The sequence below is a fragment of the Dokdonia sp. R86516 genome (genome assembly GCF_044596715.1).
Taxonomy (GTDB): Bacteria; Bacteroidota; Bacteroidia; order Flavobacteriales; family Flavobacteriaceae; genus Dokdonia.
In genome coordinates this window covers 1,472,049-1,529,719 of the sequence record NZ_CP138998.1, presented here as the reverse complement: position 1 = coordinate 1,529,719, position 57,671 = coordinate 1,472,049, and the positions used below count along the sequence as shown (strand labels likewise).

Sequence of the window (57,671 nt, the reverse complement as noted above, 5' to 3'; positions counted from 1 at the left end):
AACTCAGGAAATTTACCATTACTCCAATCAAATTTTCCTGCATCTATAATCACTCCGCCTAGTGCGGTACCATTACCGTTTATGTATTTTGTAAGTGAGTGAATCACGATATCTGCCCCGTGCTCTATTGGGTTAAGAAGCGCTGGAGTTGCCACCGTGTTATCTACAATGAAAGGGACTTTGTGCGCTTTCGCGAAAGCGGAAATACCTTTTAAATCTAATACATCCAGTTTAGGATTGCCTAGTGACTCCACAAAGAAGGCACGGGTATTTTCTTGTGCTGCGTTTTTAAAATTTTCTGGATCTGAAGGATCTACAAAAGTGGTTGTAATCCCAAAACGAGGAAGCGTCACACTTAGTAAATTATACGTTCCTCCATAGAGACTACTTGAGGCTACTACGTGGTCCCCTTGCTTTAAGAGTGTAAGTAGCGTGGTGTTAATTGCCGCAGTACCAGAGGCTGTTACAACAGCTGCTAGCCCTCCTTCTATCTCTGTGAGGCGCTTCTCTAGCACATCATTTGTAGGGTTATTAAGGCGTGTGTAGATAAAACCTGGCTCAGAGAGGTTAAAAAGGTTTGCTGCGTGGTCTGCATCATTAAAAACGTAGGCAGTGCTCTGGTAAATAGGCACGGCTCTTGTTCCTCCGTTTGCTGCATAATCGTGTCCTGCGTGCAACGCTTTGGTTGCTAATTTTTGTGTACTCATTTTTCTTTTTTTTGAGTTTAATAGATTCCCTCTCACCTTGTGTGAAAGGATTAAAAACAAAAGCCAAACGTCTCTTAAACCTTTTTACAGGCTCTCAAGATTTTTAAGAAAAATATTATAAGAAAAAACATAAGCACGTACCTGAGCGGTACTGCTCGATGTTATCTATCCTCAAGATTCGGTAATGAGCGACTCTTGGGTAGAATGTAGCACCTTCTTTCTAAGTGAAAGGGTTGCTAAGGCTTCATAGGGTCATTCCCTCAGCCTTTCTTGATAACATTTCAATAAGTTGTTGAACTTTGTGAGCACAAATATTGTAAAAACAATTTTACAAAAACAAACTTTTTAGAATAATTTTCTAAATAAAGTTATGTTAAATTCAATTAAACAAAAATTAAACTATATTCAATCTATATATAAAACTATTTTTCTAATCTCTCCATAAAAGCAGAAAATAGGTCTTAGAAAATTTTCACAAAAAAATAACATTACCCTACCAGATTGGTAGGGTAATAGATTATTTATATCATTAAAGTTTCTTTACTTTTGTCCCCATAATAACGAGGACAGATTTGACTGCTTGCAACCTCAAAAAAAAATGGCTAAAATCAAACACAAGACTTTAACATTTCTTGTGTTATGTTTCTACCCAGCACTCGTCAAATCTACTTCTTGACAAAAAATTAAAAAATGGCTTATTTATTTACCTCAGAATCTGTTTCTGAAGGACACCCTGATAAAATTGCAGATCAGATTTCTGACGCACTTATCGATAACTTTCTTGCTTTTGACACGCAGTCTAAAGTTGCTTGCGAGACCCTAGTTACAACTGGGCAGGTAGTTCTTGCAGGAGAAGTAAAGTCTAATGCATACCTAGATGTTCAAAAAATTGCCCGTGAGACTATTAATAAAATAGGATACACAAAGGGTGAGTATATGTTTGACGGTAACTCTTGTGGTGTACTGTCTGCCATACACGAGCAGTCTGATGATATAAATCGTGGTGTAGACCGCGAGAGCAAAGAAGAGCAAGGTGCAGGAGACCAAGGTATGATGTTTGGCTATGCGACTAAGGAAACTGAAAACTATATGCCACTAGCTCTCGAGCTATCACATAGATTACTCATTGAACTAGGTAAACTACGCCGTGAGGATGATGAGATTACTTACCTACGTCCAGATGCCAAAGCACAAGTTACTATTGAGTATAGTGATGATAATGTGCCGCAACGCATTGAAGCGATTGTGGTGTCTACACAACACGACGACTTTGATGAAGATGAAGCAATGCTAGGTCGCATACGTGGTGACATAAAAGATATTCTTATACCTCGCGTAGTAGGAATGCTACCAGAAAATATCGCTGCGCTCTTTAATGATGATATTAAGTATCACATCAACCCAACGGGCAAGTTTGTGATAGGTGGACCTCACGGAGACACAGGTCTTACAGGTCGTAAAATTATAGTAGATACGTACGGTGGTAAAGGAGCTCACGGTGGTGGTGCTTTTTCTGGAAAAGACCCATCAAAGGTAGACCGCTCTGCAGCTTATGCAACGCGTCACATAGCAAAAAACCTAGTAGCTGCCGGAGTAGCAGATGAGATACTTGTACAAGTATCTTATGCAATAGGTGTTGTTGAGCCTATGGGAATCTTTGTAGATACCTACGGCTCATCAAATGTGTCGCTATCTGATGGTGAGATTGCTCAAAAGGTAACCGAACTTTTTGATATGAGACCAGCTGCAATAGAAAGCAGATTAAAACTGCGCTCTCCTATATACAGCGAGACTGCAGCATATGGACATATGGGACGTACAAACGAAGTGGTAACAAAAACTTTTGAAAGCTTTGACGGTAAGAAAAAGGAAGTTGAAGTAGAACTCTTTACTTGGGAAAAACTTGATTATGTTGAGAAAGTAAAAGAAGCTTTTAATCTATAGTCTATCGGTATAGATAGTAAAAAAGGGAGCCACTAGGCTCCCTTTTTTTGTTTTGTAAGTTATCACTCATATGTGCTCAATGTAATGCGATTTCCTGACAGGCTCGAAATGACGACTGATTTCCAATTACAATTACCTAGTCTTCTTACTGTTATGTGATTTATCGGCAGGCTCGAAATGACAAAAATGTAGTTACTCAAATATGATTTTATCAACTTCGATCTCAAAATCTGTTGCGGCTTTTGTATTTGAAATTAATCCTATGCGTATAATATCTGCGAGATCTTCTTTATCGGGCTGCCCTTCCATAGGCTGTCCTAATCTGTAGGTGCCAAAATTTGCTAGATTATAGGTTACGGTTTTCCACTCCCCTTGAGTGATGGGTAGGTTTATTTTATAATTCGGTCTCCAGAATCTTTTATACTTATTGAGCGTGAGCCCAAAATCTTGCCCTGTAGATTTATATCGTACAGTCACGGTTGTATAACTGGACAAATCGTACGACTGGTAAGGAGTTCTCAAGGATGCAAAACCACCATTATTCTCCAGACTTACGCTTCCGCGAAAGATGATACTTTCCTTAGTTTGCTCAATACTACCCGTAGATAATCCTCCCATTACTCCATCAAGCACGACAAACCAGTCATCACAAGTGTTGCAAGTAGTTCCAAAATCAAAAGAGAGCGGTGTCGTGTTCATAGTAGTTGTGATCAGTAAGGCTAAGAGATACTTCATAGCTTTTTTCTTTAAAGTTACGCTTTCGCGAAAGCGTAAACCTTATACTTACCACATTTTTAACACTACTCGGCAAGTGTCATTTTCTTCTTAAAACGACGATCAATAAGAAATTGAACAACAAAAAGAAAGACAAAAATCACTCGAGCAAACATTGGGAACACCATTGTACAGAGCGCGGCAAGAACCCAAATTATTAAAACATTTATAGCCCTTGCACGGTACCAGCGATACAGTACTCTGGTAAAACCTGTTTTCTTGTTTTCTGAGTAATACACATAGCGCGTCATAATTAAGTTAAAAACACCTATAACCGCAAGATTGATACAATAAAACATAAAAGGACCTGGGTAATCAAACCCATTTACATACATCGCTGTTGAGAATGGAAGTAAGACGATGGTGAGCAAGAAAAATATATTAATCCACAGTAGCTTACCTGTTACAACACTTACAAATTTCATTAACTTAATGTGACCTATCCAATATAATGCACTCACTAAAAAACTCACCACTAGACCTATGAAATCTGGTATTCTGTTAGCAAGCACGGCTCCAAAAGACAACTTATTAAGTGTAGCAATACTTGGGACACCTACCTCTAGAATGAGAAGTGTCATTACAATAGAAAATACAGCATCTGAAAAGTTTACTACGCGAGCTTTATCATAAGTTTCTTGTATCATTTTTCTAAAGTAATTAAAAAAAGTAAAAGCGACCTCATAAAGAATGAAGTCGCTTTTAAAAAGTGTTTCTTGTAGTTATGCTACAAACTATACTGTACTGTGAACATTACAATACGAGGCTGCACAAAATACTCTGTATTTGAGATGGTAAAATCATTTACACTATTTGTACTTATCACATCTACATCGAGTAAGTTTGTGGCTTGTATTCTAAACTCCCACTTACTTTCTGGTTTTTTATAGTACAGATTTGCTTCTAAGAAAGAATATCTGTTTTCTATCTCAGTACTATCGTCATTATCGTCATAGTTGTACAAGCTCCAGTCTGCAGCAATTGTAAATCCTTTACCAAAACTCCACTCTGCATTTGCAAATGGTCTATTTGTAAAGAAGGTTCTATCTGTCACCCCGTTATCTGAGTTTGTGCTCGTAAAGTTATAACCTATTTCAAAATTGGGACCTTCTTTAAAATTAGTCTCTGCACTCGTTGTATAGTTTTGGGTTAAGTTCTTTGTATTACGATCTTCTGTATTTACAATGTTGTTGAGATCACTGTAGCTACCTCTTGCGCTTGCGTTAAACTTCCATTTTTTAAAACGTTTTGAGAGGCGCGCATTTGCACTTAACGTCTGGTCTGCAAAATTTGTATTATTTACAGGTCTTGATATTCTGTTTATCCCTATAAAGTCACCGGCCGTCTTAATAGGATCTACACGACGGCTATAATTAACACCCCCAAAAAGACTCGTAAAGTTGAACATACTGAAGCTAAAGTAATTTAAACTCACGTCGTGATAGATGGCATTTTCTATATCTCGATTACCTCTAAAGAGGCTGTTGTAGTTATTAAACAACAAGCCTTCGGCAAAGTTATTTACGTCTGTATACTGGGCAGTCATCTGGTAATTAAAACGCAAGCTTTTACCTTGAGAAAACTCAACTACAGTATATAAGTCTGGTAGCACCATCCACTCACTATCTTCTGTTGTGCTCCCTAGTTGTGTACTCTTAGTAGTATAATTATGTAGTGTAAGCCCTGGTGTGATTGTAAATATGCCAGTCTTTATTTTATAATGAAGACCTAAAAACACATCACTGAAATTAAAGCGCACATCATTACCTATAGGTGTACCATCTTCTGTCTCGTTGAGATCTTGACTGCTACCGTTTTCTAAAATTTCAAATAAATTAGAATTAAAGTCTTGACGGCTCAAAGTGGTTCCTAGTGTAAAGTTGAGATTACTTTTATTATTAAGAACATAGTAGTAATCTATCTTTGCGTCAAGCTTGTTTGAGATGACGCTTTTATTTTGATTAATATCAAAAAGCCCGTCTGCTCCTGCTGTAAAATCTATGGCCTCAAAAGGATTATCTGGATCATCTGGGTTAGGAGACGTAAAAGGCTCTTGAGATAATAACGCACTATAAAATGGATTTTCATCCTGATATAAATGCTGGAAGGTACCAGAGAATATGTTATTCTCATCTAGCGTATAATAAACGTTTGCATTTTGATTTATAGAAAATGGTTCATTCTCCTTATTCTGGTCTACAACGTCTGTAGTGGTCTCTCCATCTTGCGTAATAATACTTGCGCCATCAGAAAATTCTGTTTGTTTTGACTTTTTAAGCAGTACATCATAATCTACCTGCAGGCTAGCATTAGGTTTAAACTTTGAGCTTAATTTTGCCATACCAAGCTGGTTGCGCTGGTCTGTCACTTCATTAAACCCTTGAGTAAAGCCCTGATTGATAAATGTGTTGAGAGAGTTATTTACAAAGTTGGTTTTATTATCGCTTAGTAGCGCAAAGCCACTAAGGTCCCACTTAGGTGAGGCTGCATAGGTGAAATTTGCTGCTACAAAATTAGACTCAATCTCATTTGCTCTATTATTTTGAGTAGTCAAAAAGCCTAAACCGCTATCGCTTACATTAAATCCAGTACCACCTCGTCTATTAAACCCTCTAAAACCACCTGTAAAGTTGAAATAATCACGAAAAGTAAAAGGAACATCTCCCGTATTATTAAAGTTAGATATAACATTAATACTTCCCTTAGGGCTGTAATAAAACAGTTTTGCCTTACCCAAATAGCGCGTTTTCTCACCATCACCTAGACCGGCAGTCACATCACCAAACCAAAAATTAGTCTTTCCTTCTTTAAGTCTTAAGTTTATCGCGACATTATCTTGGTCATTACCCAAGCCTCGCATCTGGTCTACTTCATTATAGTTTTTAAGTACTTCTACTTTTTTAAGTGCATCTGCAGGGATATTTTTTGTTGCTAGCTTAGAGTCTCCGTCAAAAAACTCCTTCCCCTCTATCATCACCTTGCTTACGACCTGTCCTTCTACCTCAATCTCACCATCATCATTTACCTCAACACCCGGTAATTTTTTAAGTACATCGCCTAGCTTGCGTTCTGTACCATTTGTAAAACTGTCTGTGTTATAAACAATGGTATCGCCTTTTATAGTAACCGGCATCTCATAGACAAGCTCTACATTATCAAGCTGATTTGGGTCCTCTTTAAGTACAAAATCTTTAACTACCTCATCTGCATCTTGGGCAGGTGTAAACTCTTCTAGTATAGACTGTAATCCCAAGTAACTAACTTTAAGATCATAAGTAACACCCGTAGCAAGATCCAGCTTATATCTACCAGATTGATCTGTAATACCGTAAGACTCTAAGGTACCTTCAACTTTGTTTGTAGCAATAATATTTGCTAACTCAAGTGGGTTTCCTATGCTGTCTTTAACCACACCTTTAAGTGTCATACTTTGGGCAAAAATAATACTGGGCAATGCAAGCAGCACTGCCAAAAGAAGTTGGGTATTTTTCATCTTTGGATTGGTTGTTTTTTTACATCGCAACGTCCAGCAATTAAGTGTCGTTGTGTATAAAATAATTATGAAAGTTAGTCCTACGCTTTCGTACTTCGGCAGGCTTTGTATAGACTACAGCAAACTGAAAGCGATGATAGTCTTTCTAAAATCTGCCGCCGCCTTGACCACGTCTTCCTCCTCTGCCGAAACGCTCTGCCATTTCTTTTCCTTTTTCTTCAAGGATTTTTGTGTACTCCTCGCGGCTTACTTCCTTACCTTTTACAGGAGCCTCAATAGTTACAGGCTCTTTTGGGTTTAACACCACCTTTGTGCATAAAATAGTGGTATTACTTGTGCTTAACTCTAGTATTAAACCTGGTAACCCGCCAAACTCGTCTGGGCCGTGACTTGCAGGAATCATAGGTGTGTACCAAGCTACGATTTCTTCAGTCTTTGGTTCCTCTTCGGCAACGGTTCCTCCAGCCTTTTTAATAGAGTCATTTTTTTCTTGCAACTCTCTTGCTCTTCTCCCCATTCTAGACCACAGGTTGGTCTCAAGGCTGCGCGTTGCTACTGCCTTAAAAACGGGATACTGCCCTATCATCTTACTTTCTTTAACCAGCTCCCAGTTAAGGTTATTTAAGGTGTCTTTTACAAGAAAAGTTTTACCCATCATATCATTCTCACGTGCATAGTCATTACTTGCACGATTAGAATAAATACCTCCTTGTGTAAAACCACCGCCAAAACCACGGCCTCCTCCACCTTGTCCTGGAGTTTCTAACTTTGCCTCTTCCTTATAAAAAGACTCATCTTTTGTAAAGCTTAGTGTATATTCTTTTTCTAAGAAGCGCTTCATACGCTCCATCATTTGCTTTTTCTGAGCTTCGCTCATTTGCTGACCACGACGTCCAAAATTAGACATATCTACCGTGCGTTTGCTCTGGTAAGTAGCCACCCCAGTAATCTCCTGCGCAGTAACCACTGCCGAAAAAAGGAATGTGCAAATCATTAAAAAAGAAAAGGTAGCTTTACTCATATCATCTGTGTTTAAAACTTTAGACTATAAAGCTAGCTAATAGTTTAATACGGGTTAAAAATTATTTATCCCTGTATCTCAATACTGATGTGATTACCTCCCTTTTTACCTTTGGTCTGGTAACGCTCCATCATCTCTTTTGCTTTTGCTGTAGAAATTTCTTCATACTCCTCTGCACTTACTTTTTTACCTTTTGTAGGTGGTATTATGTTAAGTTTTTCGCTTGGATTGAGCACTACCTTTGTACACATCATAGCCATCTTACCGTCATTTACCTCGAGTATAAGTCCTGGTAATCCCCAGAAACGATCTGGCCCTTGCTGCACAGGTATGTCTAGCGTGTACCAGGCTGTTGTGACTTTTGTTTCTTTTGTTGGGGCAGTTTCTTCTCCATTAACCATATTAATAGTCTCCTTCTCTTCTGTAAGTGTCGCTTTAAAACAGGTGTATTGCCCTATATTTTTAATCTCTTTCTCAAGTTTCCACTCAGGCTTTTTTAAGCTGTCTTCTATAAGGAAGTCTTTTCCCATTAGATTGGTCTTATTTGTAAAGCTCTGCTCTTCTATATTATTAAACAGCTCATCATTACTAGTAGATACTTGAATTTGTATCCCGTTACTTGAAGGCGCTTGTGGCTTATCTAAGCTTGCATTTTCTTTCCACAAAGACTTTTTTCCATCAAAGGTGAGTGTGTATTCTTTTTGAAACTGCTTGCGTAGCTGTTCTTGTAAGGTCTTCTGTATATCACTAGTAATACCAGAGGTACTGTCCATCTTCATTTCTATATGACGCTGCGTTTGGTAAGTTGCCACTCCAGATACTTGTTGTGAGTACGCTTTCGCGAAAGCGCAAACCATCACAAGCACTAGTAAAGTTTTGGTTATAGATTTCATAGTATTTATGTTATTTGTTGTTCTTTTTATTTTGTTGCTCTAGCTTTTCAAGCCTAGATTTTAGTTCTAAAAAGGATGGGCTTTTTTCAAATATGCGTGCCGCTTCTGAAAGTTTTCTCTCAATGTCACTTAAGTCCTTCTTAGTGAGCCCGGCGAGTGAGGCCTGATCATCCTCATCTAGATTTATGGTAAATTTTATTTTTTTTGTGACCTTAGCATTCAGACTATCTAGAGTAACATCTTCTTTTTCGAGAGTGTAACTTATTTTCTGACTTACCTCTTCCATCTTAGTCTGTAATTTTACAATATCTGACTTTGAAAAGAACTCATTGCGTTCTACATCTTCAAGCTTTTCAGAAAGAACTGTGAGCGCCTCTTTTAGTTCTTCTTTAAATTCTTGAGACACTTCGAGCTTCAATTCTTTTTCTTGAGCAAAGGAAATACTCGTTAGTAATGTTAGAATAATTGTGATGATTGTTTTCATAATAGATTGATTTTAAAATGTTTGTTGTATTGAACAGTACAAATATGGAGAACATCTATGGCTATTTGAGTTAACAACCGTTAACGAGTGTTAAGCGATTTGGTAACAGCTAGTTAACCCACTACATTTGAACTATGCAAGAAAGACATTATAAAACCATATTGTACTTTATAAGCGCCGTCATAATATGCACACTCGCAGTGCAGATTTACTGGAATTATAAAAATTATGAGGTAGGAAGAGCACAGCTCAAACGTGATATGCAAACTAGCATTGACAATGCTGTAAGCGCTTATTATGAAGGCATCACGGCTTCTAACACTATAGGATTTCTGGGAGACAATCAAAATCTTGATTTATTTTTTAAGTCAGATAAAATGCAGAATCTAGGTAAGCGTGTAGACAGTGGTCTTACTATAAATAGTATTAAAATAGAAGAGACTAATAATGATGATAACATTATAGTTAAAGGTGCAAGCCCAACAGAACTAGACAGCATTTTTGCAAGCCGTGTTGTTAAGGTAGACACCACATATGCTCAAGAGTTTAAGCGCAACTCACCTACATCGAGCGCTCATACTACTTTTAAAGTTTTTGGCGAAAGTGAAAAAGCAGTAGAAGTACTTTCAAAAAGAATAAAAAACAACTTACTTAGCTCAGAACAGGTAACAGACTCTTCACAAACAGCATTACCAGATAGACTTGAAGCACTTACAGATCTTACAACAAGTATTGTTTTATCATTTAAAGATGATAAGATAAACGTGCCTACCCTAGATAGCCTTATTAACCTAGAGCTTACGCGAAAAAATCTAAACAACACACAATATACTATTGCTTACAACACAGCAGAAAGTGACACCATACATACACTCAATAATCACGATCTTGCTATCGTCTCTACCTCAAATTTGCTCCCTAAGAAGAGTAGTCTAGCCGTAGGTTTTAAAAATGTAGCCAGTATCGTTTTACAACGTAATTTACTGGGGATGCTCCTCTCCCTACTACTTGTAGGTGCTGTAATAGCTAGTTTACTCTATCTCCTCAAAATCATACAGGAGCAAAAGCAGCTTGCCGAGATTAAAAATGACTTTATAAGCAACATCACCCACGAGTTTAAAACCCCCATAGCCACCATAGGTGTAGCTATAGAGAGTATACAACACTTTAATGAGGCAGACAGTAAAGAGAAAACAAAAAAATATCTTGAGATGTCATCACAGCAAGTATCAAAACTCAACACGATGGTTGAGAAGCTACTTGAGACCGCCACTTTAGACAGCGAAGCTTTAGAACTTAATAAACAAGAGACTAACCTCGCTGAGCTACTTGAGCACATCACACAATCACATCAAGAAACCACAAATGGTAAAACATTAACTTTTACCACTCAAGACAGAAATATAAGTGCCTCTATAGATGTTTTTCACCTAGAAAACGCGCTAGATAATATTATAGATAACGCCATAAAATATGGCGGAGACACCATAAAAATAGCCCTTAACAGCACAAAAGAAAACATACAAATCACCATCGCAGATGGTGGTAACAAGCTTACAAAACAACAAGCTCAACACATTTTTGATAAGTTCTACAGAGTGCCAAAGGGAAATAAGCACGACGTAAAAGGTTTTGGTATAGGTCTCTACTATACAAAGACCATTATAGAAAAACACAGTGGTAATATCGCGATACAAACCCAACCCACCACTTTTAAAATCACACTGCCTTATGTCTAAAATAAATCTACTACTCGCCGAAGATGAGCCTGCGCTAGGCCAGATTGTAAAAGAGAGCCTTGAGACTAGAGACTTTATAGTCACACTATGTCCAGATGGTGAGATTGCTTTTAAAAAATTTAAACAAGACACTCCAGACATACTCGTACTTGATGTAATGATGCCTAAGATGGATGGTTTTACTCTAGCCAAAGAAGTAAGAGCTATAAATGATGAAATTCCCATTATATTTCTCACAGCAAAGTCTCAACCAGCAGATGTTGTAGAGGGGTTTAGCATAGGTGGTAATGACTACCTAAAGAAACCCTTTAGTATGGAAGAACTCATCGTGCGTATTAAAAACTTATTGAATCGCTCTGCACAACAAAAAAAGTCAGAGGTACTTAAGGTGGGTGACTACAGCTTCGACTTCCCGAGGCAAGAATTACATTACAATAATGACGTCACCCGTCTCACACATAGAGAAGCTCATCTTCTTTTTAATCTGGTAAAAAATAAGAATCAAGTGCTGGACCGTAGCCTGATCTTAAAAAAGCTATGGGGCAATGATGATTTTTTCAACGCACGTAGTATGGATGTATTTATCACAAAACTTCGCAAAAAACTCAAAGACGACCCTCAGGTTGAGATTGTAAACGTGCGTGGCTATGGTTATAAATTGCTGTGCTAGATTTATATTTAACGCAAAGTATTAGTTGCTGTGTTACGCTTTCGCGAAAGCGGGAAACTACTCCATTTTAGGCTTAGCCTGAAACATATTAATTAGAAAGAAAGTTCCAATCTTACGAGCTCTAAACTTTGCCATCTCTGCAAGGTCTCCTTCATATAATTCATCTACCGTTTGCACCCAGTGATTGAGCCACACACCAAAGTGTTGCTCATTTATAGCATAATCTTCATCTCTATCTACACGTTTGTGAGCCTGTAAAGGTCTTCCTGTAAAAATGCGCTTTTGAAACAGGTTACCTTCCCAAAAATCTGTGAGATGCTCAAAGTGATGTGGCCAGTCTGTAATGTGTTTATTGAAAATAGGTCCCAGATAAACATCACTACGTATGCGACCATAAAAAGTGGTCACCAGCTTATATACGTCTTCTCTATTTTTTATCTCTTTTCTCACATTACAAAGGTATTAACTATAACGGCTAGATTTTTGTACTTTGCTTACTAATGCATAAACTGATTTACATACTATTATTTCTTGCTTCTATCACAGTTACAAGCCAGAGCTACTCCCTAGAGAAGATCAATGAGGTCACACTAGACACAGACACCTTTATAGCTGTAGATGCTTTTAATGCATTATACCACATTAAAGGTGATATCTTATATAAGACTGATGTGCAAAATGAGTATCAATTTTCGGCATTGCAACTGGGTGCGTTAACTTCGGTAGATGTGCTCAACCCGCTTAGAATTACCTTGTTTTATGAAAGTTCAAACACAGCTGTCATTCTTGACAACACACTTAACGAGATCACACGTGTGAACTTCTCTACGATAGAAAACTTTAGAAATGTAAGCCACGTGCGTACGGCAAGTGATCGGTGGTTCTGGATTTTTAATACAGATTTACAACAGTTAGAAATTTTTGACTGGAATACTCAAAAGGTTCTTACTCAGTTTCCCCCTATGGCACATAATGCCACAGCGCTTATGAGCAACTTTAACTTTGCCTGGGTGAGTACAAAAGATGGTGTTTTTTACTACAATAATTATGGAAGTTTTATAGAGAAGATAGAAAGTCCTGAAAGCCAGCTTATGTCACAAGACAAAGGTGCTTTTATACTTTATGCAGATAAGAAGCTCTATTACAAACCTAATGATACTGCTGCTGTAGGAGTTATAGAAACATTAGATTTATCTATAAAACAGCTTTCTTTAAAAGGGGAAAGTCTCTATATTTACAGTGATAAAAAGCTCACTGCTTTCCGTCTCAAACTAGCTAAACAACCTTAACTATGCACATCGCCATCGCCGGTAATATTGGTGCCGGTAAAACGACACTGACTAAACTTCTCGCAAAACATTTTAAGTGGACTCCACAGTTTGAAGACGTGGTAGATAACCCTTACCTAGATGATTTTTATAATGAGATGGAGCGCTGGTCTTTTAACCTGCAGATTTACTTTTTAAATAGCCGTTTTAGACAATTACTAGAGATACGCGATAGCAATAAATCTATTATACAAGACCGTACTATCTATGAAGACGCATTCATATTTGCGCCTAACCTACACGCGATGGGCTTGCTTACTAATAGAGATTACAACAACTACAAGTCGCTTTTTGACCTTATGGAGAGTGTGGTAGATGCACCAGACCTTATGATTTACCTGCGTAGCTCTATCCCAAACCTTGTATCGCAAATACACAAGCGTGGCAGAGATTATGAAAACTCTATATCTATAGATTACCTAAGCCGCCTTAATGAACGCTACGAGGCGTGGATACACGGTTATGACAAAGGAAAACTTCTTATCATAGATGTAGATAATCTTGACTTTGTAGATAATCCAGAAGATCTAGGAGATATCATCAATAGAATAGATGCTGAGTTAAATGGGCTTTTCTAGAAACTAGAATTTATTATTACCCACTTAATTTCAGTTATTTACAAACACAAATGAAGCTTTTTACATCTGTAAAAAGCTTTTCTAATTGAATAAAATACTCTAGTTTTGCGCCTTGAAAAACTAACAAATATTATGAAAAATCTTAAATTTATTTTAGTCCTTGCTATTTCTGTAATGGCTATTTCTTGTGGTAATGATGATGACGGTACACCAGCGGGACCTACGCTTACTCCAGCACTTCTTGAAGGAACATATAACTTCACATTTTTTGAAAGTGAGGAGGTAATAGAACAGCAAGTAACAGGAGGGACGGCTACGACAACTATCACTGAGGTAGGTGACACCTTTGGATCATCAAACATTGTTTTTAACGCAAACGGAACTTACACTACTAGCTTCCAATACCGTTTAACAACAACTACTCAATTAGAAAACAACGACCCAGTAGAAGAAACTGAAATTATTGTCGATTCTGATACAGGTAGTTATACTGTAAACGATACAGATCAAACAATTACTTTTGACGGTGGTAACACAGGTGATGTGACTTTATTTAACAACAGCCAGTTGAGAATAGAATTTATGGATGTAGACGTAAGTACAGATAGAACATCTACAACAAATCAAGAATTTCGTTTTGAAAGACAGTAGTCACAAAGCAACTTGATAACATATAAAAACGGCTACTTTAATTAAGTAGCCGTTTTTTTTATGCTTTATGCTTATGCTATAAGACCTATAGATCTCGCGTGCTCCTCTGCAAAGGAACTCTTTTCTACTAGTACTGCCGGCGTGGTCTCATACTGTGCAAGTACACTTTTTACACGCATTACCTTTTTCTTATGTTTTACACTACGCAGATATACCGCTAGTATTTGCTCTGGATACTCCTTTGCTACTTCTAGATAAATATCTACATCGTGCTCTCCACTATCACCTATAAGCACAAACTTTAAGTCTGGATAGGTGTTTAATATATTTCTAATCTCGTGCTGCTTGTGCGGCTTTTCTGGTTTTGGAGTTTTCTCAAAAGGCCCTCTAAAATCTCTTAATAATATAGGCCCTTTCGGGAAATTTTGATTCCTCACAAAAGATTCTAGGTAGTTATATAAATTCCAAGGGCTGTTACTCACATAAAACATTGGGTTTGCATCTACTCCAGAAGTTCCTCTATGTAGCTTTTGATATAAGGAAGGAGCTCCCTCTAGCGATGTGCGCCTCCCTACATCTTTAAAAAGTGTATTTACTATCACCCTCCACTTAAGAAGCGACGCTACTCCCGTGTGTAATATCGTATCATCTATATCACTTATGACTCCATAAGAAGCATTTTCTGAAGGAATAAGCATCTCTATAGCAAACTTATTTTCTCCCATAAGCACCACATCCTTTTTTACATCATCAAAGCTCACTGTAAGCTGGAGCCATCCCTCGCTATTAGTCATCTTATCTAATCCGTGAACCTGCTCATCTATTTTAAAATATCCTTCGGCATCTGTGGTGGTATAAAAGACAGCTCCATCTGGCAAAGTCACTTTGAGTTTTGTGTGACGCAGCTCATCTGTAGCAAACTGTTTATAGGCATTTTTAAAAGCAGCAAGCACACCCTTTTTCTTTAGATCTACTCCTTCGTGCTCTAAAGCGCGCCCTATGAGGTATAAGTGATTTTTAGTTCCATAAGACTGGTACCCGTCTATTTGTATAGGATCTTGTTTTTTAGAAAAGAACATTGTACGATGTATTGGTTAGTATTACGCTTTCGCACTTCGGCAAGCTCAGTATAAACTTCAGTAAACTGAAAGCGTAAAAATAATAGCTTCATAAAAAAAGTGCACAACTATAGTAATGCACTTTTTTTTAGTAGAGATATGTCTCTATTTCTTACGCATTTTGAGGGATTCCTTTTACCTCTCCTCTAGCTGGGTAATCTTTTTTCATAATAAAATCAATCCCTCCTAAAAGATCATCAAATTGTGGTCTCGCAAATGGCATCGATTGCACTGAAGAAAAGAAAAGTGTACCATCTGGTTTAATTAAAAATAGTCCAGGCTCTGTAAAGAAGTCTGGCTCCTTATCTGAAATAGCTTCAGAAATATAAAGTCCGTACTCTCTAGCCTTTTCTAAAGACAGATTATAACCAATAGGAAGTGATGGGATATCCCAGTCTTCTCCTGCTATTTTAGCACGCTTTTCTGTGTCTGCGCTTATCGCAATCACATTAATTCCTCGCTCTGTAAATTTATCTAGTTGTGACGCTAGGTCCTCTAGTTGCGCTTTACAGACAGGACAATGTAATCCCCTATAAAAAACCACGAGCGTAAAGTTTTCTACATTTTGCTCACTTAATTTCCAGTTAGTATCATTTATTAAAGGTACTTCTAGTGAAGGTACTTTAGTCTTAGGTAGTATCATAATCTTATTTTTTTATAAAAGTACCTGAGATGAAGGTTAAAGTATATTAATGTGACAATAAAGGTTTGTTAAGAAATTCTATGACAAGCACTTCCACCTTCTTTGACTAGAGGTCATAAAAAAAGCAGCCTGATGGCTGCTCTCTTGTAATTTAATCTATTTTAGAATATGTACTATTATTTAATAGACACCTCTTCTGCAGGAACATCAGACTCTTCGTAACGCTCGATACATTTCTGAATGATAGCCTTAGCTTCGTTAACATCTCCCCATCCACCTACGTCTACTTTCTTTTCTTCAAGATCCTTATATACTTGGAAGAAGTGCTCGATTTCTTTTATTAAGTGCGGGTTACAATCAGATAAATCTGCAAGTTTACTTGCTGCAGGATCACTTACTGGCACACAGATTACTTTTTCATCTGGACCTTTCTCGTCTGCCATATGGAATACTCCAATAGGCTTTACCTCAATTACACAACCAGGAAAAGTAGGCTCTGTTACTAATACGAGTACATCAAGAGGATCACCATCTAGCGCGAGAGTTTCTGGAATAAAACCATAATCTGCTGGGTACATCATAGAAGAGAAAATCATACGATCGTAACGCATTCTCTTTAGTTTAAAATCGTACTCATACTTATTACGGCTTCCCTTAGGAATCTCTACTAATACGTCAAATGTTGTTACTTTATCTGCTGTCATAATATATTATATTTCAAATCTCATGTATTTTGATACATAAGAGATGTCTCAATTAATTCACAATATCCTTAGTGTACACTTTATTAAACAACTGCATAACAACTATTTAGTTTAAAATATATTTATTAAGGCGTGCAAAAATACGCTGAAATAGCGATTTAGCCAAATATTGGTGCATTAAGATTAGGTTAGGTGATTAAAAAAACACCCTCCCAAAAAAGCTAATAAGCTATCCTACAATAAGTCTTCCTTAAAAATAAAACCCAAAACTTCCTGTCACTCCTATCTTCCTTGCATCTGGAACAGAATTATAATTTCCTCTAAAGTTAAGGTCAATACGGAACACCTTAAAAATGTTACCCACTCCTACACTATACTCATAATAAGGCTCTACAGATGGGGCTACCATGCTCGGGGTTATTGCTGTAATAGGCTGTCCTTCTTCAAATAGTAAACTCTCAAACGCTGGGCGGTTTAAGTCAATGTTACCTTGAGAGATATTACCTATCACACCACGCACGCTTACTATCTCACGTAAATTCAAATTTTTGAGTAATGGAATACGATTAAAAATGCGGCCTCCAAAGTTGTGTTCTAGCTGTAGTGAGGCATACTCATCTGTTGTAAACTCATAAAAGTTAAGCTGGCTAAAGGTATTGAAGATTGAAAACAGCGACTGGTTACCAGGCACAGGACTTAATAGTGCTAGCGGTACCTCATCAAATGTTTTACCTATTTCTGTAGAGGCTGTTAATGTACCGAGACCTCCTATACGTATTGCCTTCCTAGCAGAAAATTGCACTTTATCATATGCAAAGTCGCTATCAAGTGTCCCTTCTAGTCCACGTGTATAACTCGCATAAAAACTAGGAAACCACTCATTAGTCACTCTACGCTCTACTCCAAAACCTGAAGTTTTCTTTCCTGGCTCCCAGATGGTGGTAAGAACCACTTCTGCTTGTTTTAACTCTCCTGTGGTCGTAGTTTGCGTATCATCTGTAAAATAGTCTAGGCTAAAAGTTTCTGAAGCCGACTCTAAAGTTCTCAGAGAGAAGTCTGCCCTTACTTGCAGGTTACGCACTACTTCTACTTCGGCTGCAATATTTGCTAGCTTGATCGAGGTAAGTTTATCGTTGGTCGCTGTATTTACTAGTGAGGATGATGCTAGATTTCTACCTAGCACGTCTCTAGAGGTTGTAAGGCTCGCTCCTATTTGCTCAACGTCTTGTCTATATCCACCAGAGACAATAAATCTACTCTTTTTATCTAGCAGCCATTTTCCTGAGATTCCAAATTTTCCTTTTTTATCCTTAAATCCGTAGGCTAGAAATCCCTCTAATCTCCACGGGTCATTCTGTGAGAAATAAGTTCTTCCTCCCGTGCGCACACGTAATCCCTCTACCTCATTAAACCCAAAGGTTGAGAATATAGGCCCGTAGTCAAAGTTAAGGCTTGGGATTTCATAGTATCCAGATGCAAGAATGGAGCCTAGATTATAAAGATTTTTAAATTTCTTTACCGTTTTTAAGGTATCAAGCATCTTATAAACCCCTAGCTCATCTTTACTAAGCGCCTCTTTTCTATTTTCTTGCCAGAAGGCATCACTACGATTAAAAACGTCTTTATCGTAGTTATAAACCTGCCTGTCATAAAAGTCCTTTTCTAGCTTATTATCAAAGTTGTGATTATCGTATAGTGTCGTTCGTTTACCATACATACCTCTGGACTCCTCTTTTTCGCGCAAAGCGAAATCAGATAAAAAGTAATCTCTTGAAAGTAAGAAGGTGCTATCATTTACGATATCAAATTCTTGCTCCATGTAAATCTCTTTTACCCAGTTTACATTTGCACTTTTAGAAAGCTGCATATTGATTTCCTTAATGGCCCATGTAGAGTCATTAACCCAGAAATCTCCTTTAAAGGTAAGTTCGTTTTTACGTCTCGGGTAGTAGATAATGTTATAACACCACTTATTGTTGATATAAGCGCTATCTGCAAGTACATAGTTATAGGTTTGGATACCTGTACGAGAAATTGGACTTGTAAAACTCTTGTCAAAAAACTGTAGGTAGTTATCATAGATGTCATAGTCACTATATAGACTTTTTACAAAACCTATGATAGTTTGATTCTCACTAAAACCACTGTTTTTATTACCTTCTAGAATCTCCTTTTCCTTATTAATCTCATTATCCCCATACACTTTTGAAAATGCCTCGTTTACAAAAATAGGCAGGTAGGTTTTTCCAGTAATACGGCTTGTGTCTGTCTGCTCAAAGATGAACTCCATCCCTCTAAAGATGCGGCTATTAATAAGCGCACTATCAATCGTATTAAGATCAAACTCTAGCTTTTCATACTTATCATAAGCATATTGCTTGTACTGTTTTAATCCGTTCTGGCGTTTATTTGCCCATATTTTACGAAGAATATCTACCGCTGGGTTATTCTTCTTATCTGTTTTTCCAGTAAATATGACTACTTCATCAAGCGATCCTGCCTCTTCCTCTAAGACTACTTTCATCTCATAATTTACCTTCTCACTTAAGTCTATCACCTTGTTTGAAAAACCTATAAATGAAAAACGCACTTGATCCCATGTTTGTTCAGACTCAAGATAAAAACGCCCATCTTCATTAGTTATAGTACCCTCATTAGACCCTACAAATATGACATTTACAAAAGGTAAGCCGTTACCATCTGCGTCAAAAATCTCACCACTCACTTTAGTTTGACTAAACAAATTTGCTACGCAAAATATGCTAGCGATGATGAGAAAAAAATTATACTTCATGTTAAACAATCTATGTTGATAGCCTATTAATTGGGGACACCATTATTTAAAACTATGTACCATCAAATCTTTGACAGTACATTTATCACAACCTTACTCAAAGGTGAAATAAATTAAAAAATCCCTTCCAGTTATGAAAGGGATTAAATCTTATTCCGCTTTCGCGAAAATATTATTTATACATCACCTTTCTAACCGCATTTACCACGTCGTCGCTGTTAGGCAACCACTCTTTAAGTAATACTGGTGAGTATGGTGCAGGTGTATCTGCTGTATTTATACGTTGTATAGGAGCATCTAAGTGATCAAAACAATGCGCTTGTACTTGATATGTAATTTCTGTCGAAACGTTTCCAAAAGGCCAAGCCTCTTCAAGAATCACAAGTCTGTTTGTTTTTCTTACAGATTCAAAAATAGCTTCCTTATCTAAAGGTCTTACAGTACGTAAATCAATAATCTCACAAGAAATCCCTTCCTCTGCAAGTTGATCTGCCGCTTTGTAAGCTTCCTTAATAATCTTTCCAAAAGAAACGATTGTTACATCTTTCCCTTCACGCTTAACATCTGCAACACCTATAGGTAATACATATTCTCCATCAGGCACTTCTCCTTTATCACCATACATTTGCTCAGACTCCATGAAAATTACAGGGTCGTTATCACGTATTGCTGCTTTTAAAAGCCCTTTTGCATCATAAGGATTAGAAGGTACTACCACCTTAAGACCTGGTGTGTTTGCAAACCAGTTTTCAAAAGCTTGAGAGTGTGTTGCCCCCAGTTGCCCTGCAGATCCCGTAGGACCACGAAAAACTATAGGACATGGAAACTGGCCTCCAGACATTTGTCTAATTTTGGCAGCGTTATTTATAATCTGATCAATACCTACCAGTGAGAAGTTAAACGTCATATACTCAACAATAGGACGCAGTCCTGTCATTGTGCTTCCTACACCTATTCCTCCAAAACCAAGCTCTGCAATAGGAGTATCAATAACCCTATCTGCTCCAAACTCGTCTAGCATTCCCTTTGACGCCTTATAAGCTCCATTATATTCTGCTACCTCTTCACCCATTAAATAAACAGACTGATCACGGCGCATTTCTTCGCTCATTGCCTCACAAATGGCTTCTCTAAACTGGATTGTTCTCATAATTTATAAACCGCTCCGGCGGAAATTTAATCAAGGTTCCTCATAACATAGAGAATTACCTTATTAATATTGTCTTCTTTAACAATCACAAAAATAAGCAATTCCAAAACCTCAATAAATTACATTTTTGTAAAATTTTACTATGCACGCACAGTAAATTATACTTTTTTATGTTATTTTTGTTACGAAAACGAAATAGTTTAGGATTACGCTTTCGCGAAAGCGTACCTTTATATAAAATATAAATTCTATGAAAATATTAGTGTGCATCAGTCACGTACCTGATACGACATCAAAAATCAACTTCACAGACGGAGATACAAAATTTGATACTAACGGTGTTCAATTTGTAATCAACCCTAACGATGAGTTTGGATTGACACGTGCTATGTGGTTTAAAGAAAAGCAAGGAGCCTCTGTAGACGTAATTAACGTAGGAGGACCAGAAACAGAACCTACATTGCGTAAAGCACTTGCAATAGGGGCAGATACTGCCATCCGTGTAAATGCTGAGGCAAAAGACGGTTTTCAAGTTGCAAAGGAGCTTGCAAAAGTTGTTCAAGATGGAGGTTACGATCTAGTTATTGCTGGACGTGAGTCTATTGACTACAACGGTGGTATGGTACCTGGAATGCTTGCTGGAATTACAGGAGCAAACTTTGTAAACACATGTATTTCTTTAGATATAGATGGCACAACTGCTACAGCGACTAGAGAAATAGATGGTGGAAAAGAAACAGTAAAGACTTCGCTTCCTCTAGTAATAGGAGGTCAAAAAGGTCTTGTAGAAGAAAGCGACCTACGTATTCCTAACATGAGAGGAATCATGATGGCTCGTAAAAAACCATTAAATGTGGTAGAACCTTCTGGAGCTGGGACTGAAACTAACACAGTTTCTTTTGAAAAACCTGCACCTAAAGGAGCTGTTAAGCTTGTAGAAACAGTAGATGAGCTAATCAACCTGTTACATAACGAAGCAAAAGCTATCTAAGTTATCTTATCGTAAGATAGGAGACTTTTTAATCTAATAATAATCCCAAAAAGCAAAACCTCGCGTTCGGCTATTTGGAAATTCTTATAAATATGTCAGTTTTAGTATATACAGAATCAGAAAACGGAGTGTTTAAGAAGGCATCATTAGAAGTTGCTTCTTATGCCAAAGGAATTGCAGATATGATGGGAACATCTGTTACTGCAGTTGCCGTAAATGGTGGAGATACTGCACCATTAGGAACTTATGGAGTAGATAAAGTTCTCAATATAAAAGACGCAAAGCTAGATGCATTTAATGCTGCAGCTTATGCAAAAGGAATCGCAGCTGCTGCAAAGGCAGAAGGTGCTCAAGTGGTAGTTCTTACTCAAAGTGCAAATGCTAAGTACCTTGCTCCTCTTCTAGCAGTAGCGCTAGATGCAGGATATGCATCAAATGTAGTATCACTTCCAGAAAGTGCTTCTCCATTTACAGTAAAGCGTACAGCATTTACAAACAAAGCTTTTAGTAATACAGAAATCTCTACTGAAATTAAAATTGTAGGACTAGGGCAAAACGCTTACGGCCTTAAAGAAGCTTCTGGAGCAGCTGCAACAGAAGATTTTTCTCCAGAATTAGGAGATTTTGGTGTAGAAGTACAATCTGTAGACAAAGCAACAGATAAAGTAGCTATCGCAGATGCAGAAGTTGTAGTTTCAGCAGGTCGCGGACTTAAAGGACCAGAAAACTGGGGAATGATAGAAGAAATGGCAGATATCCTTGGAGCGGCTACAGCTTGTTCTAAGCCTGTGTCAGATCTAGGATGGAGACCTCACGGTGAGCACGTAGGACAAACTGGTAAGCCAGTAGCTTCTAACTTGTATATCGCTATAGGAATCTCTGGAGCAATACAGCACCTAGCAGGAATTAACTCTTCAAAAGTAAAAGTAGTAATCAACAACGACCCAGAAGCTCCTTTCTTTAAAGCAGCAGATTATGGTATCGTAGGTGATGCTTTTGAAGTTGTACCAGAACTTAACGAAAAATTAAGAGCGTTTAAGGCTGCAAATAGCTAAGCAATCACTCTTTAAAACAAAAAATGAGCTTAAATATTTCTTTAAGCTCATTTTTATTTACCACCTTTTACACTGTAAATCTGATAGATAGCGGCATTTTTTGAACCATCAACTCTAGAGAGATAAACTTCTTCACTTATGCAGCCTTTTTCCTATTTTTGCAACTTATGAGCTTAGTGCGTTTAAATATAAAAGGAATATCCTACAGCCAGACTCAGAATGGAGCATATGCTTTGATTCTAACTGAGCAGGGAGGAGAGCGTAAATTACCTATAGTTATAGGAGCCTTTGAGGCACAATCTATTGCAATCGCTTTAGAAAAGGAGATTAAACCACCTCGACCGCTCACACATGATTTGTTTAAGAACTTTGCAGATCGCTTTGATGTCATTATTAAACAAGTAATTATACACAAGCTTGTAGATGGCGTTTTTTACTCTAGCATTATATGCGAGCGTGATAACATTGAAGAAATAATTGATGCTCGTACTAGTGACGCTATATCGCTAGCACTACGTTTTCAAGCGCCTATTTTTACTTACAAAAACATTTTAGACAAAGCAGGGATTTTCTTGAAAGGAAATACAAACCCTGAGGAGTTTACAGAAGATGACGAAATCCTAATGGATGAAATCTTACTAGAAGACGAGACATCTTCTAGTGATAGTGATTACAATAAGTTATCACTGCAAGACTTACACAATAAACTTGATCAAGCTGTAAATAGCGAAGACTATGAAACAGCTGCCCAGTTAAGAGATGAAATCTCAAAACGCAACTAACCCATTTATTATATGCGCAGATTACTACTTACCCTATTGGTATTATTAAGTTCATTTACAGTATTTGCGCAAGAGGCACCTCAAGCGATTATGGATGTAGTTCCATCACAGGGTTTTTCTCTTGAAAGCTTTGGACGTGGAGTACTAGGTATGTTCTCCCTTATACTAATTGCCTTTATATTTAGTAGTAATCGTAAAGCAATAAACTGGAAAACGGTAGCCGTAGGTCTCGCCTTCCAGCTTGTTATTGCTGTCGGAGTTTTAAAGGTAGCTTTTATAGAAAAAATATTTGATTTCATTGGAGGTATATTTGTCGCCATATTAAACTTTACGCTTGCCGGTAGTGATTTCCTTTTTCAAGGTCTTGTGAGTGACACCTCTACCTTTGGATACATTTTTGCTTTTCAAGTATTACCTACCATTATATTCTTCTCTGCACTTACATCAGTTATGTATTACTTTGGAGTTATTCAAAAGGTGGTAAAAGCCTTTGGATGGTTACTTTCTAAGTTATTAGGCATCTCTGGAGCAGAGAGTTTAAGTGTTGCTGGTAATATTTTCTTAGGACAAACCGAAGCACCACTTTTAATAAAAGCATACCTAGAAAAAATGAACAAGTCAGAAATTCTGCTTGTAATGATAGGTGGTATGGCAACAGTAGCCGGAGCTGTCCTTGCAGCATACATAGGCTTTCTAGGTGGTGAAGACGAGGCTCTACGCCTAGTATTTGCAAAGCACCTACTCGCGGCCTCTGTAATGGCTGCACCAGGAGCTATTGTAATATCAAAAATACTATATCCTCAAACTGAAGAAGTAAATACAGACGTAAGTGTATCTAATGACAAAATAGGTGCAAACGTTCTTGACGCTATTGCAAATGGAACTACAGAAGGACTTAGACTTGCTGTAAACGTTGGGGCAATGCTTCTTGTATTTGTTGCATTTATTGCAATGGCAAATGGAGTTTTAGGTTGGATAGGTGAAATCACTACGATTAACGATTGGATTGCAGCAAACTCAGCATATCCTAAGCTTTCTTTAGAGGCTATCTTAGGAACCATCTTTGCTCCTTTAATGTGGCTCATAGGTGTTGCAAGTGAAGACACCACGATGATGGGACAACTACTTGGAATTAAACTAGCAGCCAGTGAATTTGTAGGGTATATTCAGCTAGCAGAACTTAAAAATACTGCAAATGCTATTCACCTCAACAATGAGAAGTCTATCATTATGGCAACCTACATGCTCTGTGGTTTTGCAAACTTTGCATCTATTGGTATACAGATAGGTGGTATTGGATCTCTAGCTCCTGGACAGCGCACACAGCTATCTCGTTTTGGATTAAAAGCATTAATTGGAGGCTCTCTAGCTTCATTAATTTCGGCAACTATTGCAGGGATGATTATTGGTTAAAAACCACATCCATTAGTGTAAATAACTCATTTTCTTTTCGACTTTAGAAGTACGCTTTCGCGAAAGCGTGCCCAGTCATTGTGCCTTATTCTTAAAATCTTAGCCTCTTAGTTTTAATAAATTAACAGCAGGATTTTAAATATGCCATAAAAATATATTAACTTATAGTGTTAAAAAGACTTCTTGAGAATTTACTTAAACTCATTGCTATGAAAACTATTTACAAGCTTACCAAATTAACTTGGGCATGTATACTTATGCTCTTTCCAATACTAATCTTGGCTCAAACTGCCACCACAACCATTAACGGATCTATAAATGACCGCGAAACTAAACAAGCTATAAGCGGAGCAACAATTACTTTAGTTGGAACCAACATAAGCACCATATCAAATACCGAAGGGGATTTTGCTTTAAAAATAATGGAAGCAACAACTAGTCCTTCTCTACTTATTGAAGCCTTAGGATATAAAAACAGCATACAAGATATTGCAAATGTTGACGATGATATAAACATACGCCTATCTCCAAAAAGCGTAGACCTAAGCGAAGTGCAAGTTGTGGGGTACAAATCTGCTAAAGAACTCGTAAAAAAAGTCTTTAATAAAAAGAGAGAAAACTACATAGGTAAACCGCTTAAGATGACAGCATTTTATCGAGAGACTATCAAAAAGAGAAAGAAAAATGCATCACTGGCAGAGGCCGTTGTTTCTATTCAAAAAGAAGGATACATAAGCAACAAAGAGGACCAAATACGCTTACTAAAATCAAGAAAGAGCACGGATTACGCTAAGCTTGATACTATCGCACTCAAGCTACAAGGCGGGCCTTTTAGTACATTATATGTAGATGTAATGAAGTATCCTGAATATATTTTCACTCCAGAAACGATGGATGCTTATCATTTTAGTTTTGCAACGCCTACAGAGCTCAACGGTAAAGATGTGCTAGTTGTAGGCTTTGAGCCAAAACCTAACATCGTAGGTCCTTTATATGCCGGCCAATTGTATGTAAGCGCCACATCACTAGCATTACAAAAAGCAACATTTACACTAGATCTTACAAACGAAATTGAAGTAAACAAGATGTTTGTAAGAAGCAAGCCGAACGGCGTACGAGTGAAAGCAAGAGATATCTCTTATGAAGTAGATTATAGAGAGAAAAATGGAAAATGGTATTACGGCTATGGAAAAGCAAATTTATCTTTTGAGGTCAAAAAGAGAAGACGTCTTTTTAAATCTATTTACACACTCTCTTGCGAGATGGCAGTTACAGACTGGAAAGTAACCACTGCAGATGCTTTTAGTAAAGATGGAGAGATATCACCATCAATCATCATGGCAGATGAAAATCTAGGTTTCGGCGATCCAGAATTTTGGGGTGAGTACAATGTGATAGAACCTGAAAGATCTATTGAAGCAGCCATCAAAAAAATAAAACGTAACCTAGAAAAAGAAGATAATTATCGTGCTTCTTTAGGAGGTAAATAAGACCTCGTTAATAACTCATAACAAGATTATACACCTTGCGTTGTACAACTAGCAAGGTGTATTTATTTTTATACGCTATACGAGAGTAACAGTTAATTACTTTGTGGGACATAGCACCTACTTCAATTACACCAACTCTTTTACAAAAAATCACAGCTGCATCTATGAAACAATATCACGACCTCATCAAACATGTACTAGAAAACGGAAATCAAAAAGGTGACCGCACAGGTACAGGAACTAAGAGCGTTTTTGGGTATCAAATGCGCTTTGATCTCTCTGAAGGATTCCCGATGGTAACAACTAAGAAGTTACACCTCAAATCTATTATTTATGAGTTGTTATGGTTCTTGCAAGGAGATACAAACATCAAATATTTACAAGAAAATGGCGTGCGTATCTGGAATGAGTGGGCAAATGAGAATGGAGACCTAGGTCCCGTTTACGGATACCAATGGCGCAACTGGAATGGCGATGAGATTGATCAAATTAAAGACATTGTAGAAACTCTTAAAACTAATCCTAACAGTCGTAGAATGCTCGTGAGCGCATGGAATCCCTCTGTGATGCCAGACACCTCGGTATCTTTCTCAGAGAATGTTGCAAATGGTAAAGCTGCGCTCCCACCATGCCATGCATTCTTCCAGTTTTATGTTGCAGATGGCAAGTTAAGCTGCCAGTTATATCAACGCAGTGCAGACATATTCTTAGGAGTTCCATTTAATATTGCAAGTTATGCGCTCTTTACAATGATGATGGCGCAAGTTTGTGGTTACGAAGCTGGGGAGTTTATACACACCTTTGGAGATGCTCATATCTACTCAAATCACATGGAACAAGTTGAGCTTCAACTCTCAAGAGATTTTCGTACTTTGCCTACATTAAAAATTAATCCTGATGTAAAAGATATCTTTGGCTTCACTTTTGATGACTTTACTTTAGAAAACTATAATCCGCATCCACATATTAAAGGAGCAGTGGCTATTTAACCCCCAAAACTAACCTACTTACCTTATGAAAAACCTATTATTTGTACTCGCACTTGTAGCAGGAATCACAACTATGAATGCTCAAGAAGGAGTTTACATGAAAAAGTCTACCACATTGAGACTTGAAGAAGTTCCTCCTACATGGCCTGGTTGTACTGGATCTATAAATGCAAAAAACAATTGCTTAAGGCAAAAACTAGCAACCCACGTTGTGCGTAACCTAAAGTTCCCAAGTGATTACCAAAAAGGAGCTCGCGTTGTAGTTGATATGGTTATCAATAAAGAAGGAAAGCCTGTGGTAAATAATGTCACTGGCGGCACTCCTGGGATGCAAAAGGCTGTAAAAACGGCTATCATGACTATCCCACAATTAAAACCCGGAAACATAGGTGGCACTCCTAAAGAGAGTAAACTTAAACTTCCTTTTACATTTTAATATGCGTTACCTTCTATTAAGCTTAGTTTGTATATGTACATTTTTCTCACAAAATGCTCATGCACAAATTAAAAAAGACATTTCATTTACTATAGTAGACACTCCACCTAGATATCCTGGGTGCAAGGGAGCAAATGTTAACTTCCTCAAGGAATGTTTTCGTAATAAGGTAGAAGATTTTATTACAGGTAATTTTGACTTTGAGAAATTTGAGGCACTTTTACCTAAAGGAAACCACAGAGTTTTTGTGCAATTTAGAATACTAGAAGATGGCACTTACGATCAGTTATCTGCGCGCACACCTTATACCTTTATAGAAAAAGAGGCACTTCAAGTTTTATCAGAACTACCACGTTTTAAAGGAGCGATGCACAAAGACGAGCCTAGAAACACACTATTTGCTACCGCATTTACTGTGGTTGTAAATGAAGGCATCACAGGCAAAGAAGACGATAATAATTAATTTTATCACAAAGCTAGCTAGTGCAATAATTTGCACTAGCTCCACCTCTCTTGACGTTGCTATGTGCTCATTTAACAAACATTTATTACGTTATTCCTCCAGTCTAGAGATTCTCACAAGTACGGCTTGCTAAAAAGCCGTAAATTTATATGACTCATAAAAGTCATATATATGATTGCTATAGAAAACCTTGTCCAATTCTTTATTGAAACTCGAGAACACACAGAGAATATCTGTAAACCACTAGAAATTGAAGATTACGTTGTGCAACCCATTGCGGACGTCTCTCCCCCAAAATGGCACCTAGGCCATACTACTTGGTTTTTTGAAGAATTCATTCTTAAGCACCACAAAGAAGGATACACCCTTTTTAGCGAAGATTTTGCATTCGTATTTAATAGTTACTATGAGAGCGTAGGAAAAAGAGTCGTGCGCACAGATCGTGGCAACCTGTCTAGACCTACAGTAGACCAAGTATATGCATATCGCACATACGTCACTCAAGCACTCCAAGAGCTTCTTGAAGAAGAAATTACACCTATAGTAGAAAAACTACTCACCATAGGTATCCACCACGAGAAACAACATCAAGAATTACTAGTTACAGATATTAAATACATCTTGGGCAACAACCCTCTTACTCCTATTTATGAAGGAGAATTACGCTTTCGCGAAAGCAAAAAAGAAACACTACAAAGCTTTATAACCATTAATGAAGGAGTCTATGAGATAGGCCATACTGGAGAAGATTTTTGCTATGATAATGAATTAGGTCGCCACAAAGTGTACCTGCATGACTATCAAATATCAAATACACTAGTAACCAATGGTGAGTGGATTGCATTTATTGAAGCTGGCGGATATCAAGAAACGCTCTTATGGCATTCAGAAGGCTGGGACTGGGTAAACACGCATGAAATAACTGCTCCTATGTATTGGTACCTAATTGATGATGAATGGCACCAATACACTCTTAATAATGGGTTACAAAAAATAAATCCAGACGAGACACTTGCACATATTTCTTATTACGAAGCTTTTGCATTTGCACAGTGGAAAGGAATGAGATTACCCACAGAATTTGAGTGGGAAGTCGCTAGCTCACAACTAGACTGGGGTGATCGTTGGGAATGGACAGAAAGCTCATACTTGCCTTATCCAGGATATACCAAAGAAGAGGGCGCTCTAGGAGAATACAACGGAAAATTCATGGTTAACCAAAAAGTTTTAAGAGGCGGATCTGTAGCAACACCGCCTAAACATACTAGACATACCTATCGCAATTTCTTTCAAACCGGACTACGCTGGCAATTTACAGGCTTACGCCTTGCCAAATAACAGTGAAAGTATTTATAAAAACCCACGACATAAACGTCTATGACGACCAAAACTACTACCATCACATCTGCATTTAGTCAAGAAGTAACCGAAGGACTCACATCCTTTCCAAAGTTCCTATCTTCAAAGTATATCTATGATAAAAAAGGCGACAAGCTTTTTCAAGATATTATGGCGATGCCTTCCTACTATCTCACAAACTGCGAGTTTGAAATTTTTGAAACACATAAAGAATCGATTTCAAAAGCCTTTACAGACAGTAACGGTTTTGACCTCATAGAACTAGGCGCTGGAGATGGTAAAAAAACTAAAGTGCTTTTAAAACATTTAATAGAAAGAGGCGACAACTTCACATACTTACCTATTGACATAAGTCAGAATGTACTTGATGGACTTAAAGAAAGTGTAGAAAGAGAAATACCCGGTATTAATATAAAACCACAACAGGGTACTTATTTTGAAGTTCTTGAAGATGTTGCTGGATACAATGAACGCAAGAAAGTTATTATGGTGCTGGGTTCAAACATAGGTAATCTTCTACACCCACAAGCTATAGATTTCCTTACAAATATCCAGAAAGCAATGACTCCTGGAGATTTGCTTTATATGGGGTTTGATCAAAAGAAAAACCCGCAGACTATTCTTGATGCTTATAACGATCCAGAAGGTATTACTGAGGCATTCAATAAAAACTTACTGCACCGTATTAATAATGAAATGGAGGCAGATTTTAATCCTGATAATTTCAAACACTGGGAAGTATACGATCCAGAGACTGGTACTGCCAAAAGTTATTTGGTAAGTACAAAAGACCAATCTGTAACTATAAAATCACTAGACCTTACTGTAGATTTTACAGCATGGGAAACTATTCACACAGAGATTAGCCAAAAGTACGATGATAACATAGTACAGTGGCTAGCTGGGGAATCTGGGCTTGAGATAATAAATGAATTCTCAGACAGTAAATCTTACTATAAAAACTATTTATTCAAGAAGAAATAAATATCAATACACACGCAAAGGCAACTTCTCACATTTAAAAAAACTATTATGAAAGCAATATGGAATAATCAAGTGATAGCAGAAAGTAATGACACCGTAGTTATTGAAAACAATCACTACTTCCCTCATGACGCCATTAAAAAAGAATTTTTTTCGTCCAGTGATTTGCAGAGCACCTGCCCATGGAAAGGTGTCGCTTCTTATTACACCGTTACCGTAGATGGAAAAGAAAATAAAGACGCTGCCTGGTTTTATCCAGAAGTGAGCGAACTAGCAAAAGGAATTAAAAACCACGTTGCCTTCTGGAGAGGTATAGAAGTAGTAGAATAACGAATTACTCAATACTAAAACAGCCATTTCATATAGCTATGAAATGGCTGTTTTAAATTATATGAATATATAATTGGTTATTATAATTCGAGGACACTATTTTCTGTTGCTGCATAGTCGTTATATTGAAAACGATCTGCTTCTGCCTCATTTACCCACTCACCATCTACTACGTAGCGAAACTCGTAAGAATTATCTGTTGGAATATCAAAAGTTCCTTTAAAGGTTCCATTTTTTAATTTCTTGAGAGATGTAGATGTGTCCCAGTTATTAAAATCACCAGCAACAGCTACAGAACTTGCGTGTGCCGCAGGTATTGCAAAAGTAACTTTACAAACAGGTTTTGTTTTTAAAAATTTTTTTGTGACTGCCATAATAAGAGGTTTAAAAATACACTCAAATATAGCAGGATAATTACTTAAAAAACAGCATATCAATAGTTTAACCTTATTTTTACGATATAACAATATTAGGAGCTTCAAAATTAAAAAGCCGCAAAGCGAAAACGTTTGCACTTTTTAAAAAACTAGTAAGTGCTTATTACAAATCATAGTATTTGCACTATACCCATCATAAAATTGACCAAAAAATTTTATTTAAGGCTACAAAGAGCTAGCAGTTTATTAAGATCATCTTCTGTATTAAAATAATGAAACCCTACCCTCACACCTTCACCTCGTGCAATAGTTATAATGCCTTCATTTCTTAAACGCTCCACAAGCTTATCATCTCCCTTAATATTAAAAAAAGATCCGTGGTCTACTCGATCTATAATTTCTTTTGAAATAAGTCCTCTCTCTGCAAAGGCTTCTTTTGCCTTAGTATTGATAGCTTTGATTTTTTCATCTATAGTCTTCATTCCTAGCTGTCGTATCACATCAATGGCAACTCCTAAGCTGCCATAGTTAAGTGTGTCTTGATGTCCCGGCTCAAACCTTCCTAAAAAACTACCTTCTTGAGGTTTATATTTTCCTTGTATAGAATTGAAACCCGTGGTTCTAGGAGCAACATGTTCTGCTACAGATTCTTTAAACAAAAACAGTGCATTACCATATCCAGCATTCATCCACTTATAGTTACTACCTCCTATCGCGTCAAATGCAGAGTTATCAAAATCAAATACTTCGGTGCCCAGATATTGAGTGGCATCTGCAAGAAATAAGGTGTCTGGATATTTTGACTTTAAATCTTTTAAAAATTTATGATTGATTTTAATACCAGATAACCACTGTACCATAGAAAAGGCAAATATATCGGGTTGCGCTTTCGCGAAAGCGGTTGCTATCTCCTCCTCAATAGCACCAGTGATTTTTATATAACTCAAGTTAAAGTCTCGACTCTCAAAAGGCCAATTTACCGAAGGATAATCTCCCTCCAACAAGAGTACTTTTTTATGCGTTGTGATCCCCTCGACTAGCGTATTAAATCCGTAAGAAAAATTAGGTACAAGTGCCACTCTGTTTGCTTTACAAGAATAAAGCTTACCTACCTTTTCTCGCACACTTGTAAGCACCTTAGCTTGATTTTCTTTAAGTATGCTACCTTGTATAAGAAAATCGAGATCATGTTCTTGACGCCACTCCATGACAGGTAACGACAGTAAGCCCGAACCCGCAGTATTGAGATAGGTATATTGTTTTAAAATAGGAAAGAGTTTTGCAAAATTTTTCATAAGCTATTTACTATTGACGCTCAAAAAGGCTAATTTTATATCACCATATAAAGGTCGCATTTTATGTCACTATTTTCAAAGAAAACTACTACTTCTATTGATCCAGTTCAAAAAGAGCTCATTGAAAACGCGCAAGCACGCGTACGTCAAAAGAAGAATCTCTATAGACACTTTGTTACTTTTCTAGCAGGCGCAATATTACTTATAGTAATTAACCAGGTACTTCATGTAGGAGAAGAATTTAAGCCATTCCAAAGGCCATGGTTTGTCTGGGCAATACTTTTATGGACCTTCTTTTTTCTAATTCACCTCATAAATGTATTACTCATGAGTAAGTTTATGAATAAAGAGTGGGAACAAAAACACCTTGATAGACTTGTTACAAAGCAGAAAGTACGTATAGCAGAGCTAGAAGAAAGTGTAGCGCAATCACATCCATTACCAGAAAAAAAAAGTCCCGTAATGAGGGATCCATCCTTACCACTAGACGATCAGAATACACTCCTATGATAACAATGATTGCCGCAGCTGCAGAAAATAATGCTTTAGGAAAAGATGGCAACATCCCTTGGCATTTACCAGATGATTTTAAGCACTTCAAACAGTTAACTACTGGTCACCATATTATAATGGGACGTAAGACTTGGGAATCTTTACCTAGGCCGTTGCCTAATCGCACGCATATAGTGATCACTCGTGACCTAAATTACAAGGCAGAAAATGCTATCGTAGTGCATTCTCTAGAAGACGCACTCGCTTACAGTAAAGACGAGCAACAAGTTTTTATTATAGGTGGTGGAGAGATTTACACGCTAGGTATGGACTATGCAACACACATAGAACTCACACGAGTACATAATGAATATGAGGCCGATGCCTTCTTCCCTACCATAGACACTAATACTTGGAAACTTACAAAAAGTGTTTTTCACGATGTAGATGACAGGCATAAAAGTGGCTTTACTTTTGAAACTTGGAAGAAAACCACATAAGTCTACATTCTAATTTTTCACGCTTTCGCGAAAGCGTAACAACCACGGGTATCTTCTAGGTTTTGTATTTTTACCCCAACAAATGAATTCTTAATTATGAAAGCATATATATTTCCAGGACAAGGAGCCCAATTTTCAGGAATGGGTCTAGATATTTTTGAAAAGTACCCTGCTGCTCAAAGTCTTTTTTTAAAGGCAAATGATGTATTAGGTTTTAATATTACAGATGTAATGTTTGAAGGATCTGCAGAGGATTTAAAGCAAACTAACGTTACACAACCTGCCATATTCATCCATTCAATCGCTATCAAAACGGTGATGACAGATTTTAAACCTTCTATGGTTGCTGGTCACTCTCTAGGTGAGTTCTCTGCACTAGTGGCAAGTGGTGCGTTAGATTTTGAAGATGGTCTTAAGCTAGTAAGTAAACGCGCTCAGGCAATGCAAAAAGCATGTGAATTGCAACCTTCTACTATGGCGGCAGTTTTAGGTCTTGAGGATCACGTTGTAGAAGAAGTTTGTAATGAAATTTCTGGTGTTGTTGTAGCAGCAAACTACAATTGCCCTGGCCAGCTTGTTATTTCTGGTGAGGTAGAAGCTATCAATAAAGCTTGTGAGGCTATGAAGGAAAAAGGTGCTCGCCGCGCTTTAGTACTGCCAGTAGGTGGTGCTTTCCACTCTCCTATGATGGAGCCAGCTCGTGAAGAACTAGCCGCAGCGATAGAGAATACAGTTTTTAAAAACCCAGTATGCCCTATCTATCAAAACGTAACCGCTAGTGCTGTTACAAGTGCTAGCGAGATTCAAAAAAATCTTATCGCACAGCTTACTGCTCCTGTAAGATGGACACAAACTATACAACAAATGATAACAGATGGATCTACTGAGTTTATAGAAGTAGGTCCAGGTAAGGTTTTACAAGGTCTTATGAGAAAGATAAACAGAGATGTAACTGCAAGCAGCGCAGCGCTTCCAGAATAAATTATAAACATATATCCATAAAAAAACCAGCCCTAGGGCTGGTTTTTTATTGTTTAAAAATTACAATGTTTCAATGCATTGCAATTTCTATAAACTATATATGACTTAGTTTACTGCTTTTTTTACAGCATCACCAGCTTTAGTTGCAGCATCTTTAGTAGCGTTTGCAGCGTTGTTTGCAGCGTCTTTAGTTGCATTTACAGCATCATTTGCAGCATCTTTAGTTGCGTTTGCAGCATCTTTTACAGCATCACCAGTTGCGTTTGCAGCATCCTTTGCACCTTCCATTGTTGCGTTTGCAGCATCCTTTACAGAATCTCCAGCTTCTTTTACAGCGTTTCCAGTTGCATCAACAGCATCACCTGCAGCATCTTTTACAGAGTTTCCTGCGTCATTTAAAGCATCACCAGTTGCATTTGCCGCGTTTTCAACAGCATTTCCAGCTTCGTTTGCTTTTTCTTCCATTTCTCTACAAGAAACAGCACCTACGATTAATGCTAAAGCAGCAACATTTAAAATAAATCTTTTCATAATTCAAATTTGTTTGGATAATTAGATGCGCGAATTTAACATAATTTCACATTCTCATAACAGAAAATATTTAATATCTGTAGTAATTATCGACAAAATGCAAATTTCTTAGCCATTACGTCAAAATCTTAACGATTTTAGATAAATCTTAGCATCAATTGCATTTCCTGGATTTTTCAAAAAAAATTAATAAAACAATTTATTATAGGAATTATTCCTAATTTTCATACATTTACCTTATGGGCATAAACGATTTACCTTCAGAAATACGCAGATTTAAGGAAGTACGAGAAGATCACGACTTCACACAAGCAGAATTTGCAGATAAATTAGGGATAAAAAATAGCACGGCAGATATAGAACGTGGCAGAACTAAACTATCTGGACAAGTTATTACAGAGCTCCTTAGACTCTTTAATATCAACCCTTTGTGGATTTACGGTTATAGTAAGCAAAAATACCTCAATACAGATAAAAGTGATGTAAGTCCAAAAGTTGTTATTGTTGATAAAGATGATAATGAAAATATGGTGCTGGTTAATCAAAAAGCCGCAGCCGGATATCCTAATAATATTGCAGATGTAGAATGGTATCAAAAGCTCCCAGCGTTTGACTTTCCAATACCACAATATCGCAATGCAACTTACAGAGGGTTTCAAATAGAAGGCGATAGTATGATGCCTAGCTTTAGACCAGAAGACTGGGTACTTGCAAAAGGGGTAGAGAGCCTAGAATATGCTAGTGACAATAAAGTGTATGTCATTGTCTTACAAGACGCAGTAGTCGTTAAGAAATTACAGAAAATGCCAGATGGGAAGAAGGTGTTATTAATATCCATAAATGAAGAGTACGTGCCTTATGAGGTAGCGGTAAGTGACATTCAAGAAATATGGCAAGTTAACAGCAAGCTCACTTTTAATCTTGATGAAGGAAGCAGCAATAGCTTACTTAAAGAACTCCAGCAATCCATGCTTGATCTCAAAGCACAAATGACTCAATTTAAAGCATAAAAAAAGGTCGATAACTCATAGAGTTATCGACCTTTTAAAATATAAGTTTGACAGTTAGTTGTCAGTTTTTACTTTTACCTCTCCATCTTCATCTACTTTTACCTTAGTTTCAGAACCGTCTTCGCCTTCTACTTTTAATTTGTAGCCATCGTCGGTATCTTTTTCCTTAGTTATCTCACCGTTAGCCTTTGCTTCTTCTATAATAACTTCGGCTTCAGTTTTCTTTTCTTTACATGATGTAAATGATACCGCAAGGACACCAAGAGCTATAGCTCCTATTTTTAATGATTTCATAATTTTAAATTTTGGTTGTTTGAAAAAAAATAGCTGTTAGACTTAATTATCGTCTGTACCGCCAGTACCTGTATTCTCTTTGATCTCGTCAACACCTTCTTCTATTGCATCTCCAGCGTCATCCATAGCGTCTTCTACATCATCTCCATTATCTGTAGATACTTCAACAGTTTTATTCTCCCTACAAGAAGTAAGTGTAAATGACGTCCCTAAAAGAGCTACAAGTGCTAGACTTAAAAAAATTCTTTTCATTTTAATTAAATTAAATAGTTAATTAAATGATATACGAACGCCACAACGTTTTAGTTGTCGTCACCTATTTTTTCTATCTCTTCGTTAATTTCTTCATTTACTTTATTATCTACTTTCTTTGCAGCTCTTTCTAAGATACCTTCACGTTCTTTTTCGCTTTCTACTTGAACTTCTTTTACAACTGTAGTTTCTTTTACCTCTGTCTCTCTACAACTTGCTACGGTAAACGATGCAATTAATAGTGCGATAATTGTAATATTTCTTGTTTTCATAATTTGGTTGTTAATTACTGTACAAATGTATCCTAACGAGAATGTTGTATTCCAAAATTTGAAACCAATGTTTTCTAAATCATTCGTTAACTTTTGAATATGCAGATCATTTATAGATAAAAACTGTTAATTTTATTTCCATGAATTTTAGAGACACTTACAATTTCTTAGAACGACTACAACAGAACAACACAAAAGAGTGGATGGATACTCATAGAAGTGAATATCATCATATACGAGACAATCACATCAAATGGCTCAATCACCTTAATGATAAACTCGCCCAATTTGATCCTGAGTATTTTGATACTCCAGGTAAAAAAGCGATTAATCGCATTAATAACAATTTGATGTTTCATCCAAACAAGCCTATTTACAAAGACCACATAGGCGCAGGACTAGATCAGAAAACAAAACAAGGAGATTTTTATATTGAAATTGGCCTCAATCAAAACTTACTAGCAGGAGGCTTTTGGAGACCTAAGAAAGAGATACTACAAAGTATCCGAGAAGCTATAGACTATAATGGTGAGGAGTTAAAAGCTATTATCAACAAGCCTAGTTTTATAAAAACCTTTGGTGGTTTATGGGAAGATGACAAACTTAAAACAGCTCCAAAAGGATTTTCTAAAGATCACCCACACATAGATTTATTAAGAAACAAAACATTTGCAGTAGAAGTAACACTCTCACAAGAACAAGTACTAGCAGACGACTTTGAGAAAACAATTGTTTCTGTCTATAAAGAGATGCTCCCCTTTAGAAGATACTTAAGACAGGCTGTATCTATAGTAACTTAGAATCTGTCCTTTAGTTTTAAGCAAGCTAATTATTCAAGTAGTCAATAATAGCTTTTGTGGCACCGGTATTACTATTAATAAAGTGTCCCGCTATCATCCCTGTTTGCGCTCTAAATTTTTCATCTACGATTAACTTGGATAGACGCTCATCAAATTCGGCTTGATTGGTTACGGCATAAAGTCCTGCGAGTTGCTGTAGTTTTTTTGCTTCGGGAAACTTATCAAAATTGCCTCCTGTAATTATGGGTACACCAAAGGTTGCTGGCTCGAGAATATTATGTAGTCCCGTAGTTCCCATCGCTCCACCTACGTAAGCAATATCTGCATAGCTATATATTTTAGTAAGAAGACCTATAGTATCTATAATCAATACGTCGTAAGACGCTAGTGACGCTGCATTCATTTGAGAGTATAGCATAACCCTACTCTTAATACTTGAGGCTAGCAACGCAATTTTCTCAGGCTTAATTTCATGTGGTGCTATGATAAATTTTGCTGCTCCTTCATTCTTGTTGATGTAATTTATAATCACATCATCATCTTCTGCCCAAGTACTTCCGCACACTACGCACATTTTGTCATTCTTAAAAGTATGAACAAAATCTAAAGTGTTATTCATTTCGATTTGATGACTTACTCTATCATATCTAGTGTCTCCGCTTACGCTAAAATTTTCAAATCCTAACTTCTGTAATGCAGTTGCAGAATCTTCGTTTTGCAGAAAAAAGTGCTCAAAACTTTTGAGAGATGCCGTCATCCACTTTCCATAAGGTTTAAAAAATGGCTGACTTTCCCTAAACACCCCTGAAATTAAAAACGTGCGAATCTTTCGGCGTTGGAGTTCGCTTAAATAGTTAGGCCAAAATTCATATTTGACAAAAAATACCATCTCAGGGGATACTATATCTAGAAACCTAGTGACATTATTTGGAGTGTCAAATGGTAGGTAAACGGTAGCTTTCGCGAAAGCGTTATTTTTTTTAATCTCATAGCCAGAAGGGGAGAAAAAGCTAATGACCATCTGGTGCTCGGGATACTTCTTTTTTAACTCCTCAAGAACAGGCACTCCTTGCTCGTATTCTCCTAAAGAAGCTGCATGTATCCAGATAGTAGGCTTGCCAGCGATGAGTTCTTTTTTTAAAATTTTTAAGGTGTGCTTACGTCCTACTATCGACTTCTTAAGCTTTGCATTAAAAAAACCAGCTACTGGAATTAGAGCTTGAATAAGCGTAATTAAAAGAGAATACAATTTATGCATGGTTTCAAAAATAGTGCTTTGTTCTATAAATAGATTGTTAAGCGGTTGTAGTTTTTGTAATTTCGTTTCCGTGTAAAATAACACGTTTATACATAACTACACTTGCAGGGTAGCCACTTGCTTCCCTCCCACTATACGATGAAAAAAATACAAATGGTCGACCTTAAAGGTCAATATGCACAGATTAAAGACCGTGTTGATAGCTCAATCATGGAGGTGATTGAAAATACCGCTTTTGTAAACGGACCAGAAGTGCACGCTTTTCAAAAAGAACTAGAGGAATACCTAGGAGTAAGAAATGTTATTCCATGTGCAAATGGTACAGATGCTTTGCAAATTGCTATGATGGGACTAGGTCTAGAACAAGGTGATGAAGTAATCACTGCAGATTTTACATTTGCCGCTACAGTAGAAGTTATTGCGCTATTAAAATTGACTCCAGTACTAGTAGATGTTGACCCAGTAAACTTTAATATCGATATTGAAGCAATAAAAAAGGCAATTACTCCAAAAACTAAAGCAATTGTACCCGTGCATCTTTTTGGAATGGCAGCAAATATGGATGCCATTATGGATCTTGCTAAGGAGCACAATCTTTATGTAATAGAAGACAACGCACAAGGGATAGGATCAACTTATACAGGACGTGATGGTAAGAAGGTTAAAACAGGGGGCATAGGACACGTAGGTACTACTTCTTTCTTTCCTTCTAAAAATCTAGGATGCTACGGTGATGGTGGTGCTATTTTTACAAATGATGATGAGCTAGCTCACACCATTAGAGGAATAGTAAATCATGGTATGTACGAACGTTACCACCACGACGTAGTAGGTGTTAATAGTAGGCTAGACTCTATACAGGCTGCCGTACTAAGAGCAAAATTACCTCACTTAGACAGTTATAATAAAGCTAGAAGAGATGCTGCACGTAAATACACTGCCGCTTTTACAAATGAGACTAAAATTATAACTCCATTTATATGTGATAGCTGTGATTGCCATGTTTTTCACCAGTACACACTTAGGGTAAAGGATACAGATCGTGATGCGCTAGTAAAACACCTTAATGAAAATGGCATCCCTTGTGGAGTCTACTATCCAATACCATTACATAGCCAGAAAGCTTATAAAGACACTCGCTATAATGAGGCAGATTTCCCAGTGACTAATGCTATTGTGAAGGATTGTATCTCCTTACCTATGCACACAGAACTAGAGGATGACCAAATTGCATTTATAACTAAAACGGTTATTGATTTTGTAAATAAATAAGCTATGAAATACTGCCTCTCTCTACTATTTGTCATATTTACAAGTTTTATGCTCTCCGGTCAAGAAACGCTTCTCCATTGTGGGAAACTTATTGACACTAACAATGGAAAAGTTTTAACCGAACAAACAGTAACCATTTTAGGCAATAGCATTATAAAAGTTGAGAAAGGTTACGCTTCCGCGAAAAGTGGCCAGACCATTATTAATCTTAAGTCAAAAACAGTGATGCCTGGCTTTATAGACATGCATGTGCACGTCGAGAGTGAGACCAACCCAAAGAAATATTTGGAAACCTTTACTAAAAATGAAGCAGACGTAGCTTTTACTGCTGCCGAAATTGCAGAGAGAACACTCATGGCAGGATTTACTACTGTACGAGATCTAGGAGGAAGCGGTGTAAATGTATCTTTAAGAAATGCTATAAATAAGGGCACAACGAGAGGTCCACGCATCTTTACAGCCGAAAAGGCTATAGGAACCACTGGAGGTCATGCAGATCCCACAAATGGCTTTAAAAAGGTTAATATGGGTGATCCTGGTCCGGCCGAAGGAGTTATTAATAGTGTAGATGATGCTAGAAAAGCAGTAAGACAACGCTATAAAAATGGCGCCGACTTAATAAAGATTACTGCGACTGGTGGAGTACTTAGCGTGAGTAAGAACGGAGACAACCCACAGTTTCGCCAAGAGGAGGTAGATGAGATTGTGCGCACCGCCAAAGAATACGGAATGCACGTCGCTGCGCATGCCCATGGAAAAGAGGGTATGCAACGCGCTATCAAAGCTGGTGTGCAGACTATAGAACACGGCTCCTTTATGGATGAAGAAACCGTAAAACTCATGAAACAACATGGCACCTATCTAGTGCCTACCCTATCTGCAGGAAAATATGTTGCAGCTAAGGCAAAAATAAAAGGATACTATCCAGACATTATTATTCCTAAGATTGAAAAAGTAGATGCCACTCTTAAAAAAACATTTACCATGGTTGCACAATCTGGAGTAAACATAGCTTTTGGAACAGATGCCGGAGTATTTCCTCATGGAGAGAATGCAAAAGAGTTTCGCTACATGACAGAATATGGGTGGTCACCTATGTTTGCTATTCAATCTGCTACCATTACTAACGGTAAGCTATTGGATATGGAAGGACAACTAGGCGTAATTGCTGCTGGATATCTTGCAGACATTGTTGCAACAGATAATGACCCTACGCAGGACATCACAACAACAGAGCGTGTTTCATTTATCATGAAAAACGGTATTGTATATAAGCAGTAAAGAAACCCAAGTAATATCAATTGACGCTCATTTCCTCAACGGTTTAAGAAGCTCAACATTACCCATAAAAAAACCTCGCTCAGTATATGAGCGAGGTTTTTTTATAAGTTATAAATGGGTTTTACTTTGCCATTATAATAAATTCTGATCTTCTATTAAGCTGGTGCTCTTCTTCTGAGCATTCTATGCCATTTGCACAAGCATTTGTAAGCTGCGTTTCACCATAACCGCGACCTGTAAGCCTAGAAGCATCTATACCGCCTTGCTGCACGATATAACGTATGGTAGATACATTTCTACGTTGAGAGAGCTTCATGTTGTAAGCATCTGGGGCACGACTATCTGTATGTGATCTAACGTCAATTTTTAAAGTAGGATACTGTTGCATTACCGCAATCACCTTCTCTAGTTCAAGTGCAGCATCTGGGCGTATGTTTGATTTATCAAAGTCAAAATAAATTGGATTAAGTTCAAGTATATTAGTAAGATCTCCTCCTATAACAAGTTGAGCTCCTGGCTTCAAATACACATCACGATTTATAATACCACCTACATCACTACTTGTAGTCAAAATAACTTCGTGTGGCTCATAATTATCCTTTGCTCCTCGCACTACATAAGTTTCACTACAATTTACATCACTAAACGTAAATTTTCCTAGATCATCACTTGTTACCGTTGCTACAATCTGGTTCACCTTATCTCTTAATGTCACTGTAGTTTGAGGAAGTATTTCATCTGTCTTTACATCTCTAGTGGTACCTACGATGTTTTGAGCGCAATTAGTCAAAATCTTTCTATCTCTTGTAAAGCTATAAATATCATCGTTACCTAGACCAGATGCACGATTAGAAGAAAAATATCCAGTTCCTCTAGACTCGCTTAAAATAAGTCCAAAATCGTCTGCACTACTATTAACAGGCTTTCCTACATTATATGAAGCTCCTACTTTACCATCATCACTTAATTGAGTAACAAACACATCTAATCCTCCAAGACCTATGTGGCCATCTGTCGCATAAAACAATTTGTTGTCGCTACTAACAAATGGAAAGGTTTCTCTTCCTTCTGTGTTAATCTCACTTCCTAGATTTATAGGTGTTCCATAAGTGCCATCTTCGTTTATAGTAGACATCCATATATCACTTAATCCTTTAGTACCTGGCATATCTGATGCAAAGTACAATATCGTACCATCAGGACTCAATGCAGGATGCGCCGTAGAGTATTCATCACTATTAAAAGGAAGTTCTTCTGGAATACTCCATACACCACCTCGCTTATAGCTATGGTACAATTTTAATTTTGTGGTTCCCGCTTCATCTCTTTTGAGTTTTGTTTTTTTACTGTAATTGTTACGTGTAAAATACATCTCATCTCCACTTTCTGTAAAGACAGAACTACTCTCATGATAAGGAGTGTTTATATTTTTTGAAAATTTTTCAATAGATGGATTATCGCTTTTTGCATTATCTACTACATATAGATCTAAGAAAGGCTGGTCATTCCAATCGTGGATATAATCTCCAGTACTGCTCTTTCTGTTTGAAGAAATCACAACTCTTTCACCCAAAAAACTTGGGCTAAAATCTTGTAATCCTGTATTAAAGTTTACTTGTTCAACAGCATATCGACCAGACTGAGCCTCTATTTCCTTAAGGTAATCACGTTCCTTTTCAAACATTTCACCTCGAGTATCTGTCCCGCTCATTTGTACGAATATAGCCATCATTTTATCTGCCTTATCGTACTTCTTAACACTCTTAAGCGACTGTGCATATCTAAAATAATATTCAGGAGATACTTCTTCTCCTGTAGCAACTAACTTCTCATACCATTGTGCTGCTTCTGCATAATCTGCTGTAAAGTAATAAGAGTCTCCTAGTTTTGAAAAAACTTCTGGAGAGGTAAACCCTCTATTTGCAACTCTTGAGTATAAATCACGTGCATTTACGTATGCAAATTCCTCAAATTTTTCTCCTGCAACTTTAACCTTACCTTCTTGAGCATACCCGAGGGTACCACTAAAAATGAAGGATAAAATAATTATATAGTGGAATACTTGTTTCATAAATATGTGTTTTAAAAATCTTCTACTAAATAAAGAATTAAAAGAAACGTGGAGATATTAATTTTTTAGGCTGCTTAAATACTTCAAACCTTAAGAAAACTTCATAACTACCATTATTAAACTGTTGTAGCTCTGTGGTCTCCCTATCATAAGCAAAACCAATCATTAAGCTATCTGTAATCTGAAAGCCTACAAGGCCACTTAATGCAGCACTCCATCTGTAAGCAAGTCCAAAAGTTAACTTATCATAAAGCAATGCATTAGCCGTTACGTCCACTTGTAGTGGTGCTCCTTGAACAGCTTTTACAAGTCCTGCTGGCTTAAATTTGAAGTCTTGAGTGATGTCAAATACATATCCAGTAGTTAGGTAGTAATTGATTCTCTCGCGAGCTAGAAATGTAGAGTTTGTACTATTTGAGTTGTCACTAGCATCAAAATGCTCTGTGCGCAATAAATTAGGAGCACTCAACCCTAAGTAATATTTATCAGTATAGTAAAACATACCAAGTCCTATTTGCGGAGAAAACTTGTTGTCAATATTATTTTGAGCCGTAGCTAGATTGTCCCCATTTTGAAATGGGTTTGCCTGACTGTAATTAATATCAAGTAAATGCACACCACCTTTTAATCCAAAAGCTAGCTTTCCCTCATCACTGGTAGGTATCGTATAGCTAAAATCTACATCTATGTAAGTCTCATTACTTATAAATATTTCATCATTAGTAATATTCAAACCTAGTCCTACACGTTTTGACTCTCCTACTGGAGAATGAATGGAAACCGTTTGCGTTCTAGGAGCTCCATCTAGACCTACCCACTGACTGCGATGCAATCCTAGTACACTCAGACCTCCCCTTGAGCCCGCATAGGCTGGGTTTATACTTAACGTATTGTACATATACTGCGTGTACTGAGCATCTTGTTGAGCTACCGCAGTTTCAGTTGTAAGACCTAAAACGACTACTGCCAGGGCTACTATGGCGATGTATGTTCTTTTCATAGGTGTGTATTTAAATTTGGTACACTTTCTTTTTTTGCTTTCGCGAAAGCGTACCAAATATTATTGTTTTATTATCTATTAATATATAATGGTCCAGCTAGTTGCTTGAGTGAACCAGCATCGTTTGTATAGTCAAGTACGTAGTAATAAGTACCTACAGGTAATAACCTGTCTTGATCTACAACTACACGTCCATTAGACTCTCCTCTGAAGAAGACGTTATCTTGTCCATATCCGTCTGTATCCCAAACAAGTACTCCCCATCTGTTATAGATACGTAACTTATTATTAGGATACTGCTCGATACCTCTTATCACAAAGACATCGTTAAGGCCATCACCATTAGGAGTCATAATATCAAATACTTCTAATCCGTCTGTTGCATCTGGATTACCATTATTTACTTCTAGGAAGTCTGGAATACCATTATCATTCTCGTCACCTAGTTCTTCACCGTTTAGAATACCATCACCGTCACAATCTCCATCAAGGAATTCTTGACTTGCTGCAAGCGTCTGGCTACCCACTTCTAAACTACAAGAGTTATTTGGATCTGTACCGTCTAATGCCTCTCTACCGTCTAATACGCCATCTCCATCTGTATCAGGATTAGTAGGATCTGTTGTATTACCATTAGGATCTGAAGGAGTAATAGGATTATCTATTCCAGTAATCTCTTCCTCATTAGTTAAGCCATCGTTGTCACAATCTGCATTGTTAAACTCTGCTGTTGTTGTTACAGTCTGGCTATCTGCTACTAAATCACAAACATCAAATGGATCTGTACCATCTGCTATCTCGTCTGCATTAGTTACACCATCGCCATCACAATCAAGGCTAGCAAAATCAGTATCCATAGGTAGTGTAACACTATCTATTAAGAAATCACATGGACTGTTAGGGTCTGTTTTATCTTCTGCTTCATCACCATCAGAAACTCCGTCACCATCTGTATCAGGGTTAGTAGGATCTGTTGTATTACCATTAGGATCTGCAGGAGTATCAGGATCATCTGTTCCAGTGATTTCTTCTGCATTCGTTAATCCATCAAGGTCACAATCAAGATCATTCCACATCTGAGAAGGATCTACAGATTGACTACTTACTTGTAAATCACAAGGATCATTAGGGTCTGTCATATCTCCAGCTTCATCACCATCTGTTACGCCGTCACCATCTGTATCTGGATTTTGTGGATCTGTTGTGTTACCATTTGGATCATTTGGAGTTGAAGGATCATCGATTCCCGTAGTCTCTTCATTGTTAGTAAGACCATCCATATCACAATCTGCACTGTTATAAGCAGCATCAGTCGTTTCTGTCTGATTTGCTACTACTAAACTACAGTTATCATTAGGATCTGTACCATCAAGAGCTTCTTGACCATCTGTCACACCATCACCATCAGTATCAATATCTAATGGGTCTGTAATATTACCATTAGGATCTGCAGGAGTATCAGGATCATCTGTTCCAGTGATTTCTTCTGCATTAGTTAATCCATCAAGGTCACAATCAAGATCATTCCACATCTGAGAAGGATCTACAGATTGACTACTTACCTGTAAATCGCAAGGATCATTAGGATCTGTCATATCTCCAGCTTCATCACCATCTGTTATACCGTCACCATCCGTATCTGGATTTTGTGGATCTGTTGTGTTACCATTTGGATCATTTGGAGTTGAAGGATCATCGATTCCTGTAGTCTCTTCATTGTTAGTAAGACCATCCATATCACAATCTGCACTGTTATAAGCAGCATCAGTCGTTTCTGTCTGATTTGCTACTACTAAACTACAGTTATCATTAGGATCTGTACCATCAAGAGCTTCTTGACCATCTGTCACACCATCACCATCAGTATCAATATCTAATGGGTCTGTAATATTACCATTTGGATCTCCAGGCGTTGTTGGATCATCTATTCCAGTAAGTTCCTCACCGTTATTTAACCCATCCATATCACAATCAAGATCATTCCATGCCATTGTAGGAGTAACTGTCTGACTAGCTATCTCAAGAGCACAAGGATCATTAGGATCTGTCATATCTCCAGCTTCATCACCATCTGTTACACCGTCACCATCCGTGTCTGGATTTTGTGGATCTGTTGTATTACCATTTGGATCATTTGGAGTTGAAGGATCATCGATTCCTGTAGTCTCCTCATTGTTAGTAAGACCATCCATATCACAATCTGCACTGTTATAAGCAGCATCAGTCGTTTCTGTCTGATTTGCTACTACTAAACTACAGTTATCATTAGGATCTGTACCATCAAGAGCTTCTTGACCATCTGTTACACCATCACCATCGCTATCAATATCTAATGGGTCTGTAATATTACCATTTGGATCTCCAGGAGTTGTTGGATCATCTATTCCAGTAAGTTCCTCACCGTTATTTAATCCATCCATATCACAATCAAGATCATTCCATGCCATTGTAGGAGTAACTGTCTGACTAGCTATCTCAAGAGCACAAGGATCATTAGGATCTGTCATATCTCCAGCTTCATCACCATCTGTTACACCGTCACCATCCGTATCTGGATTTTGTGGATCTGTTGTGTTACCATTTGGATCATTTGGAGTTGAAGGATCATCGATTCCCGTAGTCTCCTCATTGTTAGTAAGACCATCCATATCACAATCAATACTATTCCATTCACTAGTAACGATAGTTAAATCTTGATCCATAGCATTATAAGAACAAGGATCGTTAGGATCAGTACCACCATTTACTTCATCATCATTTGAAACACCATCACCATCACAATCTCCAAGTCCTTGTCCATTACATTCGTCAAAAGAAACAGAAACCTCTGCTGGATCACTTAGATTCCCATCATTATCGATTACTGTATAAGCGATAGGTGCTGGATCTTCTACAGATAATCCTGTACAAGTAGCATCTGGAATGCCCGCAGCAGTACAAGGTGTAAAAGTAATTGCACCTGTTACTGGGTCTACACTCCAAACTCCTACTCCAGGTTCAACTAGGTCATCACCAGGATTTGTTGTACCAACAATCTGTACCGTCGATGGATCTACAACATCCCCATTAACATCATTTGCAAGTACATCTATCACTACTGGAAGACCAGTTGTATTATCTGCACTTACATCGGCAGTTGCAACAGGAACGTAATCCACGGTTACGGTAGCTATATTTGATGGGTTACCATCATTATCGTCTATCGTATAACTAGCAGGCGAAGTTGGATCCTCATTAAATCCAGCTAATGGAATAAAGCTTATTGTACCAGTAATTGGATTCACCTGCCAAGAACCTTCTCCTGGTACTGTGTAACCAGTTACGTCTCCATTAGCATCAATAGCAACGTCTAGGGCTCCAGTTGGAACTACTAAGCTCACAGTCGTTACATCTAAAGTTCCATCTGGATCTGCATCTACACCAAAACCATTATCAGCGGTTGGATCGACACTCACCGTAGCCCCAGGTGTATTTGCTAAACTCTCATCATCTTGTGCTACTGGTGGCTCTGCATCATACATCACAGATACCGTAGCGGCATTAGATACATAACCATCATTATCATTTATTGTATAAGTAATGTCTTGTGGATCTTGGGTAGATACTCCAACACAACTAGCATCAGGAACTCCTGCTGCACTACAAGGGGTGAACGTAATGGCTCCACTTACTGGATCAACACTCCAAACTCCTACGCCGGGCTCTACTAAATCATCACCAGGATTGGCAGTTCCCACGATTTGAACCGTCGTCAAATCTAAAGTGCCATCAGGATCCATATCATTACCTGCAACATTAACAACCACTGGATCTCCAGTCATATTATTGTTACTAGCATCATCCATCGCAACTGGTGGCTCTGGAATAAAACTCACACTTACACTAGCAGGGTCTGAAACATTACCTTCGTCATCCGCAACCACATACTCAATATCGGTAGGGTCTGCTGTGAAAATCTCAGGACAATTAGGTAAAGAAACTACCGTACAAGGAGTAAAAGTAATGGCTCCACTTACCGGATCAACACTCCAAGTTCCCTCACCGACAACCACTAAGTCATCGCCAGGATTTGAAGTACCTACAATCTGTACCGTGGTTGGATCTACTATATCTCCATCAACATCATTGGCAAGTACATCTACCACTACTGGAAGACCAGAGTCATTACCTGCACTCTCATCTAAGGTTGCAACAGGAACATAATCAATCGTTACGGTAGCTGCATTTGACGGGTTACCATCATTATCATCTATGGTATAACTAGCAGGACTTGTTGGATCATCATTAAAGCCTGTCAATGGTGCAAAACTAATCTCACCAGTTACAGGATTAACTTCCCATACTCCTTCGCCAGGTACTGTATATCCTATGATATCACCATCTGCATCCGTCTGTACCATTGTAGCTCCAGTTGGAACTACTAAGCTCACAGTCGTTACATCTAAAGTTCCATCTGGATCTGCATCTACACCAAAACCATTATCAGCGGTTGGATCGACACTCACCGTAGCCCCAGGTGTATTTGCTAAACTCTCATCATCTTGTGCTACTGGTGGCTCTGCATCATACATCACAGATACCGTAGCGGCATTAGATACATAACCATCATTATCATTTATTGTATAAGTAATGTCTTGTGGATCTTGGGTAGATACTCCAACACAACTAGCATCAGGAACTCCTGCTGCACTACAAGGGGTGAACGTAATAGCTCCACTTACTGGATCAACACTCCAAACTCCTACGCCAGGCTCTACTAAATCATCACCAGGATTGGCAGTACCCACGATTTGAACACTTGTCAAATCTAAAGTACCATCAGGATCCATATCATTACCTGCAACATTAACAACCACTGGATCTCCAGTCATATTATTGTTACTAGCATCATCCATCGCAACTGGTGGCTCTGGAATAAAACTCACACTTACACTAGCAGGGTCTGAAACATTACCTTCATCATCAGATACCACATAATCAATATCTGTAGGGTCTGCTGTGAAAATCTCAGGACAATCAGGTAAAGAAACTACCGTACAAGGTGTAAACGTAATGGCTCCACTTACTGGATCAACACTCCAAGTTCCCTCACCGACAACCACTAAGTCATCGCCAGGATTTGAAGTACCTACAATCTGTACCGTGATTGGATCTACTATATCTCCATCAACGTCATTGGCTAGTACATCTACCACTACTGGAAGACCAGAGTCATTACCTGCACTCTCATCTAAGGTTGCAACAGGAACATAATCAATCGTTACGGTAGCTGCATTTGATGGGTTACCATCATTATCATCTATAGTATAACTAGCAGGATTCGTTGGATCATCATTAAAGCCAGCTAATGGTGCAAAACTAATCTCACCAGTTACAGGATTAACTTCCCAAACTCCTTCTCCAGGAACTGTATATCCTATAATATCACCATCTGCATCCGTCTGTACCATTGTAGCTCCAGTTGGAACTACTAAGCTCACAGTCGTCACATCTAGGGTACCATCAGGATCTGCATCAACTCCATTGCCATTATCAGCCGTTGGATCGATACTCACCGTTGCACCAGGTGTATTGGCTAAACTCTCATCATCTTGTGCTACTGGTGGCTCCGCATCATACATCACAGATACCGTAGCTGCATTAGATACATTACCATCATTATCATTTATTGTATAAGTAATGTCTTGTGGATCTTGGGTAGATACTCCAACACAACTAGCATCAGGAACTCCAGCTGCACTACAAGGGGTGAACGTAATGGCTCCACTTACTGGATCAACACTCCAAACTCCTACGCCAGGCTCTACTAAATCATCACCAGGATTAGCAGTACCCGCGATTTGAACACTTGTCAAATCTAAAGTACCATCAGGATCCATATCATTTAATGCAACATCAATAATCACTGGATCACCAGTCATATTATTATTACTAGCATTATCCATCGCAACTGGTGGTTCTGGAACAAAACTCACACTTACACTTGCAGGATCTGAAACATTACCTTCGTCATCCGCAACCACATACTCAATATCAGTAGGGTCTGCAGTGAAAATCTCAGGACAATCAGGTAAAGAAACTACCGTACAAGGTGTAAACGTAATAGCTCCACTTACTGGATCAACACTCCAAGTTCCCTCACCGACAACCACTAAGTCATCGCCAGGATTTGAAGTACCTACAATCTGTACCGTGGTTGGATCTACTATGTCTCCATCAACGTCATTGGCTAGTACATCTACCACTACTGGAAGACCAGAGTCATTACCTGCACTCTCATCTAAGGTTGCAACAGGAACGTAATCAATCGTTACGGTAGCTGCATTTGACGGGTTACCATCATTATCATCTATGGTATAACTAGCAGGACTTGTTGGATCATCATTAAAGCCAGCTAATGGTGCAAAACTAATCTCACCAGTTACAGGATTAACTTCCCAAACTCCTTCTCCAGGAACTGTATATCCTATAACATCACCGTCTGCATCCGTCTGTACCATTGTAGCTCCAGTTGGAACTACTAAGCTCACAGTCGTTACATCTAAAGTTCCATCAGGATCTGCATCAACTCCATTGCCATTATCAGCCGTTGGATCTAAACTTACCGTGGCACCAGGTGTATTTGCTAAACTCTCATCATCTTGTGCTACTGGTGGCTCTGCATCATACATCACTGATACCGTAGCGGCATTAGATACATTACCATCATTATCATTTATTGTATAAGTAATGTCTTGTGGATCTTGGGTAGATACTCCTACACAACTAGCATCAGGAATTCCAGCTGCACTACAAGGTGTAAAAGTAATCGCTCCACTTACTGGATCTACACTCCATACTCCTACGCCAGGCTCTACTAAATCATCACCAGGATTGGCAGTACCCACGATTTGAACACTTGTCAAATCTAAAGTACCATCAGGATCCATATCATTTAATGCAACATCAATAATCACTGGATCACCAGTCATATTATTATTACTAGCATTATCCATCGCAACTGGTGGTTCTGGAACAAAACTCACACTTACACTTGCAGGATCTGAAACATTACCTTCGTCATCCGCAACCACATACTCAATATCAGTAGGGTCTGCAGTGAAAATCTCAGGACAATCAGGTAAAGAAACTACCGTACAAGGTGTAAACGTAATAGCTCCACTTACTGGATCAACACTCCAAGTTCCCTCACCGACAACCACTAAGTCATCGCCAGGATTTGAAGTACCTACAATCTGTACCGTGGTTGGATCTACTATATCTCCATCAATGTCATTGGCTAGTACATCTACAACCGCAGGAAGGCCAGAGTCATTACCTACACTCTCATCTAAAGTTGCAACAGGAACATAATCAATTGTTACCGTAGCTGCATTTGATGGATTACCATCATTATCATCTATGGTATAACTAGCAGGACTTGTTGGATCATCATTAAAGCCAGCTAATGGTGCAAAACTAATCTCACCAGTTACAGGATTAACTTCCCAAACTCCTTCGCCAGGTACTGTATATCCTATAATATCACCATCTGCATCCGTCTGTACCATTGTAGCTCCAGTTGGAACTACTAAGCTCACAGTCGTTACATCTAAAGTTCCATCAGGATCGGCATCAACTCCAAAACCATTATCAGCGGTTGGATCTAAACTTAACGTTGCACCAGGTGTATTTGCTAAACTCTCATCATTTTGAGCTACTGGTGGAACAGCATAAGCTGCACTTACTGTAGCAGGATCAGAAACATTCCCTTCATCATCTGCTACTACGTACATAATATCCATCGGACTACCTTCAAATAATCCTGTACAACTAGCATCTGGAACTCCGGCTGCAGTACACGGTGCGAACGTAATCGCTCCGCTTGAAGGATTAACAGTCCATACTCCTACTCCAGGCTCTACCAAACTTGTCACAGGAACTCCCGGATTTGCTGGGTCTATTATCATTACTGTAGTAGGATCTACAAGATCCCCATCAACATCATTTGCCAATACATCAATTACAGCATCCATGCCTGGCATAACGCCAGTAATCTCATCTACTGTTGCAACAGGAACATAATCAATTGTTACAGTAGCTACATTCGATGGGTTACCATCATTATCATCTATCGTATATCTAGCAGGATCTGTTGGATCATCGTTAAAACCAGCTTCTGGTGCAAAACTAATCTCACCAGTTACAGGATTAACTTCCCAAGCGCCTTCACCAGGTACTGTGTATCCTATAATATCACCGTCTGCATCTGTCTGTACCATCGTTGCTCCAGCTGGAACTACTAAACTCACAGTCGTCACATCTAAAGTACCATCAGGATCAGCATCTACACCAAAACCATTATCAGCGGTTGGATCTACGCTTACCGTAGCTCCAGGTGTACTCGGAGCACTTACATCATTTTGTGCTACTGGTGGAACAGCATAAGCTGCACTTACTGTAGCAGGATCAGAAACATTCCCTTCATCATCTGCTACTACGTACATAATGTCCATCGGACTACCTTCAAATAATCCTGTACAACTAGCATCTGGAACTCCGGCTGCAGTACACGGTGCGAACGTAATCGCTCCACTTGAAGAATCAACAGTCCATACTCCTACTCCAGGCTCTACTAAACTTGTCACAGGAACTCCCGGATTTGCTGGGTCTATTATCATTACTGTAGTAGGATCTACAAGATCCCCATCAACATCATTTGCTAATACATCAATTACAGCATCCATGCCTGGCATAACGCCAGTAATCTCATCTACTGTTGCAACAGGAACATAATCAATTGTTACAGTAGCTACATTTGATGGGTTACCATCATTATCATCTATCGTATATCTAGCAGGATCTGTTGGATCATCGTTAAAACCAGCTTCTGGTGCAAAACTAATCTCACCAGTTACAGGATTAACTTCCCAAACTCCTTCACCAGGTACTGTGTATCCTATAATATCACCGTCTGCATCCGTCTGTACCATCGTTGCTCCAGCTGGAACTACTAAGCTCACAGTCGTTACATCTAAAGTACCATCAGGATCGGCATCAACTCCAAAACCATTATCAGCGGTTGGATCTACGCTTACCGTAGCTCCAGGTGTACTCGGAGCACTTACATCATTTTGTGCTACTGGTGGAACAGCATAAGCTGCACTTACTTTTGTAGGAGTTGTCGCATTACCTTCATTATCTGATACTATATAAGAGATGTCCATTGGACTACCTTCAAATAATCCTGTACAACTAGCATCTGGAACTCCGGCTGCAGTACAAGGTGCGAACGTAATCGCTCCGCTTGAAGGATCGACAGTCCATACTCCTACTCCAGGCTCTACCAAACTTGTCACAGGAACTCCCGGATTTGCTGGGTCTATTATCATTACTGTAGTAGGATCTACAAGATCCCCATCAACATCATTTGCTAATACATCAATTACAGCATCCATGCCAGGCATAACGTCAGTAATCTCATCTACTGTTGCAACAGGAACATAATCAATTGTTACAGTAGCTACATTCGATGGGTTACCATCATTATCATCTATCGTATAACTAGCAGGATCTGTTGGATCATCGTTAAAACCAGCTTCTGGTGCAAAACTAATCTCACCAGTTACAGGATTAACTTCCCAAACTCCTTCACCAGGTACTGTGTATCCTATAATATCACCGTCTGCATCCGTCTGTACCATCGTTGCTCCAGCTGGAACTACTAAACTCACAGTCGTTACATCCAAAGTACCATCAGGATCGGCATCAACTCCAAAACCATTATCAGCGGTTGGATCTACGCTTACAGTAGCCCCAGGTGTACTCGGAGTACTTACATCATTTTGTGCTACTGGTGGAACAGCATAAGCTGCACTTACTGTAGCAGGATCAGAAACATTCCCTTCATCATCTGCTACTACGTACATAATGTCCATCGGACTACCTTCAAATAATCCTGCACAACTAGCGTCTGGAATTCCAGCAGCAGTACAAGGTGCGAACGTAATCGCTCCACTTGAAGAATCAACAGTCCATACTCCTACTCCAGGCTCTACCAAACTTGTCACAGGAACTCCCGGATTTGCTGGGTCTATTATCATTACTGTAGTAGGATCAACAAGGTCACCATCAACATCATTTGCTAATACATCAATTAAAGCATCCATGCCTGGCATAACGTCAGTAATCTCATCTACTGTTGCAACAGGCACATAATCGATTGTTACTGTAGCCTGATTAGAAGTATTACCCGCATTATCATCTATTGTATAAGTGGCAGGAGATGTTGGATCATCATTAAAACCAGCTACTGGTGCAAAACTAATCTCACCGTTTACAGGATTAACTTCCCAAACTCCTTCACCAGGAACTGTGTACCCAATAATATCGCCATCTGCATCCGTTTGTACCATCGTAGCTCCAGCTGGAACTACTAAGCTCACGCTCGTAACATCTAATGTACCGTCTGCATCATCATCTACTCCATTGCCATTATCAGCTATTGGATTTACACTTACTGTATCACCCGGCCCACTCGGAGCACTTGTATCATCTTGAGCAATTGGATTAACACTAGGAACAGTTCCTTGATTATTTGCATCTGTTGATAAATCTTGATTATTGGCAGTATCTGGATCATCTTGGTCTGCTTGTACAGTAGCACCATTTGAGAAGGCTCCCTCACTATCAATTGTTGCTTCAACTGTTATTGTCACATTATTGGCAACTCCAGCAGCAATACTTGCTATAGTACAAGGCAATGCAGTACAACCATCCGAAACATTTGTAATTGTCAAATTTTCAGGAATATCTGTAACTACAACATTAGTTGCTTCATCTGGACCTGCATTACTTACTGTTAATGTATAAGTCACTGTACCCCCCACTACGTAAGGACTACTATCAACCAATACTTTATCAATACTCACATCAGCCTGCGCAATACTAAGCGTGGCTGAACGTGTTTCTGTAAAACACACATTATCATCGTGTGTAATGACAACAAAATATTCTGTACCACCTAAACCTGTTACATCATTTACTATTAATGAATCCGTATTTTCCCCACTATAATTAGTATCTCCTGCAGTAATAAGAGTTCCAGATGTATCTGGATCACCTATGTACCACATATAATTTATTCCGGCATTTGCATTTCCAGGAGTTCCATAATCAGGAACACCTGCTGTAAATCCAGTCGAATTATCTGCGGTTGCCGTAACAGTGAAAGTAGCAGACTCACCTGTTGTAGCCGTTTGATCAGCAGGCTGCATTGCAACCACATTCACTTGTGTTGCAACTATTTCATTTCCGTTTGCACCATCATAACCTCCCGTTGCAGGAGAACTTCCTGTAACAAGCCCATCACTATTAACAGTAGTAGGCAACGCTCCTAAACGTCCATCACCATTAGGATCTAATCCGCCAGACTCTAAAACGTCATTACATAAGTCGTTATCTGAATCTAAATCAAAGGAGTTTATAATACCATCATTATCTGAGTCACATCGTAAGTAAATAGCAAAAGCAACAGCTTGTTGTGCTGTACCTGGACTTTCAACTGACACATCAATTGATGTTGTGTTTTTTGAAAAATACAAACTATTACCATTTCCTTCGAAATCATAAGTTCCTAAAACATCTAAAGTTTGGTTATTTACATTAAACTGTCCTGGTGATACTCCTGTAAGGATTGATTCTAAAAATGTCCAATCACCTCCATTAGTTTGGAAAGAAATTGTTTCTGGACCATTACCTTGGTTGATAGGAGTAGTAGCTTCTGCATCAATGGCAATAATATCTAAAGGATAAGGGATCCCGTTTTTTAATGCAGTGAATTCCACTGTAAAAGAAAAATCTTGTGTATCTACATTTCCATAAAGTGCTTCTGCACTTCCTGGAGTATTGTATAATAAATTTATTAAAGACTGACCAAATGTTGGAGATTCAAAAGTATTTAAATCATTTGTATCTATTGATTGAGTTCCAGTTCCGTTTACAACGACATTGGAAAAAGTAGCCGTTATTTCTAAATCATTAACCACAAAGGTTTGTGTATCTCCATTATTTAAAGTTCCTCCAATACTAGACCAATCAAAAATATACAATTGATCTTGGAAGTTACCTGTACCTTCATTTGAGTTTGCAAGATTAGGTTGATCACATCGTTCTTCTTCCGTATCTAAAATACCATCATTATCATCATCAAGATCACAACTGTCACTAACACCATCACCGTCATTATCTGGATTTCCAGATGCTAGTGCATCACACGGATCTGGAAGAAATGTCAACACTGCTGATCTATTTTCGGATACACAAACATTCTCATCATGACTAACAACAACAAAATAATCAGTATTGTTTAATCCAGAAGAGTCATTAACTGTTAAAGTATTTGTGTCTGCACCACTATAGTTAGTATCTCCAGGAGCAATAGGCACTCCTGAAAAATCCGGATCACCTATATACCATTGATAGCTCAAACCTCCATCCGCATTACCAGGAACACTATAAGTAGGTGAACCACCGGTATAAAACGTAGCTTCATCTGCACTAGCTGAAACTGTAAAGCTCACAGGATCACCCTCAAACACAGTTTGATCCATAGGGTTGCCAGCAGCAACATTAACTTGCACCGCGTTCAACTCATTTCCACTAAGCCCATTATACCCTCCAGCTACCGACCCAGAACCTGTGACACGGCCAGCACCATCAACAGTTGTGGGCAGCACACCAAGTATTCCATCGCCATCAGGATCTAATCCACCAGACTCTAAAACATCACTACAGCCATCACCATCACTATCAGTATCAAAACAATTTGCAACACCATCACCATCTGTATCAAAAGGAGCATCTGTGGTAAATCTAAAACTATCTATTCCGTGAAAATCAGTACCCCCAGTTAATAAGGGATTTGCAGAATTATCAAAAACAGAAGTTCTCCTTATTTCAACTTGACTTACCGCCTCACGCCCTATAAATCCAATAAAATTTTCAGTATTCTCACCCTGCAAT

Annotated in this window: 47 protein-coding genes and 1 riboswitch (2 of these 48 cut by a window edge); of the genes, 24 read left to right on the top strand and 23 right to left on the bottom strand. The window is 38.2% G+C overall.

Annotated features, from left to right (window positions below):
- Positions 1-707, bottom strand: partial view of an O-acetylhomoserine aminocarboxypropyltransferase/cysteine synthase family protein gene (locus tag SJY23_RS06955; protein ID WP_396597971.1) — the 5' portion only. Its footprint begins 586 nt before the window's first position; only the first 707 of its 1,293 coding nucleotides appear in the window; its start codon is at positions 705-707; its stop codon lies off the left edge, out of view.
- A 158-nt stretch (positions 708-865) separates the two neighbouring features.
- Positions 866-987, bottom strand: a riboswitch (SAM riboswitch).
- Positions 988-1,397: 410 nt separating this feature from the next.
- Between SJY23_RS06955 and metK the strand changes: the two genes are divergently transcribed.
- Complete coding sequence (gene metK / locus SJY23_RS06950) at positions 1,398-2,651, top strand: methionine adenosyltransferase (RefSeq protein WP_396597970.1); 1,254 nt, start codon at positions 1,398-1,400, stop codon at positions 2,649-2,651.
- Between the two features lie 192 nt (positions 2,652-2,843).
- On the opposite strand, the gene SJY23_RS06945 is transcribed toward metK, so the two are convergent.
- The 6 genes from SJY23_RS06945 to SJY23_RS06920 all read right to left on the bottom strand — a co-directional run bounded on the left by SJY23_RS06945 (position 2,844) and on the right by SJY23_RS06920 (position 9,316).
- Positions 2,844-3,386, bottom strand: a complete 543-nt coding sequence (locus tag SJY23_RS06945; protein WP_396597969.1) for a CIA30 family protein — start codon at positions 3,384-3,386, stop codon at positions 2,844-2,846.
- Positions 3,387-3,451: 65 nt separating this feature from the next.
- On the bottom strand, positions 3,452-4,072 hold the full coding sequence (locus SJY23_RS06940) for a TMEM175 family protein (RefSeq protein ID WP_396597968.1): 621 nt from the start codon (positions 4,070-4,072) through the stop codon (positions 3,452-3,454).
- Between the two features lie 80 nt (positions 4,073-4,152).
- Positions 4,153-6,918, bottom strand: a complete 2,766-nt coding sequence (locus tag SJY23_RS06935; RefSeq protein WP_396597967.1) for a carboxypeptidase regulatory-like domain-containing protein — start codon at positions 6,916-6,918, stop codon at positions 4,153-4,155.
- A 145-nt stretch (positions 6,919-7,063) separates the two neighbouring features.
- Entirely contained in the window at positions 7,064-7,939 is an 876-nt protein-coding gene (locus SJY23_RS06930) for a GLPGLI family protein (RefSeq protein ID WP_396597966.1), read from the bottom strand.
- Between the two features lie 65 nt (positions 7,940-8,004).
- Positions 8,005-8,832 (bottom strand): GLPGLI family protein, encoded by an 828-nt coding sequence (locus SJY23_RS06925; protein ID WP_396597965.1) that lies wholly within the window; start codon positions 8,830-8,832, stop codon positions 8,005-8,007.
- Positions 8,833-8,842: 10 nt separating this feature from the next.
- Positions 8,843-9,316 carry a hypothetical protein gene (locus SJY23_RS06920; protein ID WP_396597964.1) on the bottom strand — a complete coding sequence of 158 codons (474 nt, stop codon included), beginning with the start codon at positions 9,314-9,316 and terminating at the stop codon, positions 8,843-8,845.
- Positions 9,317-9,450: 134 nt separating this feature from the next.
- On the opposite strand from SJY23_RS06920, the gene SJY23_RS06915 reads away from it, so the two are divergent.
- Positions 9,451-11,055 carry a sensor histidine kinase gene (locus SJY23_RS06915; RefSeq protein ID WP_396597963.1) on the top strand — a complete coding sequence of 535 codons (1,605 nt, stop codon included), beginning with the start codon at positions 9,451-9,453 and terminating at the stop codon, positions 11,053-11,055.
- On the top strand, positions 11,048-11,725 hold the full coding sequence (locus SJY23_RS06910; protein WP_396597962.1) for a response regulator transcription factor: 678 nt from the start codon (positions 11,048-11,050) through the stop codon (positions 11,723-11,725). The genes SJY23_RS06915 and SJY23_RS06910 overlap by 8 nt, the downstream gene beginning before the upstream one ends.
- Before the next feature lie 57 nt (positions 11,726-11,782).
- Here the strand turns inward: SJY23_RS06910 and SJY23_RS06905 are convergent, their stop codons facing one another.
- On the bottom strand, positions 11,783-12,175 hold the full coding sequence (locus SJY23_RS06905; RefSeq protein ID WP_396597961.1) for a group III truncated hemoglobin: 393 nt from the start codon (positions 12,173-12,175) through the stop codon (positions 11,783-11,785).
- 50 nt (positions 12,176-12,225) lie between these two features.
- Between SJY23_RS06905 and SJY23_RS06900 the strand changes: the two genes are divergently transcribed.
- The 3 genes from SJY23_RS06900 to SJY23_RS06890 all read left to right on the top strand — a co-directional run bounded on the left by SJY23_RS06900 (position 12,226) and on the right by SJY23_RS06890 (position 14,282).
- Positions 12,226-13,014 carry a hypothetical protein gene (locus SJY23_RS06900; RefSeq protein ID WP_396597960.1) on the top strand — a complete coding sequence of 263 codons (789 nt, stop codon included), beginning with the start codon at positions 12,226-12,228 and terminating at the stop codon, positions 13,012-13,014.
- Positions 13,015-13,016: 2 nt separating this feature from the next.
- Positions 13,017-13,631: a deoxynucleoside kinase gene (locus SJY23_RS06895; RefSeq protein ID WP_021778044.1), complete on the top strand. Its 615-nt coding sequence runs from the start codon at positions 13,017-13,019 to the stop codon at positions 13,629-13,631.
- A 132-nt stretch (positions 13,632-13,763) separates the two neighbouring features.
- On the top strand, positions 13,764-14,282 hold the full coding sequence (locus SJY23_RS06890) for a hypothetical protein (RefSeq protein WP_035334657.1): 519 nt from the start codon (positions 13,764-13,766) through the stop codon (positions 14,280-14,282).
- 71 nt (positions 14,283-14,353) lie between these two features.
- Here SJY23_RS06890 and SJY23_RS06885 read toward each other — a convergent pair whose 3' ends face one another.
- From SJY23_RS06885 to SJY23_RS06865, 5 genes are all read right to left on the bottom strand, one after another.
- Entirely contained in the window at positions 14,354-15,361 is a 1,008-nt protein-coding gene (locus tag SJY23_RS06885) for an App1 family protein (RefSeq protein ID WP_396597959.1), read from the bottom strand.
- 151 nt (positions 15,362-15,512) lie between these two features.
- The gene (locus SJY23_RS06880; RefSeq protein ID WP_035334659.1) at positions 15,513-16,043 is read right to left on the bottom strand and encodes a peroxiredoxin-like family protein; all 531 of its coding nucleotides are present in this window, start codon (positions 16,041-16,043) and stop codon (positions 15,513-15,515) included.
- Positions 16,044-16,219: 176 nt separating this feature from the next.
- Positions 16,220-16,747 (bottom strand): inorganic diphosphatase, encoded by a 528-nt coding sequence (locus tag SJY23_RS06875; protein WP_035334660.1) that lies wholly within the window; start codon positions 16,745-16,747, stop codon positions 16,220-16,222.
- 250 nt (positions 16,748-16,997) lie between these two features.
- Complete coding sequence (locus SJY23_RS06870) at positions 16,998-19,541, bottom strand: DUF5686 family protein (protein WP_396597958.1); 2,544 nt, start codon at positions 19,539-19,541, stop codon at positions 16,998-17,000.
- A 172-nt stretch (positions 19,542-19,713) separates the two neighbouring features.
- The gene (locus SJY23_RS06865; RefSeq protein ID WP_035334662.1) at positions 19,714-20,691 is read right to left on the bottom strand and encodes a pyruvate dehydrogenase complex E1 component subunit beta; all 978 of its coding nucleotides are present in this window, start codon (positions 20,689-20,691) and stop codon (positions 19,714-19,716) included.
- A gap of 250 nt (positions 20,692-20,941) precedes the next feature.
- Between SJY23_RS06865 and SJY23_RS06860 the strand changes: the two genes are divergently transcribed.
- The 11 genes from SJY23_RS06860 to SJY23_RS06810 all read left to right on the top strand — a co-directional run bounded on the left by SJY23_RS06860 (position 20,942) and on the right by SJY23_RS06810 (position 30,983).
- Complete coding sequence (locus SJY23_RS06860; protein WP_396597957.1) at positions 20,942-21,682, top strand: electron transfer flavoprotein subunit beta/FixA family protein; 741 nt, start codon at positions 20,942-20,944, stop codon at positions 21,680-21,682.
- Positions 21,683-21,774: 92 nt separating this feature from the next.
- Positions 21,775-22,737, top strand: a complete 963-nt coding sequence (locus SJY23_RS06855; protein WP_035334664.1) for an electron transfer flavoprotein subunit alpha/FixB family protein — start codon at positions 21,775-21,777, stop codon at positions 22,735-22,737.
- Positions 22,738-22,904: 167 nt separating this feature from the next.
- Entirely contained in the window at positions 22,905-23,519 is a 615-nt protein-coding gene (locus SJY23_RS06850; RefSeq protein ID WP_035337916.1) for a bifunctional nuclease family protein, read from the top strand.
- 12 nt (positions 23,520-23,531) lie between these two features.
- On the top strand, positions 23,532-24,932 hold the full coding sequence (locus tag SJY23_RS06845; protein WP_035334665.1) for a NupC/NupG family nucleoside CNT transporter: 1,401 nt from the start codon (positions 23,532-23,534) through the stop codon (positions 24,930-24,932).
- Between the two features lie 209 nt (positions 24,933-25,141).
- Positions 25,142-26,422 (top strand): carboxypeptidase-like regulatory domain-containing protein, encoded by a 1,281-nt coding sequence (locus tag SJY23_RS06840; RefSeq protein ID WP_396597956.1) that lies wholly within the window; start codon positions 25,142-25,144, stop codon positions 26,420-26,422.
- A gap of 164 nt (positions 26,423-26,586) precedes the next feature.
- Positions 26,587-27,411, top strand: a complete 825-nt coding sequence (locus SJY23_RS06835) for a thymidylate synthase (protein ID WP_396597955.1) — start codon at positions 26,587-26,589, stop codon at positions 27,409-27,411.
- A gap of 25 nt (positions 27,412-27,436) precedes the next feature.
- Positions 27,437-27,847: an energy transducer TonB gene (locus SJY23_RS06830; protein WP_396597954.1), complete on the top strand. Its 411-nt coding sequence runs from the start codon at positions 27,437-27,439 to the stop codon at positions 27,845-27,847.
- 1 nt (position 27,848) lies between these two features.
- Positions 27,849-28,310, top strand: a complete 462-nt coding sequence (locus tag SJY23_RS06825; RefSeq protein ID WP_396597953.1) for a hypothetical protein — start codon at positions 27,849-27,851, stop codon at positions 28,308-28,310.
- A gap of 171 nt (positions 28,311-28,481) precedes the next feature.
- Complete coding sequence (gene egtB / locus SJY23_RS06820) at positions 28,482-29,648, top strand: ergothioneine biosynthesis protein EgtB (protein WP_396597952.1); 1,167 nt, start codon at positions 28,482-28,484, stop codon at positions 29,646-29,648.
- Positions 29,649-29,687: 39 nt separating this feature from the next.
- Positions 29,688-30,653: an L-histidine N(alpha)-methyltransferase gene (locus SJY23_RS06815; protein WP_396597951.1), complete on the top strand. Its 966-nt coding sequence runs from the start codon at positions 29,688-29,690 to the stop codon at positions 30,651-30,653.
- Between the two features lie 48 nt (positions 30,654-30,701).
- Positions 30,702-30,983 (top strand): DUF427 domain-containing protein, encoded by a 282-nt coding sequence (locus SJY23_RS06810; protein ID WP_035334670.1) that lies wholly within the window; start codon positions 30,702-30,704, stop codon positions 30,981-30,983.
- 80 nt (positions 30,984-31,063) lie between these two features.
- Here SJY23_RS06810 and SJY23_RS06805 read toward each other — a convergent pair whose 3' ends face one another.
- Complete coding sequence (locus SJY23_RS06805; protein ID WP_035334671.1) at positions 31,064-31,357, bottom strand: isoamylase early set domain-containing protein; 294 nt, start codon at positions 31,355-31,357, stop codon at positions 31,064-31,066.
- Between the two features lie 218 nt (positions 31,358-31,575).
- Positions 31,576-32,655 carry an aminotransferase class V-fold PLP-dependent enzyme gene (locus tag SJY23_RS06800; RefSeq protein WP_396597950.1) on the bottom strand — a complete coding sequence of 360 codons (1,080 nt, stop codon included), beginning with the start codon at positions 32,653-32,655 and terminating at the stop codon, positions 31,576-31,578.
- Between the two features lie 63 nt (positions 32,656-32,718).
- On the opposite strand from SJY23_RS06800, the gene SJY23_RS06795 reads away from it, so the two are divergent.
- The 3 genes from SJY23_RS06795 to fabD all read left to right on the top strand — a co-directional run bounded on the left by SJY23_RS06795 (position 32,719) and on the right by fabD (position 34,628).
- Entirely contained in the window at positions 32,719-33,165 is a 447-nt protein-coding gene (locus SJY23_RS06795) for a 2TM domain-containing protein (RefSeq protein ID WP_396597949.1), read from the top strand.
- Complete coding sequence (locus SJY23_RS06790; protein WP_396597948.1) at positions 33,162-33,647, top strand: dihydrofolate reductase; 486 nt, start codon at positions 33,162-33,164, stop codon at positions 33,645-33,647. Before SJY23_RS06795 ends, SJY23_RS06790 begins: the two co-directional genes overlap by 4 nt.
- 96 nt (positions 33,648-33,743) lie before the next feature.
- Complete coding sequence (fabD, locus tag SJY23_RS06785) at positions 33,744-34,628, top strand: ACP S-malonyltransferase (protein WP_396597947.1); 885 nt, start codon at positions 33,744-33,746, stop codon at positions 34,626-34,628.
- 105 nt (positions 34,629-34,733) lie between these two features.
- Here fabD and SJY23_RS06780 read toward each other — a convergent pair whose 3' ends face one another.
- A complete protein-coding gene (locus tag SJY23_RS06780) occupies positions 34,734-35,159 on the bottom strand; it encodes a hypothetical protein (protein WP_396597946.1) in 426 nt (141 codons plus the stop codon).
- 239 nt (positions 35,160-35,398) lie between these two features.
- Between SJY23_RS06780 and SJY23_RS06775 the strand changes: the two genes are divergently transcribed.
- On the top strand, positions 35,399-36,169 hold the full coding sequence (locus tag SJY23_RS06775; protein ID WP_035334677.1) for a LexA family transcriptional regulator: 771 nt from the start codon (positions 35,399-35,401) through the stop codon (positions 36,167-36,169).
- A gap of 54 nt (positions 36,170-36,223) precedes the next feature.
- Here SJY23_RS06775 and SJY23_RS06770 read toward each other — a convergent pair whose 3' ends face one another.
- The 3 genes from SJY23_RS06770 to SJY23_RS06760 are packed head-to-tail and all read right to left on the bottom strand — an operon-like array spanning position 36,224 to position 36,987.
- Entirely contained in the window at positions 36,224-36,463 is a 240-nt protein-coding gene (locus SJY23_RS06770) for a hypothetical protein (RefSeq protein WP_396597945.1), read from the bottom strand.
- A 42-nt stretch (positions 36,464-36,505) separates the two neighbouring features.
- Positions 36,506-36,715, bottom strand: coding sequence for a hypothetical protein (locus SJY23_RS06765; protein ID WP_396597944.1), 210 nt, complete (start codon positions 36,713-36,715; stop codon positions 36,506-36,508).
- Between the two features lie 50 nt (positions 36,716-36,765).
- Complete coding sequence (locus tag SJY23_RS06760; protein WP_396597943.1) at positions 36,766-36,987, bottom strand: hypothetical protein; 222 nt, start codon at positions 36,985-36,987, stop codon at positions 36,766-36,768.
- A 140-nt stretch (positions 36,988-37,127) separates the two neighbouring features.
- Between SJY23_RS06760 and SJY23_RS06755 the strand changes: the two genes are divergently transcribed.
- Positions 37,128-37,787, top strand: a complete 660-nt coding sequence (locus SJY23_RS06755) for a DUF2461 domain-containing protein (protein WP_396597942.1) — start codon at positions 37,128-37,130, stop codon at positions 37,785-37,787.
- 25 nt (positions 37,788-37,812) lie between these two features.
- Here the strand turns inward: SJY23_RS06755 and SJY23_RS06750 are convergent, their stop codons facing one another.
- Positions 37,813-39,045 carry a 3-deoxy-D-manno-octulosonic acid transferase gene (locus SJY23_RS06750; protein WP_396597941.1) on the bottom strand — a complete coding sequence of 411 codons (1,233 nt, stop codon included), beginning with the start codon at positions 39,043-39,045 and terminating at the stop codon, positions 37,813-37,815.
- Positions 39,046-39,183: 138 nt separating this feature from the next.
- Between SJY23_RS06750 and SJY23_RS06745 the strand changes: the two genes are divergently transcribed.
- Positions 39,184-40,317, top strand: a complete 1,134-nt coding sequence (locus SJY23_RS06745) for a DegT/DnrJ/EryC1/StrS family aminotransferase (RefSeq protein ID WP_396597940.1) — start codon at positions 39,184-39,186, stop codon at positions 40,315-40,317.
- A 3-nt stretch (positions 40,318-40,320) separates the two neighbouring features.
- Positions 40,321-41,598 carry an amidohydrolase family protein gene (locus SJY23_RS06740; RefSeq protein ID WP_396597939.1) on the top strand — a complete coding sequence of 426 codons (1,278 nt, stop codon included), beginning with the start codon at positions 40,321-40,323 and terminating at the stop codon, positions 41,596-41,598.
- A 121-nt stretch (positions 41,599-41,719) separates the two neighbouring features.
- On the opposite strand, the gene SJY23_RS06735 is transcribed toward SJY23_RS06740, so the two are convergent.
- The 3 genes from SJY23_RS06735 to SJY23_RS06725 all read right to left on the bottom strand — a co-directional run.
- Entirely contained in the window at positions 41,720-43,669 is a 1,950-nt protein-coding gene (locus SJY23_RS06735) for an OmpA family protein (RefSeq protein WP_396597938.1), read from the bottom strand.
- A 37-nt stretch (positions 43,670-43,706) separates the two neighbouring features.
- Entirely contained in the window at positions 43,707-44,669 is a 963-nt protein-coding gene (locus SJY23_RS06730) for a type IX secretion system membrane protein PorP/SprF (protein ID WP_396597937.1), read from the bottom strand.
- 71 nt (positions 44,670-44,740) lie between these two features.
- Positions 44,741-57,671: the 3' portion of a gliding motility-associated C-terminal domain-containing protein gene (locus SJY23_RS06725; protein ID WP_396597936.1), read on the bottom strand. The gene runs 785 nt beyond the window's last position; 12,931 of the gene's 13,716 nt are visible here — the last part of the coding sequence; the start codon falls outside the window, past its right edge; its stop codon occupies positions 44,741-44,743.

Bases quoted from the DNA above. Each gene is read 5' to 3' on its own strand.
- fabD (WP_396597947.1), top strand. From the start codon at position 33,744: ATGAAAGCATATATATTTCCAGGACAAGGAGCCCAATTTTCAGGAATG.
- SJY23_RS06810 (WP_035334670.1), top strand. From the start codon at position 30,702: ATGAAAGCAATATGGAATAATCAAGTGATAGCAGAAAGTAATGACACC.
- SJY23_RS06730 (WP_396597937.1), bottom strand. From the start codon at position 44,669: ATGAAAAGAACATACATCGCCATAGTAGCCCTGGCAGTAGTCGTTTTA.
- SJY23_RS06845 (WP_035334665.1), top strand. From the start codon at position 23,532: ATGCGCAGATTACTACTTACCCTATTGGTATTATTAAGTTCATTTACA.
- SJY23_RS06770 (WP_396597945.1), bottom strand. From the start codon at position 36,463: ATGAAATCATTAAAAATAGGAGCTATAGCTCTTGGTGTCCTTGCGGTA.
- SJY23_RS06800 (WP_396597950.1), bottom strand. From the start codon at position 32,655: ATGAAAAATTTTGCAAAACTCTTTCCTATTTTAAAACAATATACCTAT.
- SJY23_RS06945 (WP_396597969.1), bottom strand. From the start codon at position 3,386: ATGAAGTATCTCTTAGCCTTACTGATCACAACTACTATGAACACGACA.
- SJY23_RS06825 (WP_396597953.1), top strand. From the start codon at position 27,849: ATGCGTTACCTTCTATTAAGCTTAGTTTGTATATGTACATTTTTCTCA.
- SJY23_RS06920 (WP_396597964.1), bottom strand. From the start codon at position 9,316: ATGAAAACAATCATCACAATTATTCTAACATTACTAACGAGTATTTCC.
- SJY23_RS06865 (WP_035334662.1), bottom strand. From the start codon at position 20,691: ATGAGAACAATCCAGTTTAGAGAAGCCATTTGTGAGGCAATGAGCGAA.
- SJY23_RS06755 (WP_396597942.1), top strand. From the start codon at position 37,128: ATGAATTTTAGAGACACTTACAATTTCTTAGAACGACTACAACAGAAC.
- SJY23_RS06860 (WP_396597957.1), top strand. From the start codon at position 20,942: ATGAAAATATTAGTGTGCATCAGTCACGTACCTGATACGACATCAAAA.
- SJY23_RS06765 (WP_396597944.1), bottom strand. From the start codon at position 36,715: ATGAAAAGAATTTTTTTAAGTCTAGCACTTGTAGCTCTTTTAGGGACG.
- SJY23_RS06910 (WP_396597962.1), top strand. From the start codon at position 11,048: ATGTCTAAAATAAATCTACTACTCGCCGAAGATGAGCCTGCGCTAGGC.
- SJY23_RS06890 (WP_035334657.1), top strand. From the start codon at position 13,764: ATGAAAAATCTTAAATTTATTTTAGTCCTTGCTATTTCTGTAATGGCT.
- SJY23_RS06895 (WP_021778044.1), top strand. From the start codon at position 13,017: ATGCACATCGCCATCGCCGGTAATATTGGTGCCGGTAAAACGACACTG.
- egtB (WP_396597952.1), top strand. From the start codon at position 28,482: ATGATTGCTATAGAAAACCTTGTCCAATTCTTTATTGAAACTCGAGAA.
- SJY23_RS06930 (WP_396597966.1), bottom strand. From the start codon at position 7,939: ATGAGTAAAGCTACCTTTTCTTTTTTAATGATTTGCACATTCCTTTTT.
- SJY23_RS06815 (WP_396597951.1), top strand. From the start codon at position 29,688: ATGACGACCAAAACTACTACCATCACATCTGCATTTAGTCAAGAAGTA.
- SJY23_RS06900 (WP_396597960.1), top strand. From the start codon at position 12,226: ATGCATAAACTGATTTACATACTATTATTTCTTGCTTCTATCACAGTT.
- SJY23_RS06925 (WP_396597965.1), bottom strand. From the start codon at position 8,832: ATGAAATCTATAACCAAAACTTTACTAGTGCTTGTGATGGTTTGCGCT.
- SJY23_RS06795 (WP_396597949.1), top strand. From the start codon at position 32,719: ATGTCACTATTTTCAAAGAAAACTACTACTTCTATTGATCCAGTTCAA.
- SJY23_RS06835 (WP_396597955.1), top strand. From the start codon at position 26,587: ATGAAACAATATCACGACCTCATCAAACATGTACTAGAAAACGGAAAT.
- SJY23_RS06840 (WP_396597956.1), top strand. From the start codon at position 25,142: ATGAAAACTATTTACAAGCTTACCAAATTAACTTGGGCATGTATACTT.
- SJY23_RS06750 (WP_396597941.1), bottom strand. From the start codon at position 39,045: ATGCATAAATTGTATTCTCTTTTAATTACGCTTATTCAAGCTCTAATT.
- SJY23_RS06915 (WP_396597963.1), top strand. From the start codon at position 9,451: ATGCAAGAAAGACATTATAAAACCATATTGTACTTTATAAGCGCCGTC.
- SJY23_RS06885 (WP_396597959.1), bottom strand. From the start codon at position 15,361: ATGTTCTTTTCTAAAAAACAAGATCCTATACAAATAGACGGGTACCAG.
- SJY23_RS06935 (WP_396597967.1), bottom strand. From the start codon at position 6,918: ATGAAAAATACCCAACTTCTTTTGGCAGTGCTGCTTGCATTGCCCAGT.
- SJY23_RS06870 (WP_396597958.1), bottom strand. From the start codon at position 19,541: ATGAAGTATAATTTTTTTCTCATCATCGCTAGCATATTTTGCGTAGCA.
- SJY23_RS06790 (WP_396597948.1), top strand. From the start codon at position 33,162: ATGATAACAATGATTGCCGCAGCTGCAGAAAATAATGCTTTAGGAAAA.
- SJY23_RS06745 (WP_396597940.1), top strand. From the start codon at position 39,184: ATGAAAAAAATACAAATGGTCGACCTTAAAGGTCAATATGCACAGATT.
- SJY23_RS06735 (WP_396597938.1), bottom strand. From the start codon at position 43,669: ATGAAACAAGTATTCCACTATATAATTATTTTATCCTTCATTTTTAGT.
- SJY23_RS06855 (WP_035334664.1), top strand. From the start codon at position 21,775: ATGTCAGTTTTAGTATATACAGAATCAGAAAACGGAGTGTTTAAGAAG.
- SJY23_RS06805 (WP_035334671.1), bottom strand. From the start codon at position 31,357: ATGGCAGTCACAAAAAAATTTTTAAAAACAAAACCTGTTTGTAAAGTT.
- SJY23_RS06940 (WP_396597968.1), bottom strand. From the start codon at position 4,072: ATGATACAAGAAACTTATGATAAAGCTCGCGTAGTAAACTTTTCAGAT.
- metK (WP_396597970.1), top strand. From the start codon at position 1,398: ATGGCTTATTTATTTACCTCAGAATCTGTTTCTGAAGGACACCCTGAT.
- SJY23_RS06780 (WP_396597946.1), bottom strand. From the start codon at position 35,159: ATGAAAAGATTTATTTTAAATGTTGCTGCTTTAGCATTAATCGTAGGT.
- SJY23_RS06880 (WP_035334659.1), bottom strand. From the start codon at position 16,043: ATGATACTACCTAAGACTAAAGTACCTTCACTAGAAGTACCTTTAATA.
- SJY23_RS06740 (WP_396597939.1), top strand. From the start codon at position 40,321: ATGAAATACTGCCTCTCTCTACTATTTGTCATATTTACAAGTTTTATG.
- SJY23_RS06760 (WP_396597943.1), bottom strand. From the start codon at position 36,987: ATGAAAACAAGAAATATTACAATTATCGCACTATTAATTGCATCGTTT.
- SJY23_RS06775 (WP_035334677.1), top strand. From the start codon at position 35,399: ATGGGCATAAACGATTTACCTTCAGAAATACGCAGATTTAAGGAAGTA.
- SJY23_RS06850 (WP_035337916.1), top strand. From the start codon at position 22,905: ATGAGCTTAGTGCGTTTAAATATAAAAGGAATATCCTACAGCCAGACT.
- SJY23_RS06875 (WP_035334660.1), bottom strand. From the start codon at position 16,747: ATGACAGCAGATAAAGTAACAACATTTGACGTATTAGTAGAGATTCCT.
- SJY23_RS06830 (WP_396597954.1), top strand. From the start codon at position 27,437: ATGAAAAACCTATTATTTGTACTCGCACTTGTAGCAGGAATCACAACT.